This window comes from Arcicella aquatica (assembly GCF_034928825.1).
GTDB classification, from domain to species: domain Bacteria; phylum Bacteroidota; class Bacteroidia; order Cytophagales; family Spirosomataceae; genus Arcicella; species Arcicella aquatica.
The window spans coordinates 1-57,671 of the sequence record NZ_JAYFUL010000031.1 but is presented as its reverse complement, the minus strand read 5'-3'; the positions used below and the strand labels follow the sequence as shown (position 1 = coordinate 57,671).

At 37.0% G+C, this 57,671-nt stretch carries 61 protein-coding genes and 1 tRNA gene; 46 read left to right on the top strand and 16 right to left on the bottom strand.

Annotated features, from left to right (window positions below):
- Window positions 1-501 precede the first annotated feature (501 nt).
- Window positions 502-1,518, top strand: a complete 1,017-nt coding sequence (locus VB264_RS17010; protein WP_309918719.1) for a GntR family transcriptional regulator — start codon at window positions 502-504, stop codon at window positions 1,516-1,518.
- 110 nt (window positions 1,519-1,628) lie between these two features.
- Here the strand turns inward: VB264_RS17010 and VB264_RS17005 are convergent, their stop codons facing one another.
- The 3 genes from VB264_RS17005 to VB264_RS16995 form a co-directional block, all read right to left on the bottom strand.
- Window positions 1,629-5,408 carry a hydantoinase B/oxoprolinase family protein gene (locus VB264_RS17005; protein ID WP_323251175.1) on the bottom strand — a complete coding sequence of 1,260 codons (3,780 nt, stop codon included), beginning with the start codon at window positions 5,406-5,408 and terminating at the stop codon, window positions 1,629-1,631.
- 241 nt (window positions 5,409-5,649) lie between these two features.
- A complete protein-coding gene (locus tag VB264_RS17000; RefSeq protein WP_323251174.1) occupies window positions 5,650-6,099 on the bottom strand; it encodes a GNAT family N-acetyltransferase in 450 nt (149 codons plus the stop codon).
- 23 nt (window positions 6,100-6,122) lie between these two features.
- Window positions 6,123-7,142: an RluA family pseudouridine synthase gene (locus VB264_RS16995; RefSeq protein ID WP_323251172.1), complete on the bottom strand. Its 1,020-nt coding sequence runs from the start codon at window positions 7,140-7,142 to the stop codon at window positions 6,123-6,125.
- A 39-nt stretch (window positions 7,143-7,181) separates the two neighbouring features.
- Between VB264_RS16995 and VB264_RS16990 the strand changes: the two genes are divergently transcribed.
- Window positions 7,182-8,087: a 1-aminocyclopropane-1-carboxylate deaminase/D-cysteine desulfhydrase gene (locus VB264_RS16990; protein ID WP_323251170.1), complete on the top strand. Its 906-nt coding sequence runs from the start codon at window positions 7,182-7,184 to the stop codon at window positions 8,085-8,087.
- A gap of 97 nt (window positions 8,088-8,184) precedes the next feature.
- Here the strand turns inward: VB264_RS16990 and VB264_RS16985 are convergent, their stop codons facing one another.
- The 11 genes from VB264_RS16985 to VB264_RS16935 all read right to left on the bottom strand — a co-directional run bounded on the left by VB264_RS16985 (window position 8,185) and on the right by VB264_RS16935 (window position 19,582).
- Entirely contained in the window at window positions 8,185-9,054 is an 870-nt protein-coding gene (locus VB264_RS16985) for a bestrophin family protein (protein ID WP_323251168.1), read from the bottom strand.
- Window positions 9,055-9,170: 116 nt separating this feature from the next.
- Window positions 9,171-10,046, bottom strand: coding sequence for an Rpn family recombination-promoting nuclease/putative transposase (locus VB264_RS16980; protein WP_323251166.1), 876 nt, complete (start codon window positions 10,044-10,046; stop codon window positions 9,171-9,173).
- 93 nt (window positions 10,047-10,139) lie between these two features.
- Entirely contained in the window at window positions 10,140-10,919 is a 780-nt protein-coding gene (locus tag VB264_RS16975) for an alpha/beta hydrolase family protein (protein ID WP_323251164.1), read from the bottom strand.
- Window positions 10,920-11,130: 211 nt separating this feature from the next.
- A complete protein-coding gene (locus VB264_RS16970) occupies window positions 11,131-13,017 on the bottom strand; it encodes a CocE/NonD family hydrolase (RefSeq protein ID WP_323251162.1) in 1,887 nt (628 codons plus the stop codon).
- Window positions 13,018-13,100: 83 nt separating this feature from the next.
- Entirely contained in the window at window positions 13,101-14,120 is a 1,020-nt protein-coding gene (locus tag VB264_RS16965; RefSeq protein ID WP_323251160.1) for a sensor histidine kinase, read from the bottom strand.
- A gap of 315 nt (window positions 14,121-14,435) precedes the next feature.
- Window positions 14,436-16,037 carry a sensor histidine kinase gene (locus VB264_RS16960; RefSeq protein ID WP_323251158.1) on the bottom strand — a complete coding sequence of 534 codons (1,602 nt, stop codon included), beginning with the start codon at window positions 16,035-16,037 and terminating at the stop codon, window positions 14,436-14,438.
- Window positions 16,038-16,040: 3 nt separating this feature from the next.
- The gene (locus VB264_RS16955; protein ID WP_323251156.1) at window positions 16,041-17,054 is read right to left on the bottom strand and encodes a SpoIIE family protein phosphatase; all 1,014 of its coding nucleotides are present in this window, start codon (window positions 17,052-17,054) and stop codon (window positions 16,041-16,043) included.
- Window positions 17,047-17,466 carry an anti-sigma regulatory factor gene (locus tag VB264_RS16950; protein WP_407654661.1) on the bottom strand — a complete coding sequence of 140 codons (420 nt, stop codon included), beginning with the start codon at window positions 17,464-17,466 and terminating at the stop codon, window positions 17,047-17,049. The genes VB264_RS16955 and VB264_RS16950 overlap by 8 nt, the downstream gene beginning before the upstream one ends.
- Window positions 17,441-17,845, bottom strand: coding sequence for an STAS domain-containing protein (locus VB264_RS16945; protein WP_323251153.1), 405 nt, complete (start codon window positions 17,843-17,845; stop codon window positions 17,441-17,443). Before VB264_RS16945 ends, VB264_RS16950 begins: the two co-directional genes overlap by 26 nt.
- An 18-nt stretch (window positions 17,846-17,863) precedes the next feature.
- Window positions 17,864-18,697, bottom strand: a complete 834-nt coding sequence (locus VB264_RS16940; RefSeq protein WP_323251151.1) for an STAS domain-containing protein — start codon at window positions 18,695-18,697, stop codon at window positions 17,864-17,866.
- 456 nt (window positions 18,698-19,153) lie between these two features.
- A complete protein-coding gene (locus VB264_RS16935; protein ID WP_323251149.1) occupies window positions 19,154-19,582 on the bottom strand; it encodes a hypothetical protein in 429 nt (142 codons plus the stop codon).
- Window positions 19,583-19,873: 291 nt separating this feature from the next.
- On the opposite strand from VB264_RS16935, the gene VB264_RS16930 reads away from it, so the two are divergent.
- From VB264_RS16930 to VB264_RS16810, 25 genes are all read left to right on the top strand, one after another.
- Entirely contained in the window at window positions 19,874-20,167 is a 294-nt protein-coding gene (locus VB264_RS16930; RefSeq protein ID WP_323251147.1) for a hypothetical protein, read from the top strand.
- A gap of 66 nt (window positions 20,168-20,233) precedes the next feature.
- Window positions 20,234-20,392, top strand: coding sequence for a hypothetical protein (locus VB264_RS16925; RefSeq protein WP_323251145.1), 159 nt, complete (start codon window positions 20,234-20,236; stop codon window positions 20,390-20,392).
- 207 nt (window positions 20,393-20,599) lie between these two features.
- The gene (locus VB264_RS16920; protein ID WP_323251142.1) at window positions 20,600-20,887 is read left to right on the top strand and encodes a hypothetical protein; all 288 of its coding nucleotides are present in this window, start codon (window positions 20,600-20,602) and stop codon (window positions 20,885-20,887) included.
- Window positions 20,888-20,933: 46 nt separating this feature from the next.
- Window positions 20,934-21,018: transfer RNA gene (locus VB264_RS16915), tRNA-OTHER, on the top strand.
- 288 nt (window positions 21,019-21,306) lie between these two features.
- Window positions 21,307-22,680: a hypothetical protein gene (locus VB264_RS16910; protein WP_323251140.1), complete on the top strand. Its 1,374-nt coding sequence runs from the start codon at window positions 21,307-21,309 to the stop codon at window positions 22,678-22,680.
- Window positions 22,653-22,910, top strand: a complete 258-nt coding sequence (locus VB264_RS16905) for a hypothetical protein (RefSeq protein WP_323251138.1) — start codon at window positions 22,653-22,655, stop codon at window positions 22,908-22,910. Before VB264_RS16910 ends, VB264_RS16905 begins: the two co-directional genes overlap by 28 nt.
- Window positions 22,907-23,110, top strand: coding sequence for a hypothetical protein (locus tag VB264_RS16900; protein WP_323251136.1), 204 nt, complete (start codon window positions 22,907-22,909; stop codon window positions 23,108-23,110). The genes VB264_RS16905 and VB264_RS16900 overlap by 4 nt, the downstream gene beginning before the upstream one ends.
- Window positions 23,111-23,346: 236 nt before the next feature.
- Window positions 23,347-24,525, top strand: coding sequence for an AAA family ATPase (locus VB264_RS16895; RefSeq protein ID WP_323251134.1), 1,179 nt, complete (start codon window positions 23,347-23,349; stop codon window positions 24,523-24,525).
- Between the two features lie 12 nt (window positions 24,526-24,537).
- On the top strand, window positions 24,538-27,021 hold the full coding sequence (locus VB264_RS16890; protein WP_323251132.1) for a S8 family peptidase: 2,484 nt from the start codon (window positions 24,538-24,540) through the stop codon (window positions 27,019-27,021).
- A 274-nt stretch (window positions 27,022-27,295) separates the two neighbouring features.
- Window positions 27,296-27,520, top strand: a complete 225-nt coding sequence (locus VB264_RS16885; protein WP_323251130.1) for a DUF2188 domain-containing protein — start codon at window positions 27,296-27,298, stop codon at window positions 27,518-27,520.
- Window positions 27,521-27,618: 98 nt separating this feature from the next.
- Window positions 27,619-27,951, top strand: a complete 333-nt coding sequence (locus VB264_RS16880) for a YegP family protein (RefSeq protein WP_323251128.1) — start codon at window positions 27,619-27,621, stop codon at window positions 27,949-27,951.
- 61 nt (window positions 27,952-28,012) lie between these two features.
- The gene (locus VB264_RS16875; protein WP_323251126.1) at window positions 28,013-28,258 is read left to right on the top strand and encodes a hypothetical protein; all 246 of its coding nucleotides are present in this window, start codon (window positions 28,013-28,015) and stop codon (window positions 28,256-28,258) included.
- 88 nt (window positions 28,259-28,346) lie between these two features.
- Window positions 28,347-28,718 carry a hypothetical protein gene (locus VB264_RS16870; RefSeq protein ID WP_323251124.1) on the top strand — a complete coding sequence of 124 codons (372 nt, stop codon included), beginning with the start codon at window positions 28,347-28,349 and terminating at the stop codon, window positions 28,716-28,718.
- Window positions 28,719-28,722: 4 nt separating this feature from the next.
- Window positions 28,723-29,019 (top strand): hypothetical protein, encoded by a 297-nt coding sequence (locus VB264_RS16865; protein ID WP_323251122.1) that lies wholly within the window; start codon window positions 28,723-28,725, stop codon window positions 29,017-29,019.
- A 106-nt stretch (window positions 29,020-29,125) separates the two neighbouring features.
- Window positions 29,126-29,470, top strand: a complete 345-nt coding sequence (locus VB264_RS16860; RefSeq protein WP_323251120.1) for a hypothetical protein — start codon at window positions 29,126-29,128, stop codon at window positions 29,468-29,470.
- 164 nt (window positions 29,471-29,634) lie between these two features.
- A complete protein-coding gene (locus tag VB264_RS16855) occupies window positions 29,635-30,870 on the top strand; it encodes a phage portal family protein (protein WP_323251118.1) in 1,236 nt (411 codons plus the stop codon).
- Window positions 30,870-31,826, top strand: coding sequence for a DUF6712 family protein (locus tag VB264_RS16850; protein ID WP_323251116.1), 957 nt, complete (start codon window positions 30,870-30,872; stop codon window positions 31,824-31,826). Before VB264_RS16855 ends, VB264_RS16850 begins: the two co-directional genes overlap by 1 nt.
- 21 nt (window positions 31,827-31,847) lie before the next feature.
- Complete coding sequence (locus VB264_RS16845) at window positions 31,848-32,492, top strand: glycosyl hydrolase 108 family protein (protein WP_323251114.1); 645 nt, start codon at window positions 31,848-31,850, stop codon at window positions 32,490-32,492.
- A complete protein-coding gene (locus VB264_RS16840) occupies window positions 32,470-32,796 on the top strand; it encodes a hypothetical protein (protein WP_323251112.1) in 327 nt (108 codons plus the stop codon). Before VB264_RS16845 ends, VB264_RS16840 begins: the two co-directional genes overlap by 23 nt.
- Window positions 32,793-33,656: a hypothetical protein gene (locus tag VB264_RS16835; protein ID WP_323251110.1), complete on the top strand. Its 864-nt coding sequence runs from the start codon at window positions 32,793-32,795 to the stop codon at window positions 33,654-33,656. The genes VB264_RS16840 and VB264_RS16835 overlap by 4 nt, the downstream gene beginning before the upstream one ends.
- The gene (locus tag VB264_RS16830) at window positions 33,653-34,114 is read left to right on the top strand and encodes a hypothetical protein (protein ID WP_323251108.1); all 462 of its coding nucleotides are present in this window, start codon (window positions 33,653-33,655) and stop codon (window positions 34,112-34,114) included. The genes VB264_RS16835 and VB264_RS16830 overlap by 4 nt, the downstream gene beginning before the upstream one ends.
- Window positions 34,115-34,273: 159 nt before the next feature.
- Window positions 34,274-36,313: a DUF5977 domain-containing protein gene (locus tag VB264_RS16825; protein WP_323251106.1), complete on the top strand. Its 2,040-nt coding sequence runs from the start codon at window positions 34,274-34,276 to the stop codon at window positions 36,311-36,313.
- Window positions 36,314-36,372: 59 nt separating this feature from the next.
- On the top strand, window positions 36,373-37,797 hold the full coding sequence (locus VB264_RS16820) for a hypothetical protein (RefSeq protein ID WP_323251104.1): 1,425 nt from the start codon (window positions 36,373-36,375) through the stop codon (window positions 37,795-37,797).
- 620 nt (window positions 37,798-38,417) lie between these two features.
- Window positions 38,418-38,774: a hypothetical protein gene (locus VB264_RS16815; RefSeq protein ID WP_323251102.1), complete on the top strand. Its 357-nt coding sequence runs from the start codon at window positions 38,418-38,420 to the stop codon at window positions 38,772-38,774.
- On the top strand, window positions 38,761-39,261 hold the full coding sequence (locus VB264_RS16810; RefSeq protein WP_323251100.1) for a hypothetical protein: 501 nt from the start codon (window positions 38,761-38,763) through the stop codon (window positions 39,259-39,261). Before VB264_RS16815 ends, VB264_RS16810 begins: the two co-directional genes overlap by 14 nt.
- Window positions 39,262-39,264: 3 nt before the next feature.
- Here the strand turns inward: VB264_RS16810 and VB264_RS16805 are convergent, their stop codons facing one another.
- Both VB264_RS16805 and VB264_RS16800 read right to left on the bottom strand, forming a co-directional pair.
- Window positions 39,265-39,558, bottom strand: a complete 294-nt coding sequence (locus tag VB264_RS16805; RefSeq protein ID WP_323251098.1) for a hypothetical protein — start codon at window positions 39,556-39,558, stop codon at window positions 39,265-39,267.
- Window positions 39,545-39,793, bottom strand: a complete 249-nt coding sequence (locus VB264_RS16800) for a hypothetical protein (RefSeq protein WP_323251096.1) — start codon at window positions 39,791-39,793, stop codon at window positions 39,545-39,547. The genes VB264_RS16805 and VB264_RS16800 overlap by 14 nt, the downstream gene beginning before the upstream one ends.
- A gap of 141 nt (window positions 39,794-39,934) precedes the next feature.
- Here VB264_RS16800 and VB264_RS16795 point away from each other — a divergent pair, with 141 nt between their 5' ends.
- The 19 genes from VB264_RS16795 (at window position 39,935) to VB264_RS16705 (ending at window position 57,476) form a co-directional block, all read left to right on the top strand.
- Window positions 39,935-40,738 (top strand): DNA adenine methylase, encoded by an 804-nt coding sequence (locus VB264_RS16795; protein ID WP_323251094.1) that lies wholly within the window; start codon window positions 39,935-39,937, stop codon window positions 40,736-40,738.
- A 94-nt stretch (window positions 40,739-40,832) separates the two neighbouring features.
- Window positions 40,833-41,363, top strand: coding sequence for a hypothetical protein (locus VB264_RS16790; RefSeq protein WP_323251092.1), 531 nt, complete (start codon window positions 40,833-40,835; stop codon window positions 41,361-41,363).
- Between the two features lie 27 nt (window positions 41,364-41,390).
- Window positions 41,391-45,479: a hypothetical protein gene (locus VB264_RS16785; protein ID WP_323251090.1), complete on the top strand. Its 4,089-nt coding sequence runs from the start codon at window positions 41,391-41,393 to the stop codon at window positions 45,477-45,479.
- A 131-nt stretch (window positions 45,480-45,610) separates the two neighbouring features.
- A complete protein-coding gene (locus VB264_RS16780; RefSeq protein WP_323251088.1) occupies window positions 45,611-46,081 on the top strand; it encodes a hypothetical protein in 471 nt (156 codons plus the stop codon).
- 197 nt (window positions 46,082-46,278) lie between these two features.
- A complete protein-coding gene (locus VB264_RS16775) occupies window positions 46,279-46,788 on the top strand; it encodes a hypothetical protein (RefSeq protein ID WP_323251086.1) in 510 nt (169 codons plus the stop codon).
- A gap of 8 nt (window positions 46,789-46,796) precedes the next feature.
- Window positions 46,797-48,659, top strand: coding sequence for a phage head spike fiber domain-containing protein (locus VB264_RS16770; protein ID WP_323251084.1), 1,863 nt, complete (start codon window positions 46,797-46,799; stop codon window positions 48,657-48,659).
- Between the two features lie 20 nt (window positions 48,660-48,679).
- Window positions 48,680-49,096 carry a hypothetical protein gene (locus tag VB264_RS16765; RefSeq protein WP_323251082.1) on the top strand — a complete coding sequence of 139 codons (417 nt, stop codon included), beginning with the start codon at window positions 48,680-48,682 and terminating at the stop codon, window positions 49,094-49,096.
- A complete protein-coding gene (locus tag VB264_RS16760) occupies window positions 49,086-49,478 on the top strand; it encodes a DUF1353 domain-containing protein (protein WP_323251080.1) in 393 nt (130 codons plus the stop codon). Before VB264_RS16765 ends, VB264_RS16760 begins: the two co-directional genes overlap by 11 nt.
- 37 nt (window positions 49,479-49,515) lie before the next feature.
- Window positions 49,516-49,932, top strand: coding sequence for a hypothetical protein (locus VB264_RS16755; protein WP_323251078.1), 417 nt, complete (start codon window positions 49,516-49,518; stop codon window positions 49,930-49,932).
- A gap of 67 nt (window positions 49,933-49,999) precedes the next feature.
- Window positions 50,000-50,821: a S49 family peptidase gene (locus VB264_RS16750; protein WP_323251076.1), complete on the top strand. Its 822-nt coding sequence runs from the start codon at window positions 50,000-50,002 to the stop codon at window positions 50,819-50,821.
- A gap of 19 nt (window positions 50,822-50,840) precedes the next feature.
- Entirely contained in the window at window positions 50,841-51,272 is a 432-nt protein-coding gene (locus VB264_RS16745; protein ID WP_323251073.1) for a hypothetical protein, read from the top strand.
- An 85-nt stretch (window positions 51,273-51,357) separates the two neighbouring features.
- Entirely contained in the window at window positions 51,358-52,338 is a 981-nt protein-coding gene (locus VB264_RS16740) for a hypothetical protein (RefSeq protein WP_323251072.1), read from the top strand.
- Window positions 52,339-52,399: 61 nt separating this feature from the next.
- The gene (locus tag VB264_RS16735; RefSeq protein ID WP_323251071.1) at window positions 52,400-53,095 is read left to right on the top strand and encodes a hypothetical protein; all 696 of its coding nucleotides are present in this window, start codon (window positions 52,400-52,402) and stop codon (window positions 53,093-53,095) included.
- 53 nt (window positions 53,096-53,148) lie between these two features.
- Window positions 53,149-53,370 carry a hypothetical protein gene (locus tag VB264_RS16730; RefSeq protein WP_323251069.1) on the top strand — a complete coding sequence of 74 codons (222 nt, stop codon included), beginning with the start codon at window positions 53,149-53,151 and terminating at the stop codon, window positions 53,368-53,370.
- The gene (locus tag VB264_RS16725; RefSeq protein ID WP_323251067.1) at window positions 53,370-53,729 is read left to right on the top strand and encodes a hypothetical protein; all 360 of its coding nucleotides are present in this window, start codon (window positions 53,370-53,372) and stop codon (window positions 53,727-53,729) included. Before VB264_RS16730 ends, VB264_RS16725 begins: the two co-directional genes overlap by 1 nt.
- A gap of 35 nt (window positions 53,730-53,764) precedes the next feature.
- Window positions 53,765-54,166, top strand: a complete 402-nt coding sequence (locus VB264_RS16720; protein ID WP_323251065.1) for a hypothetical protein — start codon at window positions 53,765-53,767, stop codon at window positions 54,164-54,166.
- Complete coding sequence (locus VB264_RS16715; RefSeq protein WP_323251063.1) at window positions 54,153-54,716, top strand: hypothetical protein; 564 nt, start codon at window positions 54,153-54,155, stop codon at window positions 54,714-54,716. The genes VB264_RS16720 and VB264_RS16715 overlap by 14 nt, the downstream gene beginning before the upstream one ends.
- A complete protein-coding gene (locus VB264_RS16710; RefSeq protein WP_323251061.1) occupies window positions 54,664-56,154 on the top strand; it encodes a hypothetical protein in 1,491 nt (496 codons plus the stop codon). Before VB264_RS16715 ends, VB264_RS16710 begins: the two co-directional genes overlap by 53 nt.
- A gap of 275 nt (window positions 56,155-56,429) precedes the next feature.
- Window positions 56,430-57,476 carry a hypothetical protein gene (locus VB264_RS16705; RefSeq protein WP_323251059.1) on the top strand — a complete coding sequence of 349 codons (1,047 nt, stop codon included), beginning with the start codon at window positions 56,430-56,432 and terminating at the stop codon, window positions 57,474-57,476.
- Window positions 57,477-57,671 lie beyond the last annotated feature (195 nt).

Below are 57,671 nucleotides of genomic sequence, written 5' to 3'. Positions count from 1 at the left end.
ATCAAAAAAAGTGATATTATTTTAATATTAATATATAATTCATTGTAAAATTAAATTTTATATTAAAAAAACAATATTGACTATAAATACAAAAAAAAACTACTTGAAATCAAGTAGTTTAGAAGTTAAATATTCAGAGATAGGAGGCATCTTTAAGCAAGTCTTGTTTTGAAGACAATTGCCTGCGGAGACAAAGTTATGTCTCCGACAGACACTGTACACCATTAACCATTTTTATAAACAAAACTTGTAATCCAATCATCACTAAACTTGGTGATGAAACATTTATATCTTGAAGCTCGTTTTAATCATTAAATCAATGTTAAAACAATGCTATACTATGCTAGTTAATTCCACTACAAATTTAAAAAAAAAATTATCGATTCAAAATTTTTTAACCATAATTTGAGTTAAAACAGGAAAAAGACAACAGTTTATTAATACAGCAAAAAAATATTATTAATTTGCCTTAATTACCTCAAATAGAAAGAAATAGATTCAATGAAAAACAGCACTCAAATTGATGCCCACTCTAGCAAGCCTAAATTTCAACAGTTAATTGAATACATTATCAACGGAATTGAAGAAGGAGCGTTAGTGAGAGGGCAACAACTACCATCTATCAACGAAGTATCGCAGAATTTTGGAATGGCCAGAATGACGGTTGCCAAAGCTTATGATGACCTTCGAGAAAAAGGAATTATTACGTCTCACCACGGCAAAGGATTTTATGTTTCAAATACTGACACGAGGAGTCAGCTAAATATTTTTGTGCTTTTTGACGCCCTTACACCTTACAAGGAGATTTTGTATGATAGTTTAGTGGCAGAATTAGGAGAAAACGTAACGATTAATATTTTCTTTCATCATCATAACTTAAAAGTTTTTGAAAATACTATCCTCAATCATTTGGGGTCATATAATTTTTATATCGTAATGCCACATTTTAATCAAGATGTGACGAACGTACTTCAAAAAATACCTAAAGAAAAACTATTGATACTGGATATTGATGTACCAAGTTTTGGGACAGATTATGCCATCCTGTATCAAGATTTTAAGAATAATACTTACGTAGGTTTGAATGAAGCCAAGGAATTAATCAAAAAGTATCAAACCTTTTCATTGGTGCTTAGTAGCAAAAGTTTTCAATATACGCCTGTTGGCATTATTCAAGGTTTTGAGCGATTCTGCCATGAAAACAACATTTCTTATGAAATTATTTCTGATTTAGAAGAGGAAGAACACCTTCAAAAAGACCATGCATATTTGGTTTTCAGAGAAAATGATTTGGTTCGATTCATCAATTGGTCGAATAAAAAAGGGTGGAAACTTGGTAGCGACATTGGACTGATGTCTTATGACGATACGCCCATCAAAGAAATTCTGGCGGAAGGGGTATCGGTCATTTCAAACGATTTTGCTTTAATGGGAAAAAGGGCTGCTCAAATGATTCTCTCGCGAGAAAAAGGCAGGTTTGTAAATAAAGGGTATTTCATTAAACGTAAATCATTGTAGGTAGTGATTGGTGATTAGTAATTGGTGATTAGTTGTGCTTGCCTAAAATAGGTTGACAAAAAAATCAACATACCCAATTACTAATCATGTTATTTCAAGTCATAATTTAATTATGCTATTCCAAACCCTCCGCCACCGGGCGTCCAAATAGTTAGTTTATCTCCTGCGTGTGCTGTAATCTCATTATCCGACGTAACAGCTCCATCGGTTCTGGTTAATAAATGTTTACCCGATGCTCCTGCGTTTCCGCCATTTAACCCATAAGGTTGAGTGTTGAGGTGTTGACGCAGTAAAGAGACTTCAACATCTTCTAAAAAAGTAACTTCACGTATAATGCCATCACCACCTTTATATTTCCCTTTTCCTGCTGAACCCTCACGAATTTCAAAACGATTTAGATAGACAGGATAACGTAATTCCATGATTTCAGCATCAGTAATCCTCGTGTTTGTCATGTGCGTATGTACACCAGAGGTACCATCAAAACCTTCTCCTGCACCACTGCCTCCGCAGATGGTTTCATAGTAGCCAAAGGTTTTATTGCCGAACAAGAAATTATTCATCGTTCCTTGTGAACAAGCCACAATGCCAAAAGCTTTGAGTAAAGTATCCGTTAGCCTCTGACTTAATTCTACATTCCCTCCTACTACGGCAGGACAATCTTTAGGATTGTCGGGATAATCAGGATTTAAGATTGACTTTTCGGGAATTATTAATTCTACTGCCTTCAAAATACCATCGTTCAAAGGTATTTTTTCATTTAATAACAACCTTAATACATAAATTACTACTGAATTTACGATGGCTATATTAGCATTCAAGTTGCCTGAGTCTGTTGTGGCACTTCCTGTAAAATCAATCGTACAGCCATTTGCTTGAATATTTACCTGAACTTTTAAAGGCTCGTGGTTATCCAAAAATTCCTCTGCATGATAGACTCCTTGCCCGAATTGTTGCAGTTTTTCACGCATCCTACTTTCTGAATACGTTTTCAATCGGTTCATATAAAAATGAACTTTAGATAAACTATGTTCCTGAACCAAAGCCTGTAAAGCTTCTTCTCCATTTCGATTGGCAGCCAAAGCAGCATTTAAATCTGCTAAATTTTCTTCGATGGCTCGTGTAGGGTACGCACCTGATAAAAGCAATTCTTTGATAGCATCCCAACGCATTTCTCCATTTTTCACTAAATACATCGGTGGAATTACTATGCCCTCCTCCGCTAAATTTTTAGAATAAGGAGGCATTGAGGCAGGACGTACCCCACCAACTTCGGAATGATGACAACGATTGACTACATAACCAATCAGTTGATTATCAAAAGAATATACTGAAGATATTAACGTAATATCAGGTAAATGTGACCCTCCAAATTTTGGATGGTTTGTCACTACAACGTCGCCTTTATCAATGTTGATATACTTTAGTACGCTTCTTACGCATACGCCCAAGCTTCCTAAATGTACAGGAATATGAGGTGCATTAGCAATCAGTTCGCCTGATGCATCTAGCAATGCACAAGAGAAATCTAGCCTTTCTTTGACATTGACAGAGAGAGCAGTTCTTTGAAGTAACAAGCCCATATTCTCGGCAATCGTCATAAAACGATTCGTAAACAACTCTAGTTGAGTCTCTTGATTATCTATTTCATTGTCAATAACTGCTACTGCTTCTTTTTGAATAATAGCCGTTCCATGACTGTCAATTTTCAGTATCCATCCTTGTTCAATGACAGTCGTACTAAAAGGGTCGAGTATTAAAGCAAAGCCTTTAATGATGGCTCCGTTACCTAATTGATTTCTAAAATAGACAGGTACATTTTGCCATTGTTTATTAAAAAATGCTTTGACAGAATGATTTTCCTGCGGAAAATATTCTTCAAATATTGCTGTTTCTTCCAATAATTCTTTCTCTGAAAACTCGTAAGCATTCACCCTGATACTTTCTAATTCGATGGCTCTGCTCTCAATCCAGTGTCCAAAGATGGCTGTATATTTTGCCTTAAAAGTGGCTAAAATAGCATCGAAATTTTGCCACGCTATTTCTATCGTCGAGTCTTGTCCTTTGAAACGCAAGTACAAGGAATGACTTTTAAATCGAATTGTTGAAGCTTCTACACCATCATTTTTTAACGTACTAATTACCTCCTCCTCTGCTTGTTTGAATAATTCAGGCAGATAGTTATTTAATTTTTCGTTAAAAATCTCTAAAACAGACCTTTCGGCAAACCTTTCTACTTGTGCTTTATCAATGCCAAAAGCAGAAAGTAAGCCTGCATCTTTCGGTAAAAGGATAGTATTAATATTCAATAAATTAGCAATACCACAGGCATGTAAACCACCTGCACCGCCAAAGGCTACTAAGGCATAATCATGGATGGAGTATCCCTTCGCAATAGATATTTTACGAACAGTATCTGCCATTTTTTCATTGGCAATAGCTCTAAATCCTTCTAAAATCTCTTCTTTTTCGGGTTGTACGCCCGTTTTTTCACCAATTTTAGCCAATAATTCTTGTAATTTTTCAGCAGCTTTTTCAGGGAAAACGGGAATGCTAAATTGTTGAATATCTAATCTACCTAGTAGTAAATTTACGTCCGTAATTGTCAATTCGCCTCCTGCTCCATAACATGCTGGTCCCGGCATAGAACCTGCACTCTCTGGTCCTACGCTTAATTTAAAGCCATCAAAAGAACAAATTGACCCTCCACCAGCAGCAACCGTTTCAATGGCTAACGATGGACTAAATATTTGTCCATTGCCAATTTTTTGTGAGAATTGATAATCGAAATTGCCATCATAACGGGCTACATCTGTACTGGTTCCGCCCATGTCGAAAGTTACAATTTTTTCAAACCCAGATACTTTTGCAATATAGGCTGCCCCCACTACGCCACCAGCAGGGCCAGATAGTAAACTATCTTTGGGATGAAAATGATGTGCATTTACCAAACTCCCAGCACTGGTCATTACCTTGAAATGCTTATCAGGAATCTGTGCGCTAATATTATTGATATAGGTATTGATAATGGGAGAAAGATAAGCGTTGACAACTGTAGTTTCTGCTCTGTTCAAAAACTTGATTTGCTTGCTTAGTTCTGTAGAGATATTTACATATTTAAAGTATTTCAGGAGAACTTCTTTTAATTGCTTTTCATGAATATTATTGCGGTAAGCATTTTTTAAGCATATTGCAATTGCCAAAATGCCTTTATCTTTAAGTCGTTTAGCTTGTTCTTCAAGCATCGAAACATCAATGGATTCAAGGACATTACCATCTTTATCAATCTGTTCATTTACTTCAACTACCTCACTATATAATGGTTCGGGACGAACAATATTCAACGCAAAAATATCTGGACGAGATTGATTGCCAATCACTAATAAATCTTTAAAACCTTTTGTTACCAAAAAAGCCGTCTTCGCTCCTTTCATTTCCAACAAGGCATTCGTTCCTTTGGTTGAACCTATCCTAATTTGAATAGGTGGGAATGCTTCTTTCAAGCCTGTTTGTGTTATCAACCTTGCTCCTAGTACAGGCGCTTCTTCAAAGGCTGTTAAAGCAAAACTTAATACTTGACTACCCAATAATTCAGGTAATGGTTGATTGATAGTCAATGTATTGCTTTCAATATCAAAACTCACCACTTCAGCTTGAAAGCTATGATTAAACAATGTAAAAGCATAGCCTGCTAAAATATCCCTTTTTAAAAACCAAGAAGACTTTACTTTGAATGTCTGTAGATTGATTTGTTCAATAATTTCACCACGCAGCGAACTATTAGAAAGAATTTTATAGCGGTATTGATTTCCATCATTATCAGATGCTACACAATCGGTGAAAGTTCCACCAGTATCTATTGAAATGTTGAAGGTTTTTTGCAGTTCCATTAAGACTTTAGGATTAAGGACTTTTAGACTTGAAGACTTTAGGACTAAAGGAGTTTAAGATTAAGGATTTTTAAACTTGAAGACTACAGGATTTTGTAAGATTTAAATTAGTGACTTTAGGACTAAAGGACTCCACATATATCTTTATATCCTATCCTTTAGTCCTTAAGTCTCATAGTTCTTAAGTCCCATACTCATAGTCCTTAAGTCTTACAATCCTAAAGTCCTCCAGTCTCCAATATCAAAAATCCAAATGAACATTAATCCATTCGCCGTCCATTTTTGTTCCAAATTTCTTGTAGAAATTAATGGCAGGTTCGTTCCAATCTAATACTTGCCACATTACACCCGTACAGGAATCGTCTTTAGCTTGTTGAATGGTGGCTTCTAATAATTGCTCGCCTAAACCTTTCCCTCTCATTTTTTCAGAAACGATCAAATCTTCCAGATACAAGCGTTTGCCCTTCCAAGTAGAATATCGATAATAATACAAAGCTAGACCAACTACTTCACCTTCAACTTCCGCCACAATAGACCCGAAGATAGGGTTTTCACCAAAACCATCAAGGTACATTTGCTCAACGGTATTTGTTACTTGTTCTAGGGCTTTTTCATATAGTGCTAACTCCTTGATTAGCTCGAACATCACGGGTACATCTTCACGAATACCTTTTCTGATAATGACTGACATTGGAAATTGGTTAGATTAATTGTTTATTCATTAGTTACATAAGTCTCCCATTTTTGGATTACTTGTTGCATTTCTTCAGGTAATTCTGTATCAAATTGTAAAAATTCGCCCGTTTTTGGATGAATAAATCCTAGCGATTTTGCATGTAATGCCTGTCGCGGACACATTTTAAAGCAATTCGCTACAAACTGTTCATACTTAGAGAATACTGTTCCTCTCAATACCCTGTCTCCCCCATAAGTAGCATCGTTAAACAATGGATGACCTATATGCTTGAAATGCACACGGATTTGGTGTGTTCTTCCAGTCTCTAAATTACATTGAACCACTGATACATACCGTAATTTCTTCAATACTTTATAATGTGTAGTAGCATCTTTTCCCATTGAACCATCTGAGAAAACAGTCATTACTTTACGGTCTTTTAAGCTTCTACCTACATGCCCTGTAATAGTTCCTTCATCTGCTTTAGGCTCACCCCATATCAAAGCATTATAAGTACGTTCGATACTATGGTCGTAAAACTGTCTTGCCAGATGTGTCATTGCTGTATCTGTTTTGGCAATTACCAGTAAACCAGAGGTATCTTTATCAATACGGTGTACCAATCCTGGGCGGATTTCGCCATTGCGGTGGGTAGGTAAATTTTGGAAATGGTAAATTAAGGCATTCACCAAAGTGCCCTCCCAGTTGCCATGTGCAGGATGCACAACCATGCCTGCTGGTTTGTTTACGACTAATAACTCATCGTCTTCATAAACAATATCCAAAGGGATATTTTGTGGGATAATTTCTGTATTCCGAGGTGGTTCTGGTAATAAAACCGTGATAACATCTAAAGGCTTTACTTTATAATTGGCTTTTACTACAGCATCGTTTACTCTTACCGCAGCAGTCTCGATAGCATCCTGAATTTTATTGCGAGAAGCATTCTGTAGTCGGGACATAAGATACTTATCAATCCTTAATACACTTTGTCCTTTGTCAACCTCAAATCGGTGATGCTGATATAATTCTTCTTCTTCGTCTTCTATTTCTTGCATATATTTGGCATTAAAAACCAAATTTAAACAAATACCGCCATGTTTCAATTACCCGCGTCTCCTTTAGCGTTAATAAAGGATCCTATACTTGATTCATTTAAGGTAAAACTTTATTTAAAGAGAGATGATTTAATTCATCCAGAAGTAACGGGGAATAAGTGGAGGAAACTAAAATTCAATTTAATTGAGGCCAAATTACAAGGATTTAATCAGTTATTAACCTTTGGCGGAGCCTATTCAAACCATATTTACGCAACAGCCGCTGCTGGTAAAGAGTTTGGTTTTAAAACTGTAGGTATCATCCGCGGAGACGAACTTACGCCTGATTCAAATGCTACGCTAAGATTTGCTCATGATTGTGGCATGGAATTAATTTTTGTTACCCGACTCGATTATAATTTTAGGAATAGATTAACACGGCAGTATGGCGAGAAGTTTTATGTTTTGCCAGAAGGTGGCACAAATGATTTGGCGATAAAGGGCGTCAATGAAATGGTTGATGAAATTTATGATGTACTTAACCCCGATTATATTTGTAGTGCAGTAGGCACAGGCGGAACTATTGCAGGTATCATCAGTGGATTAAGAGGGAATACCAAAGCGATAGGCTTTGCTTCGCTAAAAGGTAAAGGTTTATTGAAAGGACAGATTGAAAAGCTTTTGCCTTTTGAAAAAGAGTTTGAATTGAATGAACAATACCATTTTGACGGCTATGCCAAAACCACTCCTGAGTTGATTAGTTTCATCAAAGGCTTTGAAGAAAGGAATCCCAATATTATGCTTGAACAAGTATATACTGGCAAGATGATGTTTGGTATTTATGATTTAATCCAGAAAGGATACTTTCCTGAAAATGCTAATATCGTTGCTGTACATACAGGAGGCTTACAAGGGCGTTGTGATGAGTTAAAAAAAACAGCTATTAATCAAGCGAGCATAGTTTAAAACTAATTCTTACTATTACTATTAGCTGGCGACTTAAGTCGCCAGCTAATAGTAATCCCTAGCGAGGTACTTAAGTACCTCGCTAGGGATTACTAGGCTAATTTAATATCTCGCCAACATGTTTTTGGATATTTTTAGACATCATCGTTAACGGCAAATCGTTATCATCTACTCCAAAAGGATTTTCAATTTCTTCTGCAATCAATTCTAAGCTAGCCAATACATAAAACACAAAAACAACGATTGGCACCGCGATATAACCCAAGCTAAAGACATAGCCAAAAGGCAACGACATAACATAAAAAAATATAAATTTCTTGATAAAAACTGAATATGAGAACGGAATCGGCGTACTCTTGATACGCTCGCAAGCACCACAAATATCAGTAAACGTTCGGAACTCTTCATTTAAAAATAACAGTTGAGTACCACTTATTACTTTTTGGTTATAAAGTTCATTCAGACGTACAAACATCAATTTAGCAATATGATTGGGTTTATGTAAATCGTGATGAAGTGATATGTTAGAAGTAAATACTTCGCTATCTTTCTGGTGACCTCTGAGATGTCTTTTTAAAGCAAAAGCATATTCCACGATATGCTCTTTGAAGAATGTTTTGTTAGCAATATCGTCCACAGGCAAAACAGCATTGATTTTCATCGCTAGATTTCTAGAGGTATTCGTTAAGTTTCCCCACATGCGTCTTCCTTCCCACCAGCGTTCATAAGCAGTATTCGTTCTGAAAACTAATAAAAGAGAGATTACAAAGCCTAGCATTCCATGTAGAATGGTGATATTTTTAATATGGCTATTATCACTTAATTTAAACACTTCTATTTCTAAAAAAGCAATCAAGGCTACATAAATCGACAAGCTAATCATCATTGGCGTTAGCTGACGTACCGTATCGCTTTTGTGGATTCTAAAAATGAATGTAAACCATTCTTTGGGATTATAATTAATCATGTTTGCTGTGATAGGTTTGTTGGATGAAGCAATAATACTTATTGACAAATATACAAAAAGACCTCTGCTTATGATGCAGAGGTCTTTTGTAAATATATATTATTTTACCAGAGTAATTATTTACCCTCTAAAAGCTTTTTTTGAATATTAGTTACAAATTCAACAGAAACTTCTGCTATGTCAGCTATTTGATTAATTGTATGATTGGTTTTTGTTAATAGGCTTTCTACAAAAGCTGTCATTTTTTTTTCTTCAGCTTCAGCTATCTTCTTATTTTCATTTTTTACAGCTAAAGCATTTGCGGAAATAGCCATTTCATAAGCTAACTTTTGCTCTGCTGTCATAGCTCTTAAATCTACTTCATGAATTGCTTTTTTGAGCCATTCTTCATTCCAAAATGCAGGGAATTCAGAGATTTCAGTAACAGTGTGTAACGTCTTCATGGTATAAATTAGTTTATCTAAATCTGTCTGAATATCAGCTAATTGCTTAGTAAATTTAGCCAATTCTATTGTAATAAACGTCATTTGGTCATCAATAATTTCATTTTGGGTATTCCTTAATACGGCAATATTGTGAAAATGATTGATTTGAGGAAAAATATTTTCCGCTAAAATACCAATGCAATAAATTTTAGATAAGTTTTCAAATTTATAAGCCCCTTTTTTAACCATTGTATTGAAACGATGTAAAGCATAAAACTTCATACGTTGAATGAATTCTGGATATTCACTTAATTGCATTTCCACAATAAAATGATTATTATTTTCATCAACACAAGCAATATCATATATTCCACTTCTACTATCAATTGTAATCGCCATCATCTCATTTTTAACAAATTCAATCGTTTTGATTGGAATTGACGAATCAATCAAAACTTGAAGAGCCTTTTTTAAAAATGTTGTATCTGATTCATTTCCAAATGTTGCTTTAAAACCGTAATCTGATAAAATTGAAATAAATCGATTGTTTTCGTTGTATATTTCCATTATTTTAAATTATAAGTGTTACAAGTATTATGTAGTTGTAGTATCAATCTAATGTTGCTTTCTAATTAAAACAATCTTTACAAAATCTAAAAATCACTCTAAAAACTTCAAAATATAATCATTAATTTCTTTTCGTTGTGCTGTATTTGCATTGTTGTCCATATCATTATGGATGGTATTTTTCAGTTTGATGATAGTAATACCATATTTTACCTGTTCTTCGGATGTAGGTAAAACGCCTTCGTCGGCCACTTGGTCGCTTGAACGAAGCGTATATAATTTGGGATGATTTACCCTAGGGAAAGGCATTCTTCTATTATCCAGAGAAATTACTTTATCTACCAAATCTGGATATTTATGAGCAAACAATATCGACATATCTCCCCCATTTGAATGACCAATAAGTATGGTATGTTTAAAATCTAAATCTGGGTTTGTCTTTTTCAATTCATTGATTACAAAATGAATATTTTCAGCACCTCTTTCCCAAAATGGTCTTCTCACAATTTGTGGAACGCCACTCGTTGGAATCAAATCGTCCGTAGGTAATTCATGCTGAATGCTGGCGACAAAATAGCCTTCAGTCGCTAATTTTTCTGTGATATACGAATACGCTTTATTAGAACCTCCTCTATTTTGATAATAACCATGACTAAAGATTACGACTTTTTGATGCTTGATTTTCTTATCAGATTTAGGCATATACAAAGCCACTGGTACTGAACGCTTTCTTGAAACATCAACTAAATTCAGACTATCTTCAACAACATTAAATGTTGGTTTTAAAGCTGAAGAAGGCTTTGATACTTTATGAGTTGAGCAACTGGATAATAAAAAGAAAAAAAATAAGTAGCTATATAATTTTGTGGACATGAGTTTGAGTAAAATTTGACAAAAGTGCCTAGCAAAGATACAAAAGCACTGTTGCTTTCTAAGATAGAAACTATTTTGGCGTTAAATTATTTTCAGTTCTTGCAGATTCTAGCAACTAAAAAAGCAAAGCGACTGCCTCCTCAGAAACAACTGCTTTGCTTTTTCTTTATTCTTAAAGTCCTTAATCCTAAAGTCTTTAGTCCCCAAAAGTCTACTTCAATACTTCTACCGAAATTTTACTATTACCATATACGCGATGTGTAGCTTTTTGGAAATCGCTTTCTTTGGCTTTATAAATATTATCTACATATTTCTGAGGATTAATATCAAACAACGGGAAGGCTGTCGACTGCACCTGAATCATAATTTTATGTCCTTTTTTGAAAGTATGTAATACATCTTGCAAACGGAAATTAACATCAGTGATTTTATTGGCTACCAAAGGTTCTGGTTTGCTAAATGAATTCCTAAAACGTGAACGCATGATTTCACTTCTTACCATTTGCTGATAACCTCCCAATGTAATATTGGTTGGTGTATATGGGCTATTGGGTTCATCTCCGGGATATACGTCTACTAATTTTACGAACCAATCAGCATCCGTACCTGTTGTTGAAATTTTAAGATTAGCCATCATCTCACCGCCTAAAGTAATATCTTCTGTTAAAACATCTGTCTCAAATGTCAATACATCCGTTCTGCGTCCTGCAAAACGTTGGTCTTCGCTCATGTAGTTTCTTGGACTAAATCCTAAAATTTGTTTAGGGTCTTCTGTATAAGGTACAGGCTTTGAAGGGTCAGAGATAAACTCTGCAAATCCTTTAGCCTCAGTACCAGTAGTAATTTTACCATTAGGACTCAAGTAGAAATCTATTTTCTGAGCGTTCTTAACAGGATATTCTGCAAATTCTCTCCACTCCTTTTTACCTGTATCAAATAGTGTTGCTTCAGCTAAACCTGCCTTTCCATCCCCCGCATCTTTCAAAAAATGCTTGAAAAATTTAAGCTCAATATTTCGCTGATAGTATGTTGAGATACTGTCTCCAAAATAAACATTCGAGTGAAAATGGTGACCACGTTCACGAGCCCAATCGCCATGACCGAATGGCCCCATTACGATAGAATTATAAATATTAGGATTGTTTTTCTCAACGGTTTTATAAACTGTTAATGGTCCATACAAATCCTCGGCATCAAACCAACCGCCTACTACCATAATGGCAGGCGCATTTTTAATGTTTTTTAAATGCGGCACTATACTTCTTTTCTGCCAGAATTCATCGTAATTAGGGTGTTCTACGTGTTCCTGCCAAAAGAAATTATTAGTATAGTTTTCTCCAAGGTTTTTGAGTGGAGACATTGTTTTGTACCATTCAAAACCATCCAATGTTTTTATCTTCGGAAACTGCTCATCATACCAAGATTTATCTGTTGGTTTAGGATGTTGCAAACCAAAAACTGGGAAAGTCAAACCATAGCCCATCGTGAATGCTCCATTGTGATGGAAATCATCAAAAAAGAAATCAGATACGGGTGCTTGCGGAGAAGATGCTTTTAAGGCTGGATGCCCACATAAAGCCCCAGCAATAGTATAAAAACCAGGATATGAAATACCATACTGCCCCACCTTTCCATTATTACCGGGTAGGTTTTTCACGAGCCAGTCTATTGTGTCATAAGTGTCAGAGGCTTCATCAATATCTTTCTTAGTGTTCTTGTTAGAGATATGGGGTGTCATGTTAGTCCAGTTCCCCTCAGACATCCAGCGTCCACGAACATCTTGGTTAACGAAAATGAATTTTTCACGCATCAAATATTTGGAATAAGACAACACTGATGGATAATCATTTTTTCCGTATGGTCCCACAGAATAACAAGTTCTTGCCAATAAAATAGGATATTGATTATTGGAAGAAGCATCTTTGGGAGTATAGACATTCGTAAAAAGCTTTACGCCATCTCGCATTTCTATTTCGTACTGAGTTTTAACATAGTTTTCACGAACGAAAATAGAATCCAATTGGGCAACTGTCAGTTTCTGGGCCTGTATAAAGCACGAAAGGCTACAAAATGACAGTAACAATAGTAGTTTTTTCATATTTATTTAAAATTTGTTGAGTATAATGCAATTTAAGTGCTTCTTGAGTGAAAATAAAATATTTAGTCCTGACCATTGTAGGATTAAGACAAATTCGTTTTAGACATTGGAATTAAAATCGTTGAAACTACATTTCCATTTACCTCTTCAATATGCAATGAGCCTTCACCTCCGTATTGTAATTCTAGTCTTTTTTTCAGATTCGTTAGTCCAATACCACCATCAGTTCGTTTGGTTTCATTCGCAATAAAACTTCCTGTATTACTTACTTTTATCAGTAATCTATCCCTTTCTTCATAAATTTGAATAGTAATTTCTCCTCCATTTTTATTTTTTGCAATACCATGTTTGATAGCATTTTCGATAAGCGTACTTAATGAAATAGGAATAATCATCTTATGGATTAACTTATCATCTACCTCAAATTGATACTTAAGTCTTTTATCAAACCTTATTTTTTCTAAAAACAAATAGGCTTTAGTTAGCTTTATTTCCTCGTCAACCCTTACCAATTGCGAGCTCCCAATATTAAGAGATAAACGTAATAAATCTGAAAGTTGGTCTACTGCTTCACGAGCCTCATGATGGTCTATCACCATTAACGCTTTGATGCTATTTAAAGCATTAAAAAAAAAATGAGGGTGCAGTTGGGTTTTCAAAGCCTCTAATTCCGATTTTATTAACATTTTTTCCATCGAAATCATCTTCTCACTCATGGTCTGTTTCTGTGTTACATACCGAAGGATATGAAAGAAAAAAAACCAAGGCGTTGTCACCCAAATGTCATCTACGAATAACCCAAAATAATCACCAAAGTTTTTGTATTCATTTTTCATCACATCAGCTGATGTGAACTGAACATCTAAAATAAAAAACAAGAAACCTATAACGATATTGCCTATTAATGGAAACAATAGAAAAGTTTGTACAGGAGCTTCATCTACTTGGTATTTATCAACAACTAGTTTGTAAGTATGTGTGGTAAAAAGACCATACACAAATACCGAGATGAAATATTCAAATGAAAGGGTAAAGCTAGCTTCCTCTAAAATGGTGTATTTCAAAGCCATCATGGCAATGAGTACCCAACTTGAGATTTGCATTAGCCAATATATTTTTCTAAGATTCATATATTAATAATAGCGCGAATGATTTGTAATCAAACATAATAGGTGGACTATGCTTACTATTAAAGTATATTTTGACTCTTTTCAAAGACAAACACTACGATAAAACTTTGCTGATTATCAACTACTTGTCTTGATGGCAATAATAATACAAATCCTTTCCATTGAAATTGTTAAACAATGAAAACAAAAATGAGCATTTTTTTTGAGTAGCACAATAAAATTAATAAAAAACCGCTGTACAGAAATTATACAACGGCTTCGTTTATAGTGTCATGCTAGTATGCTTTTCTACGCTGCTGTGTATGGAAGGTATACAATTACATCAGTACCACCATTACTATTACTGTCAATTTCAATTCTTCCACCATGATTTTCAACAATTTTTTTGCATAATGCGAGCCCAATACCTGTGCCTGGATATGCGCTTTGTGGATGCAACCTTTTGAAAATAGTGAAAAGTTTATCTACATGATGTGGCTCTATACCAATTCCATTATCGCTTACGACAATTTTATTCAAAGCAATTCCATTGTCATTGATAACCTGATGTGATATATGTATTACTGGTGTTTCTTCAGAGAATTTCAGTGAATTACTGATTAAGTTGTAAAAGAGCTGACCCAATTGCACAGGCTTACCAAGTACCGACGGCATAGGTTCAACAGTTAGTACTGCCTTTTTTTCACTTAATAAAAACTCGAAATCATTAATTACATCTGAGAGTACCGAATTTAGGTCAGTAAATTCAAACGTATCAGATGTTACTGCAAGTTTAGAATAACTTAAAACATCGATTATTAATTGAGACATTCGCTCAGCAGAAGCATTGATTTTGGAATAGTACAGGTTTTGCTTATCAATATCCGAACGATTATGCTGGGCAAGTGAAATAAAATTCCTGATTTTTCGGAGTGGCTCTTGCAAATCATGACTTGCTATGTAAGCAAATTGTTCTAGTTCCTTATTTTTTTTCTGGAGTTCGTCATTAGATTGCCTCAGTTTTTCCTTAGCTTCCTTTAATTCATTATTATCTTTCAGGGTTTCTTCAACAAGCTTTTGAGCATGAATATTTACCATGCTGATAATCCAGCCTGCTGTACGCTCATCATTATGTGGCACTAGTGAAATCTGGTACCATATTGGTTCTTTTGTAGAGATGACACGCGCTTGAACAGTTTGCACAGTTTGCTTTTTCTTGGCACTGTTCCATGCTTTAATAACCTGTTCTGTATCCTGAGCGTGTATTATCTGCTGTATAGTAGCGGCAGAAAACTCTTTAAAGTTACTCCCTAAAATATTTTCAGCATTTTTATTGGCGACAAATACTTTCTCTGATTTTGATACGGAAAAAACAATAAATGGCAAGGTATCAGTTAGCTGTCTGTAATCATTTTCACTTTCGCTAAGCCTATCTGCCAACTCAATTAACTGTATGTTTTTTTTCCTGATTTCATCATAAGGTGATATAGGAGGTTCTTGTCTAAAATAGTCTACAAAAGAATTAACCCACTTTTCAGACAAAAGTCCAGAATAGGGTACTTTAGCTCTCAATGTAATGGTATAAATATCATCTTCACAATGTGCGGAAACATCCTTCAATACCTTTTTGGCATAAAAAAAAGCTTCTGGGTTACATCCTGCTAAATCTACCTTGTCATATAATACCGCTACAATTTCTTTTTTTCCTCCATTCAATGAGTCTATTCCTAAAATAAGATATGATTCCTGTCCGCTGGCAATGGCACATCGAGCAATTTCCGATACCGCAGTAGCAAAACGTGTTTGAGAGGAAGCCAAAAGGCTACACAATTCAGCTAGCTTTATACTACGTTTGTGAGCCAATATCAGGTCCATTTCGTTATCTAAGCTAATGCGAATAATCTCTTTCATATCTTATATATTTACTTTGGCAACCAATACAGACATATCATCTGTGCCACGAGCATGATCTTTATATAATGCTCCAGCTATAATTTCTGGAGGATGCTTTAAAACCCCTGGCAAACTGTTCAGGCTCCACCGCCCCCTCAAGCCATCAGAATGCATAATAAGGGTTTGGTATTTATTTAATTCAACAACAGAATCTGTTAAGGTACGCGGAATATTAAGACCTACGATGCCGTTATAAGGCGTGTAGTTTTTTCCCTCCAAACCATTATATATAGAGGTAGCTATATTACCAACGCCACATAGAAACCATTTTTGTGCTTTAAAATCAAGATGAGCAATTGTAGCCACCAGTCCTCTCGTTTTTTTCACCTCTTGGTGAATATATTGCAGGGTAGCAACAGGACTTTTTTCACGACAGGCTTTAAAGGCAGTAATCGCTGTACTTACTGCTTCATGGGCATGATTGCCATGACCCAGCCCATCCCCTAAAAAGAAAAAAACTCCGTCATTTACATGTTTAACAGCATATCCATCACCACAATTGGTTTCGCCCGGCATATTTACCTTCACTCCACCCAACTTGATATTCTCTTCACTAACAAACGTACTTTGTGTTTTTTTATAAACTTTACAATAGACAATAGTTCCCCAGTCCTTTAGTGTATAAACCGATGATTCAGAGCTTAATCGTTCAATAGCACCTAACCCTTGACCAAGCGTTTGTGAGGTAGAGGCTCCATCCTTCATCATTTGTACAAGGTTGCTGATGCCTCGCCCTTTGTCTAAGCAGTAAAGCTCAAAGAAATCCCCTTTAATATCAGTACTTGTGCGGTATAAAAACTCTCCTTCTCCTACAAACTTTACAAGGTTTGAAGAAAGCTCAGAAACTATTATATCTATTTCACCCGTTTTCTGCGAGCTAAAACCTGTAGCAACGCAAAGGTTATGTATTTCACGTTTCACAAAAGACACATAGCTTTTATCCTCGACCCTATAACTGTAAAACGTATTATCCATTCTTCCACTTAATTATTGTAACCATCGTGCCTTTCCCGACCGCAGATTGTATATTGAATTCATTCACTAGCCTTTTTGTTCCCGGAAGACCTAATCCCAGACTCTTACCACTGCTATAACCATCTCTCATCGCCAAATCAATATCAGCTATACCAGGGCCTTTATCGCTAAAGACTAAACGAATACCGTTTTCTCTACCATTATTAACAGACTCTATACTTACCATACCACCACCGCCATATTTCAAGAGGTTACGTGCAAGTTCGCTTGCAGCAGTTATCAACTTAGTTTGATTTAAAATACCCATACCAATCTTCACTGCCGCATCTTTTACCTTATTGCGAAAAGGTATTACATCCAGATCTCGGACAACAACAAATTCTTCTTTATTCAGTATCGTCGTCGTAGTCATCATAATCGCTTTGGTTGTCACTTAATTCTATCTTAGAACGCAATAAATCCATTCCTTTTTCTACATTAAGTGCCGTTGATACCCCAGTTAGGGTTAATCCCAATTCAACCAAAGTAATAGCAACCGCAGGCTGCATCCCTACGATAACTGATTCTGCTCCCATAATTTTAGACATCATACCGATATTTCCTAATATTCTCCCCATGAAGGAGTCTATAATAGAAACGGAAGAAATATCTATTAATACACCTTTTGATTCGTATTTCTTAACTGAATTTACAAGGTCTGTCTCCAGATTCTCTGCCAGTTGGTCATACAAGTCTACCTGTATCGTTACCAACAAAAAATCACCCATTTTTAAAATAGGAATTCTCTCCATAATGTTTATACTCGCTAATTATTTCTTTTTGATAACTTGAATTTGCAGCATATTGAACGCTGTTTTTAGCGCACTGGCAAGTGTTGATTTGGTAATAATACCAGAAAGGTCTATCCCCAAATGTACTACTATTTGGGCAATCTCAGGTCTGATCCCACTAATGATGCATTCTGCCCCTAAAAGACGTGTAGCACTCACGGTTTTTATAAGGTGTTGTGCCACAAGTGTATCAACTGCTGGAACACCAGAAATATCAAGAATAGCGATAGTACTGCCTGTTTCAACAATTTGTTGTAAAAGACTTTCCATTACAACTTGTGTCCTTGCGCTATCAAGCGTTCCGATAATTGGTAGGGCAACAATTCCGTCCCAAACCTTGATAACAGGCGTAGAAATCTCGGTTATTTCATCAGTTTGTCTTGATATTATATCTTCACGACCTTTTATAAAACTTTCAAAAGTTAACACACTCATGTTATCAACAATCTTACTAATTTTAAGGCTATCAGCGTAAAGTTTTGCAGCATCATTAACGTTGTTGTACAGTACTTCTAAGAGGGCTTCTTTGAAGGTAAAAAGGTAAAAGCCAGTTTCTCTATAGGTGTAACCTTGCTTGGCACGAGAAACAGAAATGCCCATAAGCACTTCGTTTACTATATCCAACCCGTTAGCATTTTTATCCTCAAGGGCAGTAGTATTCAATGCACCCAAGAATGAGTCTACAAGTTCTTTAGAATCTTTAAGCTGATTATCTACATTAAAATATGCTTCTTCCTCTTTTTGCTTTGCTACCCATATATTTATGATAGCGTCCCTGTTATTCTTTAAAATTTCGATTGTTGGTTTGTCCATTATGCTTTTGCTAATTATTAAAAAGGGTTACTACAAATAAAAAATTTGTAAGTTGAAATACACTAAGGTTAACTTTTTAAAATTTGGTTAGGCTTAATGACTGCGTATTCTGCAATATCATCGAAAATGAAAAATGTTGTAATTGATAAACATAACAGTTTATCAATATAATGATGATGGGCTAATCTATGATGTTTTAAAGGAACGATTTAAGACTTATTTAATTGTCACAAAATGATAATCTACAGATTATTCAAAAACTTTGTACTGATGAAAGACTTAAACATATTAAGTTTAGACATAAAATAACGCCATTGGAAGCCAATGGCGTTATTGGTCTTTTAAGTGGAGAGTATGGAACTCACACCCTCCTATTATACAATGTTTATTTTGACCTAGTTAGCTCTTTCGCTAACCTCCTGCCACCTTAAGTGCCACCTCGTAAGGATAAAAAAATTAGGCTTCTGCAGCCATAATTTTTTTGCCTTCATAGTTTGGGAAAAATGTAATTACTTTCCCAGCACTTGGTCTCATAGGGACAGGACTAAGCTTTCCCATTAGTTGGCGTTGCAAAGATATGGTATATCTTAAATCTTCTATTGTTTTTTCATATCTATCTATGACTTTCTCCCAAAGTTTAGTATCAGGACTTATTGATTGTTCTGTTTTGAACATTTCACCTTCGCCTCTTAATAACCAATCAGGATTAATATTTGGATAATTATCTAAAGTGCTATTAAGCATTTTAAAGCCAGGATCATTATCTCCATTTGTGACCCGAATTATGGCAGTAGAACTTACATTTATACTTTTAGCAAAAGAATTGTTATTCATTTTTAAAGCTTTAATAACAGCCTCAAATCGTTGAGCAATTGTTGTCTCCATTTTCTTTTTTGCTTGATTTTTTTAACGATTTCAAATTTATATTAATTGAAGTTTTTGATTTTACTAAATAGTTTTTCCTTTATATTAAATAGTATTAATTGTAAAATATTGATAATTAGTTTGTTATATTTTTATTGTGCATTTTAGTATAAATATTATACTAAATAGTTGATATAATAAATTATTTAGTATAATATTGCATTGTAAAAGACAGCAAAATATTCTGTAAATATTACAGAATATTTTACAAATGTCAAACATATTTTAGTTAACGGTATATAATTTAGCTAAATGGATACTATTGCCACCACTCAAACACTAAATAGTTACTGTGATTTTTGGAAAAAACAGGATACTAAAAAATATCACCTTTTCGAGGCTGACCTTGCCCGTGAAGGTATGATTGACAATTTTAAATACTTGCTCCGCAAAGAGCGTGAGGGTATCAAAAAACATGAAATTGAGGCTATCAATTTGCTAGAAGTACCCTCTTGGGTTAGAACTTGCCTAGTAAATCACTTAGGTTTCAGACACGAGGACTTTGACGAAAACCAAATTCCCAATCCTAGTTTAGCATCTGTGTAAATAAAACGATGATGTTGTAGTATTTTAAATTCACAACTCATCACTCACAATTCATCATTCAATAAAATGATAGACTTTATTAAAAACTTAACGGAAGATGCCATCTTTCAGTTTGGGCTTGCCATGTTCATTGGCTTTATGTCGGTAGCCTTTTTTGGTGAATTGTTGGTTAAATCTGAATGGGTTCGGGATGTGCTGATTGGTAAGGAAGGAGGCGAAAACTAATGCAGGATATCCATATTTATACAGGGTTATTGCTGGGGGCTATCCTTGCTTGTTTTTATTACAGAAACCGTAAACCACCCAATCAATGGAATTGATACAAGCCTTTGTGAAGGAACATTTTCGCCTGATTATTATCGCCCTATGGTTCATTTTGCTTTATGGTGCTTTAAGAATTGTTGGCAATTCACCCAATAAAGAATAACACCAATGGCAAACAACGAAGACTTAAAAAAGATGTTGTATGAAGGCCTTGCCATGGAAATTAGCCAGCTTTCAGACTTTACGAAAGTGTCCTTTCAAATGGAGCGTTTATCACGAACTTGCAGGCTGAAAGGTATCAATGTATTTGAGTTTTTAAAGCAAGAACTGGGCAACGTTAGCCCCGAAATTATCACAGCAGATAGCTTTGAGTGTAGTGGCTGTGGAAGGAAATTTAAGAGCCAAGCTGCCCTCACGGGACATCGGCCAAATAAGTGCAAGATTATTGTTAAATAGGTTAGGATGCAGCAATGGGTGTTTGTTTTACGGACGCACATTCTACAGATGCTTGGTCTAACAGGTAAGGCGTTCCTTTGATTTTTAGGTGTGATCAAGGGAATATACAGGTTCGATTCCTGTAGCATCTGCCCATAGATGAATAGGTTTGATTTTGATGAAGTAGCCCTCTCGCTGAGAGGGCAGTACTTTCATTTGTCAGCCTGCGTATATGTTTAATCGTTCAATGAATTAGCTTGTAATGTTGGTTTATCTGTGGTTCGAATCCACAACAAGCACAGCGGGAAATAGCGTAGTGGAAGCACAAAAAGGCCTTGACATGGCCAACGTGTAACCACTACTACCAAACCATTTTATTTGTACCCTTGGCAGGTTTTAGGACTGGCAAAGGGCAGGACGTAAATTGTCTAATTTTAACCATGAGAATTGAAAAAACCTTTAATCATCAATTTGGAAAAGTAATAGAGCGTTATCATGCCTTTGCTCGGGAACACAACGAACAGCAGGAAGTCACCAAAGCGACGATGTTAAGAGAGCCTCACCTCTCGAAAGTAAAAGCCATTACGGCTTTGTACTTAAAGGAATTTTGGAACATGATGAACTCGCCCATTTGGGCAGATTCCGACCGTGTGCCTGTGTTAGACATCACTCGCTGGGATTTGGCCAATCTTTGTAATTGTAGCCGTAGAGCCGTGCAAGATCACCTTGCCAGACTAAGTACTTATGGCATTATTGAAGTAGAAGAAGCTTATACAAACGGTAAAAATAACGGCTATAAAATCCGTTTAAATCTCTGGTTTTTACTCGGAATTTCGGAATTCAAACCCATCATTAAAAGCCACAGCGAAAAACCGACCATCGTTTTGAAAACCACCGACCCTTCCCTTTTACAAACTTTGCCACACTTAAATAACCAAAAAGAAAATTTAAACAATACAGATAAAGCGGAAGATGTTGATAACCTACCCCACGAAAGACACCAAGAAATTGGCCAAGAAAAGCAAGAAATAGCCCAAACCTCCCCACTAAACCAAGAAAATAACCATGAAAAAAACAAGGGGGCGGCAGGCGATCCTGGGGCTGGCCATCCTGCGGGCGAAAATATTGAAAACCCAAAATCTTACAGCTCCGACGAACGCTTTGAGGCCTACCGAAAAGGCAATTTGAATAAACTAAGATACGCCAAAGCACCTGTGAGCCAGCCCAAAGGCATTTCAGACGTTGAAAAGGGCTTAATCGTCCAGAACTTCTGGAACTTTGCCAAAGAGCTATTTTACCCAAATAAACGCTTTGTGACGAAGATTGAGAGCGAAATCAAACAAGTTATTAGAAAAGACATTTTTAGCGATTTTACGGGGCAGTATGGCTTTGATTATTGGCAGATTTACAACATGAGAATGCAGTACTGGGCAGAAAAGAAACAGGCATTCGATGCTAAGCTCGACCGTGAGGCCTATTTCCCATTACAATATTTTGCCAAAGAATACGGCACAGCCCAAAAACAAGGCTTTTTAGTTGTGAAAATTTGGGAACGCAAAGCCGAAAAATCATTGAAAGAAATTGAGTTTGAACGTGAGCTAGAACGTGCTAAACTCATGATGATTCAATACTCAAGCAGTGGAGCTGTGCCAAGAGGACAAGCCCAGAAAATCAAAGACATTACCCAGTTAGCACAGTATTACTACCGCAAACTTTCGGTAAAAACTAACAGCGAATACGTACAGAAATTCAATACCTTTTTAACAACATCAAACTTTTTGAAATCATGCAACAGCAAACAACCACAGTATTAGTAAAATGGAAACTAAAGTACATTCTACCGAATGGCGTTTGGTTGCCCATCAAAGGAAGCTCAGATATTATCGTTTTCGGGAAAGTAAGCTCGCTACGTCTACAAGCAGCAGCCAAATTAGTAAACGGCTTCAAAGACCCTTTTGATAATGCCTATATCTACGAAGTAGGCTACAACGGCAAGCTAATCGCCCAGTACGATAAACAATTGAAACGCTTTGTAATGTTATGATTTTACCCAAAAGACCAGGCGAAGCAGAAAGAGAAGCCCAGAAGGCCTATTGCCAGCAATTAGTACGAGATTACTTTGAAGGCCTAAAAATCATTGATACCGAAAGCGAAGTAATCCATAGCCGATTATTAAGTAAACAGGAAACTTTAACCTATCAGATTAAAGTAACACCTACCAAAACCATTATCATACTTCAATAAAGAAAATATCAATACTAATACTTATATATTATAGAATTTGATAATATTATAAGTGGTTGAGATTCAGGCAATAAGATTGATTTTGATTTTTTAGTAAAATGTATAAATGGAAATTTATACTATAAAAATGGAAATATTTTTTAAAAAATGGAAATTAATTTTAATTATTGGAATTAAAATGCAATATTTGCAATATAAAATAAGCCGTCACAAAATATTTTTAATCGCCAAAAAACATGGATCACTTTAATATTATACAAGCCTTATGTAGATCAGCATTATCCAACCCGTCAGAGGCTGTTTTACATCAAGTAAACCGATTGAAACAAGCCTTAGATAAAGATGGAAAAGATAAAGAGGTGAAAATAATTGACAATTTATTAAAACAAGTAGATAAGTTAGTTGATATGTCTCCAAGTAAAATACAAAAGTCATTAATTAGATTTGAAGGAGAAGAATTAACTCATAAAACACCTTTGCCTGTGGATAAGGAGACTTCAACTCCACTAGCTGAAATAATTTTTACAGATCAATTACCAACCGAACCTCCAATTTTTGATGCAAATATTAAAGTTGCTTTAAACTCAATAATAAATGAATGGTTAAATTTTGAAAAATTAAAAAGTATTGACGCACAACCATCAAGATCTTGTTTGATTTATGGTGAACCAGGAACTGGAAAAACTCACCTCGCTTTATGGATTGCAAAACAAATGAATACACCTGTTGTTTTGGTGAGATTAGATGGGTTAATGTCTTCTTTTTTAGGGACTACTTCAAGAAATATCGGTAACTTATTCTCATTCGCAGCAAAATATAGATGTGTTCTTTTATTAGACGAGTTTGATGCAATTGCAAAACTTAGAAATGATACTCAAGAAGTAGGTGAAATTAAAAGAGTAGTAAATACCTTACTTCAAAATTTAGACTCTAGAAAGAATACTGGTTTTACAATTGGAATAACAAATCATGAGTCACTTCTTGACCCAGCTATTTGGAGAAGATTTGAGGCTCAAATTGAGATACCTAAACCATCATTTGAAGTTATGTACTCAATTCTAAATAAATTTCTTAATACTTTAAGTTTCAATGAAAATGAGTTAAAGTTTTTATCATGGTGTATAGAAGGAGCTTCGGGTGCTGATGCTGAATCTCTCTCTAAATGGTTAAAGAAATCATCTGTACTAAATCAGCAAGCAACCTTAGTCGATAATGTAAGAAGATTTGCAATGTTAAATTCAGGACGTGTTAATCTAAAAAAAAGAAATATTTTAGCTAGCTCAAATGATGAAGATTTAATAAATTCATTATTGAACGAGACTACTATTAATTTTAAACAAAGAGAAATTGCTACATTATTAAACAAAAATCCATCTGCCTTAAGTAAGCATGTTTCAAAAAGTAAAAGACTATAAAAATATACAACTATGCAAAAAAGCCCTATTCAAGTAGTAGTGAATTCTCATGATTTTGTTGATTTTTGGGAACGTCAAGGAGGTGGTTCTAAAAAAGATTTCTATGAAAATAGAGATGATGAATTTATTAATCATAAAAATAAACTAATTAAGCAATTAAGTTTATTGAATGAGAAAAAAACTGACTTTGATTTTTCTGATGTTCAATTTGTTAAACTCAGATTAAAACAATCTGCATTGGCAAAATCACATCGCCCAACAAAAATTTTTTCAAATGATATCGCACCAATTGTTGGAGGTGGAGACTTAGGGGAGCTTTATATAGAACTAACACCTAACAGTATAGGAAAAATAACTGAAAAGATTAGAAGTGCTGAAAATGAAACTAGATGGAAAATAAATAAAGATGGAAAAACAGAAGCAAATCCAACATCAATTAGAAGTGCTGTAGGATCAATTGACGATATAAGCTCCTATTCAAAATCAGACAAAAGAAAATTTTCTGTTACTGAAGGGATTGAATGGATTAGTAAGCCTCAAACTGGAGGAGCTTACATTATTGAATTATTTGAAATATTACCGCCAAGAAATCAATGGGATATTTTACCAGAGTACAAATTTAGACTTTTTAAAAGCTTTATTGAAGGGTTAACGCAAATTGGTAATGGTCTTGTTGCAACAACAATTGCTGGTATTGGTAATAAAGATGCTATTATGGGAATTCGTTTGGAAGAGAGCAGTTCTAAACCGAATATTCAAATTTCACCTACATCATCATCTGCAAAAAAAGAAAGTTTAATTAAACAGATTGTTTTAGATGAAAATAAACATTATGCACTATTAAATTTTCTTGATAAGCACCCCCTTGTTAAGAAAATATTACTGCCTCCTGTAATATCAAAAAACGAAAGTAAAAGCGATTCTAATTCTAATATAGTTGAGGAATATTCTCAACCGCAGAAGAACTCTTTAAATTCATATCCAAAAGTATGTATTGTTGATGGAGGAGTTTCTGATTTATTAAATAATTGGATCATTGAAAGATGGGGATTACTAAGCAAATCTGATAAAGATGAGGAGCATGGAACATTTATTGGAGGATTATTACTTTCAGGTCAATCATTAAATGGGAAACAAATTTGCAAAGAAATTGACGGATGTAATATAATTGACCTTGATCTTCTTCCAATTCCTTCCTCATTCGAAAATTATTATTCACAACCTTTACAATTTTTTAGAGAACTTGAATTAGCCGTTAAAGATTTAAAAGAAAAAACAGGAGTTAGAGTTTTTAATTTTAGTTTAAATATAGAAGAGCATGTAACAAGTGAGGGTTATAGCTCTGCTGCCAAGATGCTTGATAAAATTTCAGAAGAAAATGATGTGATTTTTATTATTTCTGCTGGAAATACTGATCCTAATGATTTTAGAAAAGAATGGCCAAATGATCCAATTGATGCGTTAAGTATACTAGCAGCCTCAAAAAATGATATTATTAAAACTCCTGCAGAGAGTTCTAGGAATTTGAGCGTTGCTGCATTAAATCCTCCTAATTTGAAAGGGGTAGTACCATTTGCTCCAAGTAACTATACTTGTAGAGGCCCTGGAATAAGAGTTGGATTAAAGCCAGATTTAGCTCATATTGGAGGTGCAGGAAGTTCAACAAATACAGGATTGAAATCTTTGGATTCAAATGGAAAAATAATAGAAGGTTGTGGAACAAGTTATGCTGCTCCAAATGTAGCCAAGGTATTAGCATCTTTGGATCATACTATTGAAGGGCAAGTGTCAAGAGAAACTTTAATAGGAATGTCTATTCACAGTGCAACTTTACCCGATGTTCTAAATGATTCCAAATTTTCAGAGGTCGCAAAATTTCTTGTTGGTTTCGGAATACCTAGTAGTTCGGAAGAAATTTTAAATGGGAGTGAAAATGAAATTACATTAGTTTTTGCTACGAGATTAATTCATGGTAAAAAAATGACATTTGACTTTTCATGGCCTCCTTCTTTAGTGAAAAATGGAAAGTGTATAGGTAAGGCAAGATTAACCATTGTTAGTACTCCTCCATTTGATTACCGTTATGGAGCAGAATTTGTACGTGTAAATATAGATGGTCATTTAAGACAACTGCAGAATAATGGAGGTTATAAAGGAAGACTAGACCCTATATATATACCGAATCATTCGGTCGAAAGTATTTTAACTGAAAAAAATCAGATTTCTCATTCTTTTAAGTGGAGTCCTGTCAAAGTATATGAAAAGGAGTTTGTTAAAGGAGTAGGACCAAGTATAAATTGGCGACTAGAAGTTGATTATTTAGAAAGAGAGGGAGAACGTATTCCACCTATTGGAATACCTTTCACAGCAATACTTACTATATCTGATTCTAGCAAAAGTAAGCCTATTTTTAATGAAATGCGACAGAGTTTACAATCTTTAGGTGTTAAAATCCTAGATATTAAAACAGCAGCGAGAGTTAGTGCAAGAATTTAGATAATATATTTAATTGATATGATAACCTTTTTAATCACCTAAAATAGACTAAGCAAAAAAAATGCCCTCACCGTTCCACCAGAAGAGCATTTTTGGGAAGTAATCAGCAAAAAGATGCAAAGGGAATAGTCGACCCCAAGTGCTATCTTGCTAATAATTTTTACAAAGGTAAACTAAGAGTTGGTTTTAACACAATATGTTCCGAAGTAAAATTTATGGCTAGAGCTCATCTTTAAATCTTTTTTTAAACAATTTAAAATTTAAACGAGACGCAATGTCAAAAAAAAATCAGCATGTGGTTCCTCATAATGATGGATGGGGAGTCAAAGGTGCAAATTCGGAACGCATCACAAAAATTACCGAAACAAAAAAAGAAGCTGTACAAATTGCTCGTACTATTTCGAAAAATCAAGGGTCTGAGTTAATCATTCATGGTAAAGACGGTAAGATTCAGTCTAGAGATAGCCATGGACACGATCCATATCCACCGAAAGGTTAGTTTTTTGTAAGGCTTTACATTTTCAATTTAATTGTTTCATCTTTTTGGGATTTATTTGGAGTTACTATTCCAATTCTCAAAACTAACCCAGTTTACAAATGTCAAAATTTCAGATTTTCAGAAGTTCAGTAAATAATTATTACTATTTTAGATTCATGGCTAGCAATGGAGAACAAATTCTCTCTAGTGAAGCTTATGCTACAAAGCAAGGTTGTGTAAATGGTGTTGCTTCAGTGAAAGCTAATGCTCCTTACGATTCTACCTATATCAGAGTTGATAACCCTTCAAATTATAGATTTAATATGAAGGCTAATAACAATGAGATTATTGCTAGAAGTAGTGAAGGATATACAACCTCTTATAATAGAGAGCATGCTATCACTTTAGTTAAGAGAGACGCACCTTCTGCTAATGTAGTAGATTTAACGTAGTTGATTCTTTAAAAAAGTTTGAATATTCTTTAAACTTTTCTATCTTAGTTTTTAAAAAACTATGATGAAAACTGCCATAATAACGGCTACAGAAGGGGGCTTCCCTAAATGGTATAAAAATGATGGATTTGCTAAAGATTTAAAAGTAGCTGATTGGTTATTTACTTATTGTGGTTGGAAGCTTCTTGATGGTTATCCTCAATTGGTAGTTTGTATCGAAGTTATTGATTGGAAAGAAGGTGATAAATATTTTCCTTCTAATAATACAGAGCTTTTTATTCTTGGAGATAGGATGATTTTAAATTAGATACTTCCAAACCAGCCCCAACAAGGCTGGTTTTTTTTTGTCCTTCCTCACATCCCAACTTCTCCCCAAATTTGAATCAAAAAAAGCAATGAATTGGTTAAAATTAGTTTGGGGTTTTATTGGCAGTGGCTTTGCTATTAATTACAAAATGATTCTGCAGGAAGTACTGGTGTCGATTATTGTATCGGTGTTGGTTTGGGCTATTCTAAAGCCTTTTGGCATCGAGCAAAAAGAGAACAAAGAGCTGTTTTCGTTGGCCACTACTACACAAAGAACACTTGATTCACTACGGTTTCAAGAAATACTCAACTCCCAACAAACGATTATTGATTCATTGAGTAACGTAATCCATACTCAACATGAAAGCGATTCTCTTAGGGCTAACGCTCGTTTGTCTAAGCTCGAAGCTGCTCGGGCAATCAACAATTACCTCCAGCTCCGACAGCACTCTGGTAATTAAAACATTGTTCAACAATGCTCCAGCCATTTTGGATAGCCTGACTAGATTTAGTTTTGTCAAAGACAAAAACAAAGCGTTGAACCTTGAGCTACTTCATTGGAAAAACAATTACACTAGACTAAATGCGCAAGCCCAAAACTGTTTGGTTGATCAGCTGAACTATATCCAAAGCCAAAACAACTTAAAACAGGAATTAACGCTCATCGATACAAAGCTTACTAAAAGCAAACTCGAGAATTGGGCTTGGCGTATCGGTGCATTAGTTGGAACAGCCCTGCTGGTAAAAAATCAATTAAAATAAGTCCTGTCGGAAATGTCTTGCGTGTATAATCTTTGTTCTAAGGCTGTAAGCGGTAGGCTTTAGGCTATAAGCTTTTTTAAAAATGGCAACATAAATCGTACATCCGATGACTGAAAGCTTACAGCCTATCGGATACTGCCTAAAGCAAAAAAACATGAGCATTAAAAGAGTAATAAAACGCAGGGCTGTTTTTGCCGAAATACACCAAGATACTCGTGGCGACGAAGTTCACCAGTTTTCAGTAAAGTATCGTAAAACCGACGGCTCAATAGGTTTCAAAGCCAGTGTGTCGAAGAATTTCAGAAACGTAGCTAGTAAAGGTAAATACCGTGGTAGCGTCAATACAAACCATGTACTATTACTGGTGGATCATGAGACCAACCGAACCTTTGAAATCTTGATTGATTTGATGGTGGAGTATAATGGATTGTTGATTGATCACTCTGTGTAGCTTTAAGCTGTAAGCTATAAGCCATAAGCTTTCGGACTTCGGATTTCGACTGAAAGCCTAAAGCTTACTGCCTATAGCCTAAAGCAAATAATTAAGTTCTACAATTAAGCTAAAATATGAAAGTACAAAAAATTTCAGAATCGCTGTTTGTGTTAGATTCTGCTGTGCTACAGCTGACCTCACGAGATGCTGCCTTTGGATATCGGGACGGTCTTTTGAGTGGCGGAGCTTCTACTGATCACATCAAATGGGGACTTCAGGACAATATGCCTAACATGATGAAAGCCATGATTGTAGGCAATAACCAAGTGCCTGCCCAGCTAGTCAGTATCAGGGATATGATTTATGCCAGTGGTGTTGGTTTCTTCAAAAAAGAGATTGACGAAAAAACCAAAAAGCAATCGCTGGTATCATATACCGATAGCAAGCTGGAAGACTGGAGCTGGGACGTGGATCTGCAAAACCATGTGGCCGCTGGCATCAATCAGTATGTAGAAACGGGCAACAAGTTTAGCAAAATGGTGTGGGATGTTGCTAACAAATGGTTTCGTCCCGAGCTGAGCGATTCGTTTTATACCAGAATTGGCAACCCCACTAACGGAAAAATCATTGATTATCATGTAAACGAAAACTTTGGAGCTGGCCGCTTTGCCAGTGCCAGCGATAGTGATATTATCAAAGCTTTTGATTTTAGGAATCCTGATGTTAGCCGTAAGCAGGTTACCTCAATGCTCCACTCCAAAGAGCGTATCCCTGGTAATCCTTTTTATGCCTATCCGACGTGGTGGTGTGCCAAAGAATGGATTGAGCTGGCGAACCTGATTCCCGTTTTTCATAAATCAGGTATCCAAAATGGCTATAATATCAAATACTTAATCAGGATGCCAAACGATTATTTTGATGCCCAAAGCGGTAAAGCCTTGGACGAAAAAGAAAGATCCAGAAAATGGTCTGACTTTTCGGATAATCTATCCAAATGGATGTCTGGCCAGAAAAACGTAAACAAGGCCATGTTTATCAAGTACCTCCGTGGAGCGGACGGTAAAATGATGGATAACGTAGATGTGCAGCCACTAAAAAATGAAATGTCTGACGATGCCTACGCTCGGGTTTGGGAAATGGCCAGTATTTCAATCGCCAACGCCATGGGTATTTTACCAACGTTAGCAGGGGTTAATCCTGGTAAGGGAAATGACTCAGGATCACAGATTAGGGTCATGGCCGATTATCAACAACATTTTAGAACCCCAGTGCCACGGATGATTATCCTGCAGGATATTCAATACGCCATTCGAGCCATGGGTTATAAAGATGTTTTTCCAGCATTTAAAGAAGTTCAAATCACCACGCTTGATACCAATCCAACGGGTGCTCAGGCAGTTGTAAACCAAGCAGCATAATGTTAGTAAACGAAACCATATTCAAAGCACAGCTGGGCGGTATTCAATCATCAATCAATTGGAAAACTGTTGAGCCTTTTGTAAAAATGGCTGCCCGAACATTCCGAAAACAAATTGGTAGAGAGTTTTATACTGAATTGGCCAATAATCAAAGCGACGAAGACATGGCCGAGCTCGCAGATTTAGCCAAAGGAATAGAAGCTTGGCAAGGGTATGATTTAGCCTTCCCACATTTAAAACTAAAAGTTGGGGATTTAGGCTTGATGAAAAGCTCACCAGCCAATTCCGTCGCCATTACCAAATGGGAATATGTCGATAGCCGAGAGGCAAACATGACCATGGTTGATAAGCTTCAGGAAGATTTCTATCAATTGCTGGAGGAAGTAGAGCCAGAAAGTTGGAAAGGTACTGAAGCCTATAAAATCCGCAGAAGGCTCTTTATTCGCTCAGCCAGTGAGCTCGGTAGAAAAATAACGTTAGTCGGCCGAAATTCAAGATTTTTTGATGTGCTGACTACTTACATAGAACGAGCTGAAAATAGTTATATCAGGCCGCTTTTAACCAATGCTGTTTTTGATGTCTTGAAGGAAAAATGGCAAAACGGCACAGAGCTTTCAAGTCTTGAAAAACAGCTTATCAACCATATTCAATGGGCTTTGGCGTACCTAAGTTTATACGAAGCCTACCCATATTTGCCATTAGTAGTGGATATGAACGGAATCAGGGAGGCAAGGTTTAAAGATGGCACACGAGAAGAAGAAACGGCCTCTGACAAACTAAAGAATAGCCAAAAACAGGCACTTTGGAACGACGGCACTAAGTTCTTAAAGAACATTGAAACCTTTATGAACGATAACGCCACAGCGACACAATGGGCGGCTTATTATCAAAAGAATTTGCTTAATAATGATTTTGAAGCGGATGATTTTACGGACAAGCCCCATGTGATTTTATAAGTTTAAATAGATTGCTACACCATGAATTTTAAAAAGACTTTTACACTCTGTGGCCTATTGGTCATGATGAATACTACTATTTGGGCAGCAAGGTTTGACTTGTTTTTCCCTCATTTGATGAAAGCTGAAGGATTATATTTTGTAATCATCCAGTATGATAAAGGCGGAGCCACCAAGTTTGGCATTACGCTTTATACCTATTTGATGTGGTGTAACCAAACCAAAGTCGTTTGGATTGGCTGCGACAAAGATAAAAACGGAGTCCTGAACGCTAATGATTTACGAGTAACCACCCTTAACGACGTTCGGCCAATTTATCAAAAACAGTACTGGGATACCTATCATTTATCCGAGGTAGATAATCAAGCCATTGCTGAAATTACCAGTGATCTGATTGTCAATTGTGGACCAGGTGTTAAAAACAAACATATCAAAGCGATTCAAACCTATTTGAAGTTAAAACCCGATGGGGTGATGGGGACAAAAACGATTGAGAAAATCAATAAAACGAATGCCAATCGCCTCTATCATTTTATTTATCAATACCGAGAAAAGCATTATTTAAAAATTGGCGTTGGCAAGCAAAAGAAGTTTTTAAAAGGATGGCTCAACAGGATTTCTACTTTAAAACAAATACACAAACATGAAAACTATATTAATCTTTAGTTGTATTACAGCCCTATCATTTTCATTTTTAGGGTCAATCAGTCCAGCCCACAATCAGGCAAAACCTAAAAAAGATACTACCTTTTACAAAGTTCAGCAAATCTCAACCATGAGGGTCAAGCTGGATAGTATAGAAAAATACTCCGAGGGACTTTGTGATACTTGCGTAGCTGCTTTCCGTGGAGCAATTGTCGAAAATAGAATTTTAGCCAGAAGAATTTCAGAGCAAAATTTTGAGATGCAAAAGCTTATTCAAAAAAATGATAGCCTATTAAAAGGCGATATCACCAAGAACGAGCTATGACAGAAATAATATTGGCTGGAGAAAAATTTCAGATTCCAGCAAGCTGGGAAGAAGTACCCATCAAAAAGCTTCCCAAACTGTTAGAGGCAATTTTTGTCAAACCAGAATCGCCCGAAACCTACCATGAGGTGCTGCGGTTGGTGCTGGGTATTAGCGAGACTACTTGGGGTAAATTCTGTTATCATTATTTTGGTAAAACACTGAGTGATGAAGTGAAAAATCAAAATGCTGAGGCCTTGCACCAAGTGCTAACATTGGTGAGCTGGATGTGGACTGACGACATGACCACCAAGCCTTTTGAATCGGTAACGGTAAAAGGTATTGAGCTGCTTTTGTTTGATGAAGGCTTTGTCAATATGAGTTTTGGGGAGCTGTCGGATGGCTATATCCATCTTCAGGCTTTTGTAAAACAGTTAGTAGTTGGCGACGAAAGGCTCAATTATCTGATCGCTACCGTTTGTCGACCAAGGCGAAGCGAAGCCTTTTATATGGAGGAAGCAAGCTGGAATGGTGACCACCGAACGCCCTACAATCCACATTGGTCGAAAGCCTTTGCTAAAGAGCTGGAGCAATTGGATACGGCTCAAAAGATTGCCATCATGGTGTATTTTGCGAGCTCGGTTAAAAGTGTTTTCGAGCAATACGAAATCATGGATAATGGGATTGATGGCGTAGGCGAAGATGATTATCCTGGGCAGGGATTAATCAAAAATCAGCACCTTTTAGCAGAGAAAGGAATCTTTGGCGATATGAGCCGTACACTTTCGGCCAATATCCACGATGTGTTTCTTTTTCTGGAGGAACATCGCAAAGATTTAAAAGAACAATTAGCAGCACAAAAACAACAACATAGTATATGACACCCACCACACATTTCTGGGATTTTATCAAACCTATTTGCCTTGAGCAAGAAGGGATTGTTTATGTGGCCATGTCGGACGGTGACAGGATGGATCGCTTTACAGCTGCTAGTGTTAGTACGGATGTTTATCCTGGTGTTTTTGTCATGCGACCCCGTTACCGAGTAAGGGAAACGACCAATGGACTAACCATTGCCAATTTTGATGTAAAGCTGTACATCTTGGAAAAAGGAGATCTGAGCGATTACGAAAGTCAAGACCAGGCATTTGAGTTTTGCGAGAAAACAGCCAGCCAAATCGTAAAGCAGCTGAACAGGCTTTATCTGGATGAAAAAGCATGTTGGTTTGATTTAAACGACGTTTCGCTAGATCCTGTGATGTACGTAACCTTGGATTCAGCGTGGGGTTATGAATTGACTATTAGGGTTGGATTGACGGCTAATGAATTTTATAATTAGTTTTTTTGCTGTAGGCGGTAGACTTTAGGCTATAAGCTTTTTTACCCGCTGATTTTCGCTGATTTGATACCGCTGATTTACACAGATTTTTAATGCCGATATCCAAAGTCCGAAAGCAGAAAGCTTACGGCCTACAGCGTATCGCCTAAAGCTTATTTTATGCCTGATCAATTACTTACCGATATTTCATTTGTTCCTTTGGTTTTTAGTCGAAACCGTTTGTTACATACTATTGAAGCGGCTGATCCTGAGATGACCTCAAGGGTGGGTTTAGCTTATTCTTTAGATATTCAAGTGCCAACCTTTCCTCAGTCGTTGGCTTTTGAATCTTTACACCAAAGTCGTGGAAAAGAAGCACCCGTACAGAGCCAAGGGAATACTAGCTCGTTTTCGGGAGCTTTGTTTGAGTACAATCGTAGAAACGGTAAATTAGACGGTTTGCTTACCTACCAAAAGCCCTATTGGAAGCAAAACAAAATGAGTACCGTTGTTAGCCAAACAACACCCTTTAAACTTCGTGAGGTTGTAACTGGTGGTACGCCAGCGGTAAATCTTGATGCTACTTTACCGACTAAATGGTGTATCAAAGCTGGGCTTTCTGACGAAGATTTTATTATCTGGCAGGATTCCTTCTGGAATGTAAATCAGGCTCAGAAACGCCAATTCTTGACGTGGCAACCCAACGAAAAGGTAATTGGTAAAACGCAGGAAGAATACCTTTCGTTTTTAATCAACTTTTTCCCTAGACCTTCCAAAGTATGTTTAAGAATAGAAGCTTACAAAGCCGATAAAACCAGCACGGTTTTCACCAAAGGTAATCTTGAAAACGTGGCCATGAATATGATTGTACTTTGTCCTGTGGGAGCTGAAGCTTTAGGGCTTGGCGATGATGTGGTGAAATATGATGTTTGGTTATCGGATGAACAAAACAGACGGTTTTCGGAAGTAAGAACTTATATCATAGATCCACAATTCAGACCTAACGAAAGACACATTTTGTTTAGTAATTCTTTGGGAGGTTTTGATACATTACGATTGATTGGTAAAGGCTCGGAAACCTTAAAAGTTACCCAGACATTTGCCCAAAGAGACAACCAACAAAAGAGTATTGATTGGCTGGAAATGGTGGCTATTAATACGGAGGGACATCGTGAATTGACGATTTCGACGGGTTGGTTTGATCGGAATGCTAAAAAGTATTTGCGGTATTTAGACGAGCTGATGTTATCCGATGAAATGTATTTTATCACAGAGAAAGGACATTTACCTATTCGTCGAAATACCAACGAATTGATAGACACCGAGGACAATACGGATGTAATAGCCAGAAGCTTTTCGTTTATGCTGGATAAAGTTATCCAGAATTATAGTGACGCACCAGGCACTGGAGCGACTCAAGCACGTGCTACGATTTGGGAAGGTTTAGACTTTTCGCATATTCTGGATGGTTTCGGAAAACGTACTGGCAGAATGAAGCCCGCTCGATTGCGAAAGGTGTATGAAGACGATAGAAGTATTTTTAAACCTTTGACAATGAAGCCCAATGTTGAAGGTGATGCTGATTATTTACCTTACTTGATTAACCCCAATATTACGCCTGGTAGTTCGCCTTATCCCAATACCGCTATTATCCGCTCAGGCACTTTTATCCGTTTAAATTGTAGCATGGGTAAAGTGGGAGGTTATGCCACGATTACCATCCCTGCAGGCAAATACGGAAGCGAAAGCCCAGGCGAAGCACAACAGCTGGCTGAGCTGGAATATACTACTACCAACACCCAAGAATACGCCAACCTATTTGGCGATTGTGTGCTCAATCCTTATGACTATACCTATGCTACCCCTGTAGGTTATGCCCATTTTAGGCAAACGGGTTTTGTGGGTGGCGACGGTGTATCAAAGGATGATCGTAATGGTATAGGTAAGGGTAATATGTGGTTTTTACAGAATCAGGTGGGGCAAACAGATGTTTATCCGCAGGGCTACTGGGGCTTTAATTTACCCACCAATTACCTAACAAACAGAGGATGGCGTTTTATCTTATACGGTGCTAATTTTGGTTTAAAAGTGTATGTAAATGGCAATTTGATTTATAATGTTGCTCAAGTACCTACAGCTGATAACTATGCCGATATTGAAATACCACATGCACAAATCCCGTCTGGATCAAGGGTATATCTTGTTAAAATTAGTTATTAGTGATTGGTGATTAGTCATTGGTTGTGATTGCCTAAAATACATTTCTTAAATTGATTTATATGAGTAGTTTAAACTTAAAAATTAATGGGCAAACGGTAGATGTTAGTACAGAAACACCACCAACAATAGATTTGATTAACCCTCATTTATTGTATGAGATGATTCCCGAGAGTAATATCAAATTGCCGAATTTACCCTTTAGTCCACGCAACCAAAAAGTATTTGGCTATTGGGAAGAACCCCAGACAGGTGGACACTTACCAGAATTTTTGTTTGAATATGTATTTGGTGGAGAGCTGATTCATGAAGGCGTTTTTAGCTTAAAAGAAGCCTCTCAGAAAAACGGTTATGTAGGTGATACAAAAGAGGCTTTTAGTAGTTTCTTTGGCGATTATCAAAGCCGTTTGCTTACTGAAATTTCCGAGTTTGGCACATTGCCATTAAACGTAGTTGATGGCGTTCATAGCCAAGGCGGAACAGAAGCCTACTGTTTGCCTACCATTGTAAATACGGCTTATTATGCGGATAAGGGAGCAACTATTGGCTACACCAACAAAGTAAATGATTATGTGGATGGTTCGTATTTACTAGCAAACAGTCCAAGAGTGCCATTTATGTTTGTGAAATGGGTATTGCTAAAAATTGCTGAAATTACTCAAACCACTATCACTGGAAGCTTTCTGGAGCATCCTACTTGGAGTAAATTAGTATTGTTTAATCTTCGGGCTTTGGATGGTGAAAATATTGTAAATGTTAGCCGACATTTACCTGAGCTGACAATAGAACAATTTTTATTGGAGCTTAGAAAATTGCCCAATCTAAAGTTTAGTATTGACCCAATAAACAAAGTATTTAAAATTGATTTTTGGGAGGACGACCTAGCTTTACCAGCCGTCACCGACTGGAGCGATAAAGGATTGGTTGGCGAGGTAAAAATACCAGAACAAAACCCAAGGCTACAGCTGGGCTATAAATTAGATGCTTCCGACGCTTTGGCAAAAGATAAACCAGCGGTTTTAGCCGACTATGTTACACCAGCCTACAGCAACCAGTATTATACAGGCATTGCCAAAGTTACCTCAGAGTTTTCAACAACGTTAGTCAATGAAGCCACAGGATTGGCCGAAGTAAGGCAGGAAGGTGTGACAGCCCAATTTGAACAATTAGCCAAAAAGGTAGCACCCAAACTATTGTTTTGGAATGGCATGGTTGACGGCTACCCACGGGCTTTACCAACCTTAAACGGTACATCACTTTACTGGAATGGAACGGATGGCTTAAAGGCCAAACATTGGTCGGTTTTGGAAAGTATGAGAGCTGGGCAGTTTTATCTAAAAAAGGAATTTGTATTGAATGAAGTAGATTTGGCGAAGCTTGATTTTACTAGAAAGATTTTTTTGAATGGTATTGAATATTTGGTGGCTCAGTTATCAGGGGAATTGCCTATTACGAAGGCTTTTAGTGGGTTGTTGGTAGGGAGTTGATTTGTTATAAAAACTGAATTGAAGGTGTGGTTTCACGGAGTCAACAATTTACCTGCAATAATACTTCCTTCTACATTAGCAATTGTTCCCCAAAATGCACTCATTAGATTGTTAGCGAAATTGTTAATTGTTGTTTTCATGTTTTCTCCTTTTTTGTTTACGTTGAAAAAGTTCATTTTACTAAAAATAATGCTCATAAAACTTATTACACAATGTACCAATAGAGAGAAAAATGGGATATTATCACAAGATATTGTTGAAATCGAAGTTGTTGACTCCGTGAAACCTAATATTGTTATTTAATTTTTAAACTGTAAAATAAAATATATTTTCTGGTATGTTAGCTTAAAAAACATGACTTTCAACTAAATAGTTCATAATTTGATTTTATCATTATAGAACTATTTATTACCCATTAGTTTCGTGGTTGGCTTTTAAATAATAAAGGAATTTATTTGGAATTCTGTGTATATAAAAATAATAATTATATAGCACTTTGTAAGTAAAAATAATACAGATATGTGTTTTTTGCTGTAATTTTTATTGTAAATTTAGCGTTATTTCACGGAAGCTACACGGAAGTAGTAAAGGAAAATAAGAATGAGAAAATTTGAAATAGTATGACAGCCATTGAAAAACATATATTTGCAAATAATCCTATGAAGTTTTCAGACAAACGTTCTGAAGCGTTGGATGAGGCCTTGAATATATTTTTGGAGACCTTTGATGAATATGCCTCTAAAAATGAGTTGTCAAATGTAGAAGTGACAGCTTTTAAAAAGCTTATTATTGATGCTTATCAAGAAAGAAAAGCTACGTATTTTCTTGAAAGCAGACTTGGTGATTTATCAGATTCCTTAGATAGAGCGTTTAAAAGAGTACTGGCTTCCACTTTTAACAGTGAAGAGAAAGAGGATAATTCTAATGTATTTTATTATAATAAAAAACACCGTTTAATAAGTAATGAGCAATATTGAAAAAACTGCTGAGAATGAGGAAAATGAGGCAAAAGCAGAAGTCGTATCTCCACAAGTACCAAAACAGAATGTAAGAGCGATGTTTCAAGAACTTGAAATAATGGCTATGCAGAAAGGTGGTAAAAGTACTTTAGATCTTAGTAAACTTGACAAGGAGCAAGTTGATAAGGTTTTGAATACGATGGCAGAAAATGAGAAAAATGCTTTTACTTTTAATTCAGCAAGACTTGATGCTATCAAAGAAATTGAGTTAAAAAAAATAGATGCTTCTGTTATCAATCAAAAAACATTTAGGTATGTATTATTAGGTGTTTTGATCGTAATGCCAATTATAACGATTTTGATACTTTTTTTTAAAGAAACATTCTTTATCCCTTGGCTAACCTTTTTAACGGGTATAGCAGGTGGATTTGGCTTAAGTAAAGCTACAAAAAGTGTATTGAAGCCACAGGATACAAAAAATCCTATTAAAGATGATGATGAATAGGGGTTACCTTTGTAAACAATTATAAAAATACCACTTAGCCATATACTTTAAAGCGTTGGCTAGTTCTTTTTCGTTAAAGTTTTCTTCTATTTCTGAGACTTCTAAAATAACAGGTAAATTTTTTCTTATTTGGATATATTGATTGGTTGGGACGTACTCGTCCATGGTAGAGAGGGTACGGAATTTTTTGATTTCCGCTATGAATTTGGGGTTACGTGTACATAAAATAAAAGCCGCTTCTGATGGTTCAGAAGCGGCTTTGTTGTTCTCGATGAGAACGTATTTAGGTTGATTCATCCTTTATAATTAAATGTGCCTTGAAATGCACTTTTGATTCTATTTCATTCGGTAATTGAATAATGTGAATATAATGTTCGCCAAACTCCCCAATGGTTAGGTAGAATGGTATCCAAAGTTTTTCACGGATATAGATCGGAACTTGTCTATCCTTGAATTTTTTGCCTTTGCTCACAATGGTATCAAAGTGAGCTTGGGCAACTGCTCTGCCGTTGCTGAATGTTGTTGTATCCATCATGTAACTCGTTTTTTACTCGGTGAGGCTCCGAAAAATGATTTGTACAAACTTAATGATTTTTTTAGGTACAAAAAATTGTCCTTAAAGGTTTGAGCTTGTAATCTGACTTTCGTGAAAATTTTCACCTAATAAAATAACATGAAGGAAAGTAAGATTGAATTGAAAACGCCTATTTCCTATTACGGAGGTAAGCAAAATATGTTAAAGCACATTCTGCCCAAAATTCCTGATCATTTCTTGTATGTAGAGCCGTTCTTTGGCGGTGGAGCTGTGTTCTTTGGGAAAAAGAAAAGCAATGCTGAAGTAGTAAACGACATTAATCAAAGGCTGATTACTTTTTACAAGGTACTTAAATATGACTTTGAAGAGCTTGAAAAATTGATTGATGAAACTTTTCATAGCAGAGCACAACACAAAGAAGCTGGAGGCGAATACAAAGATGGCATTGATGACATTAAAGACCCGCTGGTAATGGCGTGGGCGGTGTGGGTTCAAACAAACATGAGTTTTTCTTGTAAAATAGGTTCGGGCTTCGGCTATGATAAAGGTGGTAAATCACCTTTAAGACTGTTTAACAAAAAGCAACGCTTTACAGAGGGGTACCAGGAACGCATGAAGATGGTAACGATAGAAAGTTATGACGTGTTGAAAGTTATCAAAGCTTATGATTCACCAGAAACGTTTTTCTATTTAGATCCACCCTACATTTCGTCGGATCAGGGACATTACAAAGGTTATACTTTAGAAGATTTTAAAGCATTATTGGATGCTTGTGTAAACCTACAAGGAAAGTTTTTACTATCATCATACCCAGAAAATCTTTTGATGGAATACCGAGAAAAGTTTGGTTGGCAACATGAAGACCATGTAAAAAATCTTTCCGTTGATGGTAAAAAGAGCATAGGTAAAACAAAAACAGAATGCCTTACTTGGAATTATTAGCACAAAAGCCTCAGCCATTGCTGGGGCTTTTGTTTTGTCCTTTCTTAATGGCGGAGCTGTGCTGAAATTGGTACTTGATTTAAAATCTACACAAATGAATGAATCAATTACTGAGAACCTCGTTTTTGCTGAAATACTGAAAAGGTATGTGGATGAGGCCGAGAAAGCTTTTAGAAGACAAGTAAACGCTGAAGGGGTTGTAATGACTGGCGACCTCCTGAATAGTATTCGAGCTGGAGCAACCGAACGAGGAAAAGGCTTTATCATGGCCAGCGTCCACTATGATATGTTGCTTAGGATAAAAGATTTAAAGCAGCTGAATTTTGAGCGAATGCCACCGCTTTCGGCCATGGTAAAGTTTGTGGAAAAAGTAGGCGTTGGCTCGTTTCCTTATGTGCCTGGTTATCCCAAGGGAGTAAAGCCCAAAAGCTACACTGCCACGGTAGAAAGGATTGCTGAAGGGTTACGACACAAGTTTAAAAAAGAACCCAATGTAAAACGTGGCTACAGAGGTGTTTATAATGATCCAATGAAAAATGAAATACTCCCTAGGTTCTTTAGGGATTTGCGTGAACACGCTGGCATGGCCTCGTTACGTGATTTAGGCATCAATTTTTCTAAATAATCTACCCTTAAATATTCTACACCCAACATGGAATTTAGAGATACTGGAACGCTGGAGCTGAGGGCTCAGACCAGCGAATTTGACAAAAAGCTAAAGGAGCTAAATGACAATGCTTCTACCCTAAAAAAGACGCTGAAGGAAATAGAAACTACTGGAGCAGGCAAAGGCTCGGAGGAGTGGAAAAAGTATAAACAGCAACTAAAAGAAACCCAACAAGAAGCCGAGAAACTGGCTAAATCAATGAAGGGAATGGATGTTGGCAAAATGACCATTTCGCAACTAGAGCAACATACCAAAGCCCTGAATAAAGAATTAAAAAACCTTGACCCGAATACCAAGGCTTTTGTAGATGGCTCGAAGCGGTTACAAGAAGCCCAAAAGCGGCTTTCGGATTTAAGAACGCAAGTAAGGGGAATCCAAGAAGGTGGTGAAGCCTTGGCCAAGCCAACGATGTGGGATAAGATTTCGGGTGGAGTTGGTAAGGTAAACTTAGCATTTAAGGCCATGCTTGCCTTACAGGTGGTACAATGGGCGATTGACTTAGGGAAATCAATTTTTGGTACTACGCAAAAGCTGGAGAAGTATGAAACTGTTTTGGGAACGGCTTTGAAGTCACAGAAGCAAGCCAAAGAATCAATGGCGGCTTTGAAAGATATCGCAGCCAAAACACCCTTCTCGGTGGACGTGCTTACAGAAGCTTATGTAAAAATGGTAAACCGTGGATTACGCCCAACCCGTGAGCAAATCCTTTCCATGGGCGATGTGGCCAGTGCCTTGGGAAAACCCATGGAAGATTTGAATGAAGCGATTCTGGACGTAAGTAATACCGAACGCTGGAACGAGCTGGGGATTAAAGTACAAAAGTCGGGCGATAAAATCACTGGTACTTTTAAAGGCCAAAAAGTAACCATGGAAGCCACCGAAGAAGGAGCTTTGAAGATGGTAGCAGCCTTTGGTAAAATGGAAGGTGTGGCTGGGCAAAATGCCGAAATGATGACCAAGCTGGAAGGACAAACCTCAAACCTTGAAGATACTTTTATGCAATTGTCTGGAGCTGTGGGAGAGCAATTGAAACCGCTTTTCTATGCGTTGCTTTCGGTAGTAATCAATGTAGCCAATTTTTTACTAGAGCTGGCCAAAAACTCAGAGCCAGTGGTGAGTGTGTTTAGAACCTTGTGGACTCAGGTAACCAATGTGTATGATAGTTTGATGGGCTTGGTCTTACAAGTGTTCCCTGGTTTGAATAAACAAACAGTTTCGGCTTCGGGTGTAATGAAAGCCCTGGGCATTGCTTTTCAAAATGTGCTGCTTCCTTTAAAATTAGCCTTAACAGGTGTGCAAGCCATTATTGATGCCATGGCTACTTTATTTAATGGCGGTAAAGCTTTGGTAAAATTCCTGCAGGGAGATTTTACGGGAGCTGCTAAAGCTTGGGACGCCACTAAAAAACAAGCTTCATCCATGACTCAGCACGTGGTGGGTAATTTTGAAGAAATCAAGAAAGGCTATAAAAACGCTATGGTTGATACGCCAAAGAAGCTGGAACCTGAAGCCGTTTTGGCAGCCGCTACCACCGAAGGGAAAAAGCAAAAAGCCATGACGGAGGAACAAAAAAAGGCAGCCGAAAAGCGTGAAAAAGAAGCGGAGAAAAACCGTAAGAAAGAAGAAAAAGCCGAAGATAAGCACCTACAAGATGTTGCCAAAGCCAATGAGGAAGCCCTGAAAAAGATAGCTGAATATGAAGCCGAAACCAATATCAACAGCATTAAAGATGAGTTGCTCCGTGATATTGCCAAGATTGAAGAAAAAGCCAGGAAGCGAAAAGCTGAGGTAAATCAAACGTTAGCCGATGAGACGCTCAAGGAAAAACAGCGGGTAGCGATTGACAAAGAAGCCGAGGCTGAAATCCTAAAAATACGAGACGATTATAAGGCAAAGGAGGCTAAAAAGCAGGAAGAAGCGGCTACCAAGCGGCTTGAGAATAACAAGTTTGTGATAGAACAAGAACGCAAGGCCGAAAGTGCCATGCTGGACTGGAAGGAATTACAGGCTGGAAACAATGCCCATAAGCTGGCCGAAATAAAGAAAGAGCGGCTAAACCTTGAGCTAAAATACACCAAAGAAAAACTGGATGCGGAGCTGGCCGCTGAAAAGGCAAAAGCCGAACGGGAAGTAACGAATGCGGTTGATAAAGAAAAAACTTTAAAGGCACTTGAAAACCGTTACAATAATGAGAAGAAAGCCCAAACGGAAAAGTATGCTCAGGATATTTCAAAGATTGATAAAGACCTTACTGATGGCAAAGCGAGCAAACAAAAAGCTTGGAGTGATGTATTTTCAAACTTCCTGAAGGGGGATGTTTCTAAAGCGATTGATGCCGCTGGGCAGGTAGTACAAGGGGAATTGGCAGCATGGCAAACGAGGTTACAAAACAACCAAGAAAAGTATAATATGGTTGGGCAAATGGCACAACAAGCAGCCAGCTTTTTGGCTGATCTTGAAAAAGCGAAAGCCGATAAAGCCATTGCTGAGGCCATGCGTGAACGGGATGAAAAAGTAGCCATTCTACAGCAACAGCTAGACAAAAACAGTGCTGACCTAAACGCTGCCATTGACAAAGAACGAGCAGTAAAAGACCAACATTCGACGGCTATCAAAGAGCTAAAGGATACCGAGACCAATCGCATTAAAGATTTAGAGAAAATTCTGCAGGATGATACCATGGACAAAGCCGATAAGATAAAGGCTTTGAAGGAAAATTATTCGGAAGAATTTTTGAACATGAAGGATGCGGAGACGGAAAAGGTAAAGCAGCTGAAGGAAGAAGAAACCGAAAAGCTCCAGAACCTAGAACAGACCCTGAACGAGCAAATTTGGGATATGGAGTCGCAGCTACGAGCCACGACTGATAAAGCCGAAAAGGCAGCACTGGAGGAGAAAATCAGAAAGGCCAAAGAGGAAAAGGATGAGAAAATGGATGCCGCTGAAAAGACTATGAAGGCGGTAATCAAAGCGGCTGAGGACGAACGGGATGCTAAGATTGATGCTGGTGAAAGAACCTTGAAAAATAAGATAGATGAGCTGAATGATGAAACCAAGCAGGACAAGGCTCTATCAAAGGAAAGGATCGAACAGGCCAAGCAGGAAATGGACGATAAAGTAAAGGCTGCTGAGAAGGAAAAAGAAGAAAAGGTAAAAGCTGCTACTGATGAAAAGAACCGACAGATAAGGATTAAGAAGGATTTGGAAGCGGCCATCAAAGCCGAAAATGATAAAGCCCGAGAAACGGAAAAAAGAGAAAAACTGAGGGCTTGGGAAGCCCAGAAAAAAGCCGATTTGGCAGCTGCTTTAATCACTGGAGCACTAGCAACTTTAAAGGCTTTGGCCTCTGCTTTTTGGCCAGTGAACTTGGTTTTTGCAGCGGCTTCTGCCGTTATGACGGGGATTCAAGTGGCTAAGATTAACTCGCAACCGAAACCTACTTTTCATTATGGTTTTACGCCCCAAGCCAGTAAACATGAAAAGACTTATGGCAAGGGTGGCATTGCTTTAATTGATAATAAAACTGGTAGGGATTTGGGCGAAATGGAAGGTGGCGAAGCCATTGTAAATGCTGAACAAACGGAAATCAACCAACCCATTATTCAGAAAATGCACGAAAATGCTAAGAAGGGAATTAAGAAACCTGTTTGGCAAACGATGAATATGAAAGACCGACCGATGGCTTTTAGAAATGGTATTCCTTCGTTGAATAGTAAAGCGTTTGAAGGTAGAATGTACCAATATGGAACGGTGCTGGGTAAACGACGCTTTGAAGATGGAACAGACAGTTTTGCCATTGAAGGCTCGGCACTCAACCAGTCGAGTGAAGATATGCAACGTTCAAAAGAATTATCGGAAGAACAAATCAAGATTTTACGGGAGCAAAATAATAGCTTGAAACGGATTGTCCAGCAGAACGATTCAAGTATTTATTATAGCTATCAAACACGTGATGCGGTAAATAGAAACGTGGATGCTACCAACAATGTAGTGAATGCCATTCGTCAGCAAAATACGAACACAAAGATGGACTTCATGATTAGTTTGATTTCGGGTTTAGGAGCTAGGAAGTGAGGAGTTGGGAGTTTTGAGTGAGGAGTTGGGAGCTTTGAGTTGTGAGTCTTGAATCCTGAGTCTTGAATCTTGAGTCTTGAATTTAGTGTATTGATTTTGTATATTTGAATAATGATTTAAAGCTCTAAAATATGATTAAGAAAGTAGAATTCGCTGTACCACCACACATTAAAAAATTTATAGAAGGCACTTATGATGTAACCGACAAAGGGTTTGTGAAAGTTGAAAAACGGAGCGAGCTGGGGAGGTTGATTGAATTTGTAGAAAGAGTAGATCCATACCCTAAGAAGTACAAAGCGGATGCTAACTTGCCAGTGCTAAAGATTCAATATTATGATGAAAGTTACAGCACATATTTCCCGATTGATAAGATTAAAGAGTTTTGTAATTTACTAGATGCTGAATTTAGAAGAGCCTTGGTATGTGAAGTAAGGAGTGTACATGAGTATAGCCGAGTAGAAGATTATACGCCATTTGTTCGACGATTCTTAGACAGGTATGGTATCATTCCTGATGTGGATATCGAAATGGAAACGGCAAGGAAAGTTTACCGAGATTATTTAGTAAAGATTTCAAGAAATTTTCATAAAAACTTTTCGTAGATAAGTCCGCTCTGACGGACATTTGTCCGATTTTTCGGACTTTTGTCCGCTGGCAGGGACTTTCGTCCGATTGATAAAATACATAAAAACCGCTTTTGGATGATTCCTGAGCGGTTTTTTTTATTTGTCTATTCCTAGAAAAACGTGAATTTTTAGTCCGTTGAAATTGACTTTTGTAATTGTAGTTTTGAGCTAATATGAATACATCACTACAAAGATTTAGACAATGGAATGATAAGCCCAGCGTGGGGTATTTGACTCGCTTGGTATTATTTGAGCTGGAGCAAGTAATTAGCATTGAACCCGTAGGCATGGAAGTAACAAGCTCGGGAATTATGCTGGTTGCTGGAGCAAAAGGTGTTTTGTTTGAATTCAGCCAGAAGGTTTGCACATGGCAAGAAACTAAGGTAGATGATGAAGTTGGGGAGCTGTACACCGAAAACATAGAAATGCAGGTGTACGGACAAAACAAAGCGTTGCTGAGCTGGCTATATGCCAACCAAGCAAGGCGGTTTATAGGTTTTTGGCGAGATACAAATGGTGAGTGCTTTATGGCTGGTAATAAAGATAATGGGTTGAGATACCAGTACCGTAGAGCCATTACTGATAGAAGCATGATTCAGGTAAGCATTGCTGGAAAGTTTACCCAACCAAGTTACTTTTTGGATTCCTCTTTTATTAATACTGTTCAATTTCAACAATTTTAATTATAAAAATGGCACAAACAATCACCGTAAAACCAGAACATAGCAATAAGGCTCAAGTGTTTTTGGATGGTAAAACAATCCTATTGAATAACACCCTTACGCAGGAGCAACTTTTAGCGATCTGGTTAAAACCAGAGTTCAGGAGTTTCCTAGATATTACTTACACCAACATTGCCGATAGTTTTCCTGAAAACTTTGTGATAGATCCTAGTTTGTTTAATACCTATGATTCAGGACAAATTACCCACAATGCAGCCAAAACGGATTATCCAGCCAATACGCTCGGGAAGGTTGTGAATGATAATAAAGCCAGCTTTGATGCTTTGGCAGGTGGGTTTGGGCGACCTGCTCTTAGACCTATTTTGAATTTAGACTTTGCCAATGGTCGATTCCTTGACCCTGTGTATGCTTTTACCAGAAACAGTGTTGGGACTTACATTGACCGAAATGGCTTTGTAAAAACTGTTCAGGCGAATAAGCCACGCTTTACCTTTGACCCGCTAACTGGCGAAAGTTTGGGGCTGTTGCTAGAGGAAAGCAGGACAAATTTGATAAGATACTCTACAGACTTTTCAAATGCTGCTTGGAGGAAATCGACGTTGGCCATTGGTGCAAACGATACCATTGCTCCGAATGGAACGTTAGCCGAAGCGAGTCTTTTAACGGATAATTCAGTGGCTAGTGAATCAAATTTATCGCAAGCCGTTACCATTACTGATGCTACGACACATACCTTTTCGGTTTGGGCGAAAGCTGGTACGATAGGAACATCGTTTAAATTGCAGGTTACGTCTACTGGTGGGGGTGTAACGGTCACTTACAACCTAAACTTAGGTACAAGGTTAGCAGGGAGTACTTTTGGGGTAGGTTTTACGTTTGTCAATTCTGCCATGACACTTTATAATAATGGCTGGTATAGATGTGAGCTTGCGTTTACTTCTAGTGCATCTTTTGATTTAAGTGCTATCATTATTCCTGTTACGGGTGCACATACGGCTGGTGCTTCGCAGAATATTTATATCTATGGCCCACAATTGGCCAAGGGAGCTGATGCGACCTCGTATATTCCAACTTTTGCTACGACGGTAACCAGAGAGCAGGATATGATTGTGATAGCGGGAACGCAGTTCAGTCAACTTTTTGGAGCCATTACCAAAGGGACAATTTTTGTGAGTGCTGCCAAAGGAAAAGTATCGGTAACCAATGGTAAATATGCACTATTACAAGGAGCTGTTACTGGTGGGGGTTCCAATAGAGTTGGCGTCATGATTAATACCAATGGTAGTGCTGAGGGCTTCATTACTTCTGATGGTGTTGTACAAAACTCTGTTAATATTATTCCTGCTACCAACTCGGTTTTAATGGCTTATGGATTTGCCACTAATGATGCAAAATTATATGTAAATGGTGTGGCTTCTGCGGATGATAATGCGGTGGTAATACCTGCCCTGAATGAACTAAGAATTGGGTCGGATACTTCGCCCAATGCACCTGTGAAACAGATTTGTATTTGGGGTGAACGTTTAAGCAATACCGAACTTCAGTATTTATCGACACCAAGTACAAAACTTGGAAAGGATGCTAATCAAGCACCGTCAAATGGTGATTTGGCTCGTGGGGCTTATGTTTCGCCAGAAGCGATATTGAGAACTTTGGGAAAATCTACTTTTGCGGTGGATGGCACAGGAGCTAGTATCACGAGAAATGTTCGTTTCCCTTTTGATTTCACGTTTGAAGTGTTGGATAGCTCGGGGGTAACAACCATTACCACTACGCCAGCGAGCACCTGTACGGCCAATACCGACAACCCATTAACGTTTACCGCACCCGTTGGAAAGACGTTGTCTTATGCCATTACTCCTGTATTTTAAGCTTACAAAATAGAAATAGTATGAAAAGTGCCTCAATTAATATCGCTTTGCCTTATAAGGTAACGGTAATACCAACAACCATGCGTTACACGCTTTTAAGAGATTTGTTTGTAGCGGATGGTCAAAAGCTTTGTGAAATTTCTTATGAAATAATTTCAGAGAAATATATCAAAATGATTCCGAAATTAGATGAAAATGGTGTGCCAGTGATGAAATCAGGAAAGCCAGTACTGGAAGAATCAATCGCTGATTTTATAACACCTGTTTTGTTTGATACAGGTAGCAAGGCCATTCCTTTTGATTTGTATTTATTGATAGAACAAAACAGGGCTTTTCCGAGTGCTGAAACCTTGGCGACCATAAATACCGCTTTACAAAACTTTGCTTTTGAGGGTAGTCTTACAGATTTTAAATTGTCTGTTACCAATGTTCAGTAAGATTGTTGTTGTTTATAGGGAAGCTCCCACGGATAAAAGTGATTGGTGGGAGCTACATGAGCCGTTTGAAGAAATACTTTCAGACGGCTCGTCTGTTTTGGTAAACGCTGGGTATGTTACTGATTTTGCCAGTGTACCTCGCTGGCTCTGGAGTTTGTTCCCTCCCATTGGAAAATACAACAGGGCAGCTTTGGTGCATGATTATTTGTATGATTTACAGTATAGACAAAAAGAGCTAGGTGAAAAGGCTGCACGGAAATTTGCGGATGATCAGTTTTTGTATTTGGCTAATAAAGTGAATGATGAAAATAAATTTACAAATTATGTAATGTATTTGATGGTCAGATTGTTTGGTAAATATGCTTGGAGAAAAGCTAAGTAAAATATTTTTAAAAATTTAAACCCAATACCCTTATTGTATGGAAACAATCGAAAAGAAATTGTCAAATTTCTTTGATTACAGTGAATTTAATGAAACTACGCCTGAATTAGTTGACTACAGGTACAATGTAATAATTGTTTTAGAATTAGAATTATTTGGAGATAATTTAACTGAAGAAAGTAAATTAAAACAAGAGGTAAATATTCAATATGAATTTGATACCCTATTTAATGAGAAATCTTGTTTTATAGAACCAAATAAAAAGAAATACAAAATAGGTTTTATCCATAATTTAATTAAAAGATTTTTTTATTTAGAAGCCGATCAATCTTTGACACATGTTAATTTTGAAAAAGATTATAAAGGTGATGTTGGGCAAGTAATAAGAGCCATAAATGTTTCAAAAGTAAAATTTATAAAAATAGAATTTGTATCTCGCTTCGATCAAATTTAATATACTATTCTGTCCTTCATTAATGGTTTTTTAGCCATGATATTCGTAGAAAAATTCTACAAATATCATGGCCAATTTATTTACTGAGCATATATGGAACATTGAAGAATCGTATTTAAGAGTTAGCAACAAGCAAACAGCCAGCGGAGCTTTAGGGCTTTTTGATGTGTTGGGAGGTGCTAAAAATATGCTTACTGCGGATGATGCCAAGTGGTATAACCAGTATTTTACTAAGAAGTTATCTAATAATCCTAATGTGTTGGTACTACCCATTTTTGGGGAAATGGGTCGCTCGAGTAATGAACTGATAGCCGACCTTTTGGCATCGGCCAAAAAAGATGATGCTTACAGAGCATCGGTTCTCAAAATCAATACACCAGGAGGGACAGCTGATAGTTGTTCATTATTGGCTGATGCCGTAAATGAATTTAGAAAAGCTAAACCCTTGTTAGTACAGACTGCTAAATGTTATTCTGCAGGGTATTTTGTAGCCTCGCAAGCGGATGAAATTTGGCTTGAAAACGATTCTTCTACAGGCATTGGATCAATATCTTCCTTAATCTTTTATGAAAATCATCAAAGAGAATTAGAACAACAGGGGATTTCATTGGAGATTTTTAGAGCCAAAGGTGGCGAGCGTAAAGCGTTGATTAATATGTACGAGCCTTTAACCGAAGAGACTAGGGCAATACTACAAAACCAAGTGAATATGGCCAGACAGGAATTTGTAGGGTATGTAAAACGTGGACGTGTAGGTAAGATAAAAAACGAAGAAGTTTTTAAAGGTGATACTTATAACATCAAACAAGGGCTGGAGCTTGGATTAGCGGATAAGGTTGGCTCACTTTCGGACGCTATAAAGCGAAGCTTACAACTTTCAAAAGGTTAAACAATTAATATTTCTACACATGAGTAAACCAACAACGGTAGCCAAAGATTGGCTACAAGAACATTTACCAAAGAGTTTCAAGATGATGTCTGAAACGATTTCAGCGGAACAATTAGCGACATTTTCGGAAGAAATGACGGAGCTGAAAGCCCGATTGGATACTCAGCAAGAGGGTAATATGAAACTCAAAGAAGATTATGATGCCGAAAAGGTTAAAAATTCAGATTTGGCTCAAAAGGTAACGGATTTAGAAACCACTAAAAACGATTTATCAACTAAGCTAGCCGACACTGAAAAGGAGCGTAATACTTATAAAGAGTTTTATGATGAAAAAGCAAACCTTGGAAACAAATTACCAGGAGCAGATGCCAGTGATAGTGCTGCTAAAAACAAAGGTGAATTAGCGAAGGATCATCCGATGTCTATTTTGCTGAGTAAAGCGAAAAACTAGCTTTGAGCTATGAGTGATGAGCTTTGAGAAGCTACGCAGGCTTCAATTATATCAAGTTTATTTTAACAACAAAAAACAAAAGATTATGCCTATTACTAGTTCTATTCAACCAAATTTTGATTCGTTGCCAGATGAATTAGAAAATTTGATTTCACAGTCGCCTATCGTTATCAATGAGTCGGTAATGGATGGTTTCGGGAAAATCAGAAATGATTTTAACGTAGAACAAACAGACTCTAAAACCCCGATTGTAAGCATCATTACCAAGGATGCCAATCAACCAGCTAAAGACGATTTTACACCAACGGCTGACGCTGTAAAGATTGGAGCAAAATTGCCAACGTTTTTCGATATCGACATTGACTTGGTATTGAAACGAAGTGATATTTTGAAGATTTTCAGAAGTTACGAACGTTTGGTTACGTCTGGAGCGATGACCAAAGAACAAGTGCTGGCCAACCCTTGGGAGCTGTTCTTTATTGGGCAAGTCTTGAAGAAATCAGGTGAAGGTTTGGCACTTTTCGGGACTTATAAAGGGGTTTTCAATCAAGCTGGTTTTGGCTCAATGTCTTCTATCGACGGTTTGATTAAGAAGTTTACGGCAGGTAGAGGAGCTGGTGGGGATATCCCAAGCAGCAACGTGTTGAACTCGGTAGGTACAGCCTTGAGCGTTACGAACATTTATGACGAAGTTAGAGCGATTTGTGCTTTGACAGACGTCAATCCAGCCTTATCAGCTAAACCATTGAAATTTAAGATTTCGCCAACAAACAAACGTTTATACGATGCCAACCGTAGAGCGAAATTCCCGAATACAGTCGGGCCAAATGAGATTGCGACCAAGGTTGATGACTTTGATAACATTTCGTTTGACGTAGATCCTGCCTTGGCAGCAAGCAATATGATGTTTATTAGTCCCGATTTGTTCTTCTTTACAAACGAAGATACTGGCAAGTATCAAGTAAAAATGAAAGAGCAAATCAAATGGTTTGAGCTTAATATTCTTTATTCTGCTTGTGTGGAGTATGGTTTGGGCTCGGAATGGTTTGGTAATAATAGACTTTAGGAAGTTGTGAGTTTTGAGTGATGAGTTTTGAATACAGGTAATAATTCAAGAAATATATAAAATGACAAAATTAAAAACGCTTATTGTGCTGCTTTGTGTAGCCTTGGGCATCGCTACTTTTATTAATACAGCCAATCCGATTTTATCTATGTTTATGATGTTGTCGGGCAGTATAGGGCTTCAATTGGTTACGGGCGTAACATTAGAAAACCCTTCAGGAATGTTTTTTGCCACGGCTTTGACGGGAATCAGAAGAAGAAGCCAAAACCCACAGCTGGGAGGCTCAAAACGACTGTATATCATTTTGACAGAAGACATTTTGAATGAGTTTATTGATTATGAACTCATCAAAAGTTCAGGCAAGTATTCGGGAGCGATTCCGTTGGCAGCTGGGAAAATGGCTGTTGAGATTGAAGCTTGGTACGATACGTTAAAATGGGATGGTGAAATGAAGATTGGAGCTGGATTTACGCAGGGGATTGAATTTGATATTTTAGGGTTTGATGCTGATATCGCCAAATTAATGGCTCTTTTGTATGAAACGCCTGTAAACATCATTGTTCAGGGGAACGATAACAGCCTTTATTATTTGGGTGATAAGTACGTGCCGTTGATGTTCGAGGCTAAATCATCTACACCAGCCAAAGGAACTGAACGTAAGAAAACCACCTTCACGGCCAAAAATGACGGTTATACACACCCAGTGTGTCCGTTGGCTAATACTGTGACGTTTGCTGTTGCTGCATTACCAGCCTAATTATTCAACCTTTAGCGTGTCGAAAAGATTGACACGCTATAAATTTTATCACAATGGCACTCAATAAGTATAAAGTCGTTGATCAAGAAAACGCAGGGAAAGTCCACACTTTTGTCATGGGTCAGACCAAGTACATTAATGATGGGTTGACCGATGAAGAGGCCGAAGTGCTTTTTAACAATGGTAATCCGTTCATTGCTATCAATGAAAATTATCATGAAGAGCCAACACCTCCAAGCGTTTATAAAAACCTTTTATCCCCTTCAATCAAATAATGAAATCAGAAAGATTATTTGCCGATATGCAATTGGCAGAAATGGAACATAATGCTTTTAAAACGGAAGCCTCCAAAGAAAAGCTTGAGCTGGCTACTTTGGCTTATGAGAACGCCTGTGCGAAAGAAGCTGAAGAAAGCGATAAAGCGGACGTAAATGCAAAACCAGTTCAAAAGTCTACAGTAAATAAAAAAGAGGTTGTTGAAACCAAAGAAGTTTCTAAACCAGAACAAACACAAGATGACTCTAAGAAAGCTGATAGTGTGGCTGATCAGGCTACAAAAGAAGAAAAGGCAACTCAGGAAACGTCGATAACTGACAATCAAGCAGCAGCTACTGAAGAAAAAAAAACAGTTTAGAAAATAGTTCTACACCAATAGAGTTGGAGCGGCTCATGATGGAAGCGGAAACGTTGCATCGTGATGCCGCTCTTTTGTCTAATAAGCTACACACTTTTGATGATAACGACGTGGATGGCGTTAAACCAATCATTGATCAGATTAGGGAAAAACGAAATCAATGGAAAGAGCGAAGAATCAAAATTGCACATTACGAAAAGTTTGGAAAGTTACCTGAAGAAAACGTTTCAAAAGCTACTGGCAACCCACAAAAAGAAGGAGAATTAAGGCATGAATTACAATTATTGAATACGGCCATTTGGAAGCTTGATCAAAAGATTGCTGAAAAGCCAGAGAGCTCCAAGGTTGGAGAATGGTCGGAAAAACTGGCCAAAAGTAAATTAAGGAAAGAAGAAATTAACCAAGAATTGATTCGCTTGAGATATGAGACAACATAATAAATACCTGGATAAAGTCTATGAAGAAATGAGCGTCTTCAGGGAGCATTTACTATTAGGAAAAGAGCTCACACCGACCCAAGCCGAAACGTTCAATAAAATTGATATTGCACGGAGCTGGCTAAAAGACGGTTATTCTGATACGGAAGTAATTCAACTATTAAAGAATGATAAGCAAGTAAAAGTACAAGATAGACGAGCCAGAGAAATTTTGGCAATGACCTATGAAACCTTTGCTGAGCTTCGCCAGCTCCGCAATAAAGAAGGTATCAAATTTTTGTATGCTGAGATGTTTCGGGAAGCAGCCTACAATGCCAAAAACGCCAGTGATTTTGATGCCTATTTAAAGCTAATGAAAGAAGCAGCCAAAATCGACGGAGCTTATGATGAAATCAAAGCTAACATTGATGAAAAGAAAAAACCGACCAAAATTGTCATTAAAAGAGTTGAAGTAAATAATAATTACGCTACACCGAATACCATAAAAGATACAAATTATGAGCTTATTGGACAAGATTCAGAATGTTCAGGTGAACAACAAACAAGCTGATTTTTTAGAAGCTGTTATGTTTAATTTAGATTCTCAAGGAGTAAAAACTGCGGGAATTGTGGGTGGAATTGGATCAGGAAAATCAGTCGCTTTGGCCGACTTAATCATGATTATGAAAGAAGAATTGCCCCGAGCCAAGGGGCAATTTGCTTGTATAACCATTACCCAAGCAAAGCGTTCATTGATGCCTGGTCTCAAGGCGACTTGGAGCGATGAAAACCGCTGGGATTGTAAACCCTATAATTGGGATACGGGTCATGGCGATTATGTGCTTTGGCGTGAACCTCCTAAAAATTGGGATAGGCCATTCCAAGAGCCCGACGACTGGAGTAACTGTATCAGTTTCCCGAACGGCTTTGTCGTGGAGCTTTGTGCTTATAAACTTACGCCCGATATCCACCGTGGACGAAATGACGATTTTGTGATTATGGATGAAGGGCTTTTGTTCAAACGAGAATGGCTGAAAATTTTGATTGGTAGGATACGAGCCAATAAAGGGAAATTCCATAGTAATTTACACTGGGGATTTTATTTCTTTTCGTCGCCACCCTATGGTACTAGTGGGGAATGGATGTTTGAATATGAGGAGCTGGCCAAGAAGCATCCTGATAAATACTTTTTTGCCCATATTAAAACAAAGGATAATCAAGCATTTTTGCCTGAAGACTATATTGATAACCTTAGAGAAACATTGACTGATCTGGAGTTTGATGTTGAGGTAGAGGGAAACAGGCTGGGTAAAACACCAAAGACGTTTTATCCTGCTTTTGAATTGTTGAAGCATTGCCCAGCTGACTTAGAATATTATACCCAACATAGACCGCTTGAAATATCGGTTGACTTTAATGCCCATTTCACGAGCTGTACGATATGGCAGCCTGATGGTATGGAGCTCAAACAAGTAGCTGATGCGTTCGTAAAGACACCTAAGAATAACAAGACCATGGCTGAGACGCTGGCCGAGAAGGTAGTGGAGCAATATGGTAACCATGGTAAGAAAACGGTGTATATTACGGGTGATAGGAATGGTGGGTCTAAATCTGCTGGGACTAAATTTAGGGATGGTAAATGGCTAACTTTATTTGACCTGTTTTCGGAAGTATTTTCGGAGGCTGGTTGGGAAGTATTTTTACAGCCGCTCACATATAATTTAGAGGGAACGGAAAAGTTTTTTCTGATACATGATATTCTTTCTGAGAAGAACCCTGATGAATTTAAGGTAAGGATTAACCCAGTCCAAGCACGCTCTACCATACGCTCGATAGAGATGACACCCATACACGACGACTACAGTAAAGACAAGTCGAGCGAGGGTAAGGCCAGCACACCACAAGAGCAGGCCACACACCTATCCGATACCGTCGACTACTACATCACTTGGAAAAAGAAGCAAGGCCTCGGCCACCTACCCACGGGCTTCGACATCGACTTTATCTAACCACCCAGGGCGACCTTTCAGCTATTCGGCAAACTGGAAAGTGGAAATTTCCAAAACGGCAAAGGGCGGGCTTTAACGGCAGACTTGAAGGATTAAAAAAAGATACAAAACTCGTAAACACCTAAATTTCATTGAATTAATTAGATGAGTATTATAAAAATGGTGCAACTTTTTTTTTTAAGATAAAAAAGTTAAATTGTTATCTCAAATTACTTATAAATACTTGATAAAGTATAAAAAATTGCATCTAGTTTAAAACAATAAAATCTAAATAAATGAAAGGGAATGAAAGTTTTGAAGAGAGCAAAGTTAACTACAGAAAAGCTTTGGCAGCTTTTAAAAACACAGGTAAAATAGATGATGAGTGCTTTTATCATGATAAAAGTACATGTAAAGGTAAAATAAAACTATCACATAGTATTCAGAGAAATGGTAGGCTCTCGATTATTGAAGGAGATATAAATGGTAATAAACAAATTTATACTTTTACTGATTATGAAGTTGGTGAAACCACACAAGTAATGAGATTGAAGCCGATAGGAAAAGGGAGTGCATCTACTTTTTTTGGTTTTTGTGATCATCACGATACAACATTATTTTCTCCTATAGAAAATAATAAATTTGATAACAGTGATAAGCACTGTTTTTTACACACCTATAGGGCATTTGCACATTCATATCATAGAAAAAAGGAGGAAATTAAGGCATATAATACTGAATCATTGTTTACTGAAAATATACCTATAGCTGATTTATATTCTTTTAGGAATGGACTTGAATTATCAAAAAATGACCAATTATCTGCAAAGAATAAATTAGATTCATTAATTGAAAACGAAGAATATAACGGATTAGAGTATTTAAGCATTATAGTTCCATATAGTATTCCGATAGCTTGTTCCTCTCAGATATCACCATTTTGTACCTATTCAGGTAAGCCTTTTAACAATCATTCAGATGCAGAGAAGCTTTATTCTATCATTATGATTACCGTTTTACCAGATCATGATCAAACTATAATAATTCTATCTTGTTTTCCTGATGATGATTTAGGAATGGTGTTTTTAGATGAACTTGATCAACTTTATGACAAGGAAGTCACATTGTTTTATAGAGCAATTTCAGCTATTCTTATTAATTATGCAGAAAATACTTTTTTTGCACCTGCTTTATGGAATGCCCTTGGAGTTTCAGGGCAAAAAAACTTATGTAAAGAATTAGAATATTCAACTTCAGAACACATAGATATTAATTGTTTCCCAAAAAGTAATATAAACTTTTTTAATAAAAAATTCTCCACAAACGAATTACGAATTAAATAAAAATACATTTTAAATAGCCAGAGATGTTACCCTCTGGCTATTAATCCTTACATATTCTCAAGCTCCTTTACCACCCTTGGCTTCCCTTTAGTAATATAATTATTTGATTATCAATACATTATAAATAAAATAACCCCGAAAAAGTGTCAATATTGGCAATTTTCAGGGTTTTTCTGTATTTTGTTTCTGCTAAAA

Bases quoted from the DNA above. Each gene is read 5' to 3' on its own strand.
- VB264_RS17010 (WP_309918719.1), top strand. From the start codon at position 502: ATGAAAAACAGCACTCAAATTGATGCCCACTCTAGCAAGCCTAAATTT.
- VB264_RS17005 (WP_323251175.1), bottom strand. From the start codon at position 5,408: ATGGAACTGCAAAAAACCTTCAACATTTCAATAGATACTGGTGGAACT.
- VB264_RS17000 (WP_323251174.1), bottom strand. From the start codon at position 6,099: ATGTCAGTCATTATCAGAAAAGGTATTCGTGAAGATGTACCCGTGATG.
- VB264_RS16995 (WP_323251172.1), bottom strand. From the start codon at position 7,142: ATGCAAGAAATAGAAGACGAAGAAGAAGAATTATATCAGCATCACCGA.
- VB264_RS16990 (WP_323251170.1), top strand. From the start codon at position 7,182: ATGTTTCAATTACCCGCGTCTCCTTTAGCGTTAATAAAGGATCCTATA.
- VB264_RS16985 (WP_323251168.1), bottom strand. From the start codon at position 9,054: ATGATTAATTATAATCCCAAAGAATGGTTTACATTCATTTTTAGAATC.
- VB264_RS16980 (WP_323251166.1), bottom strand. From the start codon at position 10,046: ATGGAAATATACAACGAAAACAATCGATTTATTTCAATTTTATCAGAT.
- VB264_RS16975 (WP_323251164.1), bottom strand. From the start codon at position 10,919: ATGTCCACAAAATTATATAGCTACTTATTTTTTTTCTTTTTATTATCC.
- VB264_RS16970 (WP_323251162.1), bottom strand. From the start codon at position 13,017: ATGAAAAAACTACTATTGTTACTGTCATTTTGTAGCCTTTCGTGCTTT.
- VB264_RS16965 (WP_323251160.1), bottom strand. From the start codon at position 14,120: ATGCAAATCTCAAGTTGGGTACTCATTGCCATGATGGCTTTGAAATAC.
- VB264_RS16960 (WP_323251158.1), bottom strand. From the start codon at position 16,037: ATGAAAGAGATTATTCGCATTAGCTTAGATAACGAAATGGACCTGATA.
- VB264_RS16955 (WP_323251156.1), bottom strand. From the start codon at position 17,054: ATGGATAATACGTTTTACAGTTATAGGGTCGAGGATAAAAGCTATGTG.
- VB264_RS16950 (WP_407654661.1), bottom strand. From the start codon at position 17,466: ATGACTACGACGACGATACTGAATAAAGAAGAATTTGTTGTTGTCCGA.
- VB264_RS16945 (WP_323251153.1), bottom strand. From the start codon at position 17,845: ATGGAGAGAATTCCTATTTTAAAAATGGGTGATTTTTTGTTGGTAACG.
- VB264_RS16940 (WP_323251151.1), bottom strand. From the start codon at position 18,697: ATGGACAAACCAACAATCGAAATTTTAAAGAATAACAGGGACGCTATC.
- VB264_RS16935 (WP_323251149.1), bottom strand. From the start codon at position 19,582: ATGGAGACAACAATTGCTCAACGATTTGAGGCTGTTATTAAAGCTTTA.
- VB264_RS16930 (WP_323251147.1), top strand. From the start codon at position 19,874: ATGGATACTATTGCCACCACTCAAACACTAAATAGTTACTGTGATTTT.
- VB264_RS16925 (WP_323251145.1), top strand. From the start codon at position 20,234: ATGATAGACTTTATTAAAAACTTAACGGAAGATGCCATCTTTCAGTTT.
- VB264_RS16920 (WP_323251142.1), top strand. From the start codon at position 20,600: ATGGCAAACAACGAAGACTTAAAAAAGATGTTGTATGAAGGCCTTGCC.
- VB264_RS16910 (WP_323251140.1), top strand. From the start codon at position 21,307: ATGAGAATTGAAAAAACCTTTAATCATCAATTTGGAAAAGTAATAGAG.
- VB264_RS16905 (WP_323251138.1), top strand. From the start codon at position 22,653: ATGCAACAGCAAACAACCACAGTATTAGTAAAATGGAAACTAAAGTAC.
- VB264_RS16900 (WP_323251136.1), top strand. From the start codon at position 22,907: ATGATTTTACCCAAAAGACCAGGCGAAGCAGAAAGAGAAGCCCAGAAG.
- VB264_RS16895 (WP_323251134.1), top strand. From the start codon at position 23,347: ATGGATCACTTTAATATTATACAAGCCTTATGTAGATCAGCATTATCC.
- VB264_RS16890 (WP_323251132.1), top strand. From the start codon at position 24,538: ATGCAAAAAAGCCCTATTCAAGTAGTAGTGAATTCTCATGATTTTGTT.
- VB264_RS16885 (WP_323251130.1), top strand. From the start codon at position 27,296: ATGTCAAAAAAAAATCAGCATGTGGTTCCTCATAATGATGGATGGGGA.
- VB264_RS16880 (WP_323251128.1), top strand. From the start codon at position 27,619: ATGTCAAAATTTCAGATTTTCAGAAGTTCAGTAAATAATTATTACTAT.
- VB264_RS16875 (WP_323251126.1), top strand. From the start codon at position 28,013: ATGATGAAAACTGCCATAATAACGGCTACAGAAGGGGGCTTCCCTAAA.
- VB264_RS16870 (WP_323251124.1), top strand. From the start codon at position 28,347: ATGAATTGGTTAAAATTAGTTTGGGGTTTTATTGGCAGTGGCTTTGCT.
- VB264_RS16860 (WP_323251120.1), top strand. From the start codon at position 29,126: ATGACTGAAAGCTTACAGCCTATCGGATACTGCCTAAAGCAAAAAAAC.
- VB264_RS16850 (WP_323251116.1), top strand. From the start codon at position 30,870: ATGTTAGTAAACGAAACCATATTCAAAGCACAGCTGGGCGGTATTCAA.
- VB264_RS16845 (WP_323251114.1), top strand. From the start codon at position 31,848: ATGAATTTTAAAAAGACTTTTACACTCTGTGGCCTATTGGTCATGATG.
- VB264_RS16840 (WP_323251112.1), top strand. From the start codon at position 32,470: ATGAAAACTATATTAATCTTTAGTTGTATTACAGCCCTATCATTTTCA.
- VB264_RS16835 (WP_323251110.1), top strand. From the start codon at position 32,793: ATGACAGAAATAATATTGGCTGGAGAAAAATTTCAGATTCCAGCAAGC.
- VB264_RS16830 (WP_323251108.1), top strand. From the start codon at position 33,653: ATGACACCCACCACACATTTCTGGGATTTTATCAAACCTATTTGCCTT.
- VB264_RS16825 (WP_323251106.1), top strand. From the start codon at position 34,274: ATGCCTGATCAATTACTTACCGATATTTCATTTGTTCCTTTGGTTTTT.
- VB264_RS16820 (WP_323251104.1), top strand. From the start codon at position 36,373: ATGAGTAGTTTAAACTTAAAAATTAATGGGCAAACGGTAGATGTTAGT.
- VB264_RS16815 (WP_323251102.1), top strand. From the start codon at position 38,418: ATGACAGCCATTGAAAAACATATATTTGCAAATAATCCTATGAAGTTT.
- VB264_RS16810 (WP_323251100.1), top strand. From the start codon at position 38,761: ATGAGCAATATTGAAAAAACTGCTGAGAATGAGGAAAATGAGGCAAAA.
- VB264_RS16805 (WP_323251098.1), bottom strand. From the start codon at position 39,558: ATGAATCAACCTAAATACGTTCTCATCGAGAACAACAAAGCCGCTTCT.
- VB264_RS16800 (WP_323251096.1), bottom strand. From the start codon at position 39,793: ATGGATACAACAACATTCAGCAACGGCAGAGCAGTTGCCCAAGCTCAC.
- VB264_RS16795 (WP_323251094.1), top strand. From the start codon at position 39,935: ATGAAGGAAAGTAAGATTGAATTGAAAACGCCTATTTCCTATTACGGA.
- VB264_RS16790 (WP_323251092.1), top strand. From the start codon at position 40,833: ATGAATGAATCAATTACTGAGAACCTCGTTTTTGCTGAAATACTGAAA.
- VB264_RS16785 (WP_323251090.1), top strand. From the start codon at position 41,391: ATGGAATTTAGAGATACTGGAACGCTGGAGCTGAGGGCTCAGACCAGC.
- VB264_RS16780 (WP_323251088.1), top strand. From the start codon at position 45,611: ATGATTAAGAAAGTAGAATTCGCTGTACCACCACACATTAAAAAATTT.
- VB264_RS16775 (WP_323251086.1), top strand. From the start codon at position 46,279: ATGAATACATCACTACAAAGATTTAGACAATGGAATGATAAGCCCAGC.
- VB264_RS16770 (WP_323251084.1), top strand. From the start codon at position 46,797: ATGGCACAAACAATCACCGTAAAACCAGAACATAGCAATAAGGCTCAA.
- VB264_RS16765 (WP_323251082.1), top strand. From the start codon at position 48,680: ATGAAAAGTGCCTCAATTAATATCGCTTTGCCTTATAAGGTAACGGTA.
- VB264_RS16760 (WP_323251080.1), top strand. From the start codon at position 49,086: ATGTTCAGTAAGATTGTTGTTGTTTATAGGGAAGCTCCCACGGATAAA.
- VB264_RS16755 (WP_323251078.1), top strand. From the start codon at position 49,516: ATGGAAACAATCGAAAAGAAATTGTCAAATTTCTTTGATTACAGTGAA.
- VB264_RS16750 (WP_323251076.1), top strand. From the start codon at position 50,000: ATGGCCAATTTATTTACTGAGCATATATGGAACATTGAAGAATCGTAT.
- VB264_RS16745 (WP_323251073.1), top strand. From the start codon at position 50,841: ATGAGTAAACCAACAACGGTAGCCAAAGATTGGCTACAAGAACATTTA.
- VB264_RS16740 (WP_323251072.1), top strand. From the start codon at position 51,358: ATGCCTATTACTAGTTCTATTCAACCAAATTTTGATTCGTTGCCAGAT.
- VB264_RS16735 (WP_323251071.1), top strand. From the start codon at position 52,400: ATGACAAAATTAAAAACGCTTATTGTGCTGCTTTGTGTAGCCTTGGGC.
- VB264_RS16730 (WP_323251069.1), top strand. From the start codon at position 53,149: ATGGCACTCAATAAGTATAAAGTCGTTGATCAAGAAAACGCAGGGAAA.
- VB264_RS16725 (WP_323251067.1), top strand. From the start codon at position 53,370: ATGAAATCAGAAAGATTATTTGCCGATATGCAATTGGCAGAAATGGAA.
- VB264_RS16720 (WP_323251065.1), top strand. From the start codon at position 53,765: ATGATGGAAGCGGAAACGTTGCATCGTGATGCCGCTCTTTTGTCTAAT.
- VB264_RS16715 (WP_323251063.1), top strand. From the start codon at position 54,153: ATGAGACAACATAATAAATACCTGGATAAAGTCTATGAAGAAATGAGC.
- VB264_RS16710 (WP_323251061.1), top strand. From the start codon at position 54,664: ATGAGCTTATTGGACAAGATTCAGAATGTTCAGGTGAACAACAAACAA.
- VB264_RS16705 (WP_323251059.1), top strand. From the start codon at position 56,430: ATGAAAGGGAATGAAAGTTTTGAAGAGAGCAAAGTTAACTACAGAAAA.